Genomic DNA, 57,671 nt, shown 5'->3' with positions numbered 1-57,671 from the left:
TTGTGCGGGCATTACTTTCGATTGATTATACCAATGACTTTGTAGCGACCGATGGAAAATTGACCACAGGAGCAGCTGGTCAGGCGATCGAACAAGCATTAGTAGCTGTAACAAAAGATTATTTCCAACAAGGAGACCTAATCGTTTTTGCAATCGATGGTCATGATCCTAATGATCGCTATCATCCAGAAAATAAACTTTTTCCGCCACACAATGTGATTGGTACGAGCGGCCGCAAGCTTTACGGAGCATTGGCTGACTTTTATCAAGCAAATCAAGCAGACGAAAAAATTCTCTGGCTTGATAAGCGCCATTATTCTGCATTCAGCGGCACGGATTTAGATATTCGGTTGCGTGAACGAGGAATCACGGAACTTTGTTTGACAGGCGTATGTACAGATATTTGTGTGTTGCATACTGCTGTAGATGCCTATAATCTTGGTTATCGATTGACTATTCCTGAAAATGGGGTCGCAAGTTTTGATGAGGTTGGTCATACATGGGCACTAAATCATTTCAAAAATACATTGGGCGCAACAATCGGCTAGTTAAAAATAACGTTTCATCAAAAATATAAGCAAGAGAGTGTGACAGAAGCAGAACGCTTCAAGAAATCTTGTCTTGTTCCCGAAGAAGTTGCTTCTTAGTATTTATTCGAAAAAAGGAGTGTGACAATTTTTGTCACGCTCCTTTTTTTACTTTAAATAAGTTGGAATAAACGTTGTAAAATCTTGAATAATCCCATCTTGAGCCAATCCTTCTGCTGTGAAGACTGACTGATTTTTTCCAAACGGATCAATTGCTACGATCGTTCCAATCTCAGCATTTTGTGCCGCCTGTAATCCTGAGTAAGAATCTTCGACTACTAAACAATTCTTGGGATCTAGCGCAATTTTTTTGGCAGCAACCAAAAAAATGTCTGGAGCAGGTTTTCCGGGAAATTCCCCAGTGTGATACACGATTTTATCGTAATCAAACCAGTCGCCCAACTTCAGATAATCAAAATAGAAATCAATATTGACTCTTGGCGACGCCGAAGCGATTGTCATAGGAATCTGTTCTTTCTTGGCGTAATCCAGTACATCCTTCAAGCCTTTCGTAAATTCATTATGACCAGGACTAGCTAAAACCAGTTTACGATAATACGCTTCTTTTTCATCCGCCAACTTTTCGACCTGATCATCCGCTAGTTCCGCTGAAATGAAGTGACGTAAAATAACATCGTTTGTTTTACCGTGAATATTTTTCAAAATATCATCCGCAGTCATCTGGTTCTCCGAATACTTTTGGATCAGATGCAGCCAAGCCGCCTCATGAAGATCAGAATCCATAAACATCGTTCCATTGAAATCAAAAATAATCCCTTTCATAAATACCCTCACTTTTTACTAAGATACCCCTAGTTTAGCACTTTTTGAAAATAGAAGATGAAAAAAATAAACAGCTTGCAATTTTGAGTGGATTATTCTGATTAAAAAATGTATGCAAAGCAACTTCGGAAAAGCGAAGCAAATGAATTTATACTTCAGTATGAAAAATATTATTCTTAAATAATTGTCAATATGGTGTTATTTTGCAACAAATAGTTACAAACAGAAGATATAGAAAACGGTTTCTGTTTATGAGATAATTAGTTGTGAAACAAAGCACAAAGAGGGAGAGAAAATCAATGACAGTTAATAGAATGATTTTAAATGAAACTTCTTATTTTGGTAAAGGAGCGATTCAAGAAGTAGCAAACGAAGCAATCAAACGTGGATTCAAAAAGGCATTAGTTGTTACAGATAAAGGATTATTAGAATTCAAAGTCGCGACTAAGGTAATCGATGTTTTAAAAGCTGCGGGACTCGAGTATGAAATCTATGATGGAATTGTACCAAACCCTACGATTGAAGATGTTCAAGCGGGTGTGAAAGCTTGTGCAGCAGCTGAAGCAGACTATCTTGTAGCGATCGGCGGCGGGTCGCCGATTGATACGGCTAAAGCAATCGGGATCATTACAACTAATCCTGAATTTTCAGATGTAATTAGTTTAGAAGGCGTAGCAGATACGAAAAAAACCGCGTTACCAATTCTTGCTGTACCAACGACTTCAGGAACTGCTGCCGAAGTAACGATTAATTATGTGATCACTGATGCAAAAAATCATCGTAAATTTGTTTGTGTTGATCCGCATGATATTCCAGTTGTAGCTTTTATTGACAGTGATATGATGATGGGCATGCCTAAAGGACTTTGTGCATCAACAGGAATGGATGCACTGACGCATGCAATCGAAGGATTTATTACTAATGGTGCATGGGAAATGTCGGACATGTTGCACATTAAAGCAATTGAGATAATCAGTCAGTCATTGCGTGATTCTGTTGCTGGAAAACAAATAGCTCGTGAAGAAATGGCGTTAGGTCAATACATCGCTGGAATGGGCTTTTCGAATGTCGGTTTGGGCTTGGTTCATGGGATGGCACATCCATTATCCGCTTGGTATAATACGCCTCATGGTGTAGCTTGTGCGACATTATTGCCATTGATCATGGATTTCAATAAAGAATATACAGGTGAAAAATATCGTGAGATTGCTAGTGCAATGCGGGTTCCAGGAGCGGCTGAAATGTCATTGGCAGAGGTTCGTGATGCTGCCGTTCAAGCAGTAAAACAATTAGGAATCGATGTCGGTATCCCACAAAGTTTGTCAGAACTTGGAGTGAAAAAAGAAGATGTGGCGCAAATTGCTGAGGATGCGGCTCGTGATGTCTGCACACCAGGAAATCCGCGTGAAGCATCATTAGAAGAAATCATTGCTTTATACAATTCGATGCTTTAAAAATAATTATTTGTCGCTAGTTATTTGAAAGGAAAAGGGCGATGAACTATCTTGTACAAGTGGAGACGCTCGCTGGTGAGCAACAAGAAAAACGATATCAGACATATCGTGAAGCCTTATGTCGTGCAACTGATTATGCACAGTACAAATCCAGCAAAATAATCCGACAAGGTGAAGTAATCAATCAATTTAAGTTTTAATAAGATAAAAAAATGGATGTGACAAAGTTTTGTCACATCCTCTTTTTATCAAAATTATTTATCTTCTTTAGGAACTTTGTTTTCTAAGTCGGTCCGGACAATCAATACATCACAACTTGCATTGCGGATAACGTATTCTGAGACGGATCCGATGAATAAACGTTCTACTGCATTCAAACCAGTTGCACCAAGCATGATCAAATCAATTTGGTTATTTTCAGGAATTTGAGTGGCGATCATTACTTTGGGAGCGCCGTATTCAATAACTGTGCTAATGTGATCAACACCAGCTTTTTTTGCATCCGCTTCATAATCCGATAACGTTTGTTTTGCCATGTCGGTTGCTTGTTCCGCTAGCACATTATCGAAAGAAGAAACTGTTTGAAACGCACGTGTGTCAATGACATGCGCCAATAATAATTCCGCTTGATTTCGTTTTGCGACGTTTACTGCTTTTTTGAAAGCCAATTCTGCTTCGCTCGAACCATCAACGGCCACCATGATTTTACTATATTCTTGATCCATCATTACCAACTCCTTTTCACACTTTTATTTTAAAACAAAATGCTTAAAAATGGTACTGTTAACCTTTTTTTGTTTTTGCGCCCATTAATAACGCGAAGACAGCCGCTGCGACCAAAAGTAAGATCAGGTACAGCATTGAATACGTTCGTTGATCCAAAATACCGATACCGATACCGATGATTCCAAGAAGTCCATAAAGATAGCCAAACTGTCGTAAAAAGCTGCGAGACTCGGTTTGAGTTTCTTTGCTGAAAAGAACTAGCAGCCCTTGTGGTTTTTTGATCAAATAATAGCTACAGATCAGTAAAATAAGTGCAAGTAAAAATAATAAAATGCGAATCATCTTTTTCCTCCAATAATATAAGAAAAAGCAATTTGCAGTACGCAAATTGCTTTCATTCCATAAAAATGGAAAATTCCGTCGATGCCGTTATTCACCCGATAGTATTGATCCCGCAAAATCTAGCAGGTGGGTTCCATGGTCTAAGCATCGAACTACCAAATGAAAAGGCGTGTTACCAACTTTGACACAAGACGGATCCCAAGATATCAATAAAAATGTTCGGTCAACACTGAAATAGGCAACGCGTACATCACAGAATTTCCATCTCAATCATAGCACAGTGTTCATAGAGACGCAATGAAGTGGCTTATATTTATAAACTTGAAATTAACCTAAAGCAGATTCATCTTCTATACGTATATTGTATAAAAAAGGAGACGAATATGTCAAAAAAAATCGCTTATTTTGTACTCTATGTGTTCATTTTTTTCTTTGGCCCTTTCGCAGTACAAGCTGAGGCTGACTCTTTAGAACTTATTCCGCCAGTTACTCAGCAAGCAAACTATTCTTTAAGCAGCACTGGCTGGCAAGAATTATTGCTGGATCTTTACCGGTTTGGGAAAGAAGATACCTACACAATTCAATTTTCTGGTAGTCTTGATCTGAGCCAGACAACGGTTGGGGAAGACGTGACTTATTCTGATCCAACCCGTGAGACGATCAATTTTGTTAGTATTCCGGCAAATTTAAAAATCAAAGGAACTTCCGCTGCTGAATTGAAGTTGCCGGAGACTTGTTTTTTTGGTCAAGCGATCCATTTTGAAGGATTTGCTTTGCAAGGAAAGAAAATCTACGGCAACGGCCAGCAACTTTTCTTCGAAAATATCCGACATGATCAAACGACACAATTATTTGGTGGCAGCAATCGTGACCTGATCGGTGACCCCAAAATCATTTTTCAACGAGTTACTGGCGGCAGTTGGGAAATTTATGGCGGAAATGAAAGTGGAATATTGACAGGAAATCCTTCGATCCAATTTTTAGAAATGAGTGGAACGATTACTCAATTGTGCGGCGGTTCGTTGAATGGAAAAATTTATGGGGATGTCACAACAGAAGTCAAAAAACTTGAAGGAACGCTGGAACGCTATTATGGCGGTGGCATAGGGACAACGGCGCCAGTTGAAGTGACCGGTGAGATAAGGAATCAGTTAGCCTCTAATTCAGAAGATTTTCTGTTAGGCGATTTTGTTGGTGGCGTAGCATTTGGGAGAACAGGTACGATCAATAACCATATTTCCGGCAACGGCAGTTTTTCTAGCGAAGGGATTCTGATTGGCGGCTCGCAATCTGGCGAGATAGTTGGACACGATCGAGCGATCATAACTAAGATCGATACCCGCCGCTTTCAAAAAGGCGAGCGCAGCTTTGTCGGCGGCAATCAATATGGTGGGAAAATCAACGGTGATATAGAAAATCAAATTCATGCCGGCGGCGTAAATAAAGGATCATTCATACGGATCGATGGTGCCGGTGGAATGGATCTGCAGAAAAAGAGTCTATCTGATTCTGCCAATTTATTACCAGAGATCAATCAAACAGATCCGCAAAAACGAACGACCGAAGAATTGTGGTACGATCGGCTGACAGCGGCAGAACGGTTGTCATTAGCTAAAGAAAGTTCTGCTTTTTTAGTCGAAGGGGATGTCATAACACGATTATTAAGCGGCTGTGTCAGCGGTGGTTTAGGAGTCAGTCAAACTGTTCGCGGTGCTGGTTTTGCAGGAGTGATCGATGGCAAAGTTCGTCTAATTTTAGGTGAAGCGGGTCTAGTCTACAGCAAACTTTGGGGCATCCACGCGCAGCAGGTCGGGATTGATCCGAACGTTTTGCCAGACATAAAAAATTTAGCATCGAACTATGGTTTTAATGTGGCGGCTGGCGGCGGTGATAATCGAAGTCTATGGGAAAACACATTGTTTATTAACGGAACAACAGAACTAAACGTTGAACAGGCTTTGCTGAATTTTGCTTATGGTGGAAGCTTCAGTGGAACGATCGAAGGAGCGCGTCATGCGCGACTGCATAGCGGCAAGGTCAACCGTCTTTTCGGTTCCGGCGGCGGTTGTTACAGACTCTATGGGGACAGTTTCTTAGAAATAACTGGCGGAGAAACGGAAAGTGTCGTTACAGCAGGAAGCGATTCAGATCGGCGGATGATCGGCAATGCGCATACAAAAATTTTAGGCGGTGAGTTTTCAGGTCAGCTGGCCGGTTCCTACGGTGCCCGCTCCAATCATATGATTGATGGCAATGCTGAGACAATCGTTCAAGGCGGTCATTTCAAGAAAAATGGGCACGCCACACAAATTATGGGCGGTGTTGTCAGGGAAGGGATGATCAGTGGAAGTGTTTCTTTGGAGTTAACGGGATCAGTGGTGCTGATGTCCGGTCTAAGTATTGCAGCTGCTCGGCCGAAAAATGCAGAAAAAACCAATTTATTAGGCAGTGCTGATCAGCAAATTGATTTTAAACTTGCAACAAAAGCAAGTTTTTCTGATCTTGAAGTATTAGGCGATGGCGGTATGGATGCGCGCTCGTTGATCACTCCACAAATCAAAATGACCATCGATGCTCCTCATGGTGATTTTTCACTGATACAAGGAATGGTCAAAAATAGTTATGCTGGGCGATTGACTCATGGACTGGTGCTTGATATACAAGCGGTTCAAAAGATCAGTACACTCATCGGCAGTGATCTAACGCCCTTTACCAATTCGCTGATTGAAAACAGCACGACTGAAATTGCGATAAAATTCGGAACGCTCGCAAAATCAAGCTTTGTTGAAACGATCCATAATTTTACTCAACTAACTGTTAAAAATCAGTTAGCAGCAGGATCAATCCTAAATGGCAGTGCGGCGAATAATGAGAACTTTGATCCAATGTATCATCGATTTGGTAAACTTATTTTAGGAGAAGCCGCTCAGCTAACTGTGAAAGAATTAAAAATTGGAGAGCTTATCACAGCAGTAGATGCGGAAATCCATTCGCCAGCTGGAGCGCAGACTATTTTTTTAAGGAAATTGACTCCAGAGAAAAAATTAATTTGGCGCTTGTTGACGCCGACTAAACCGGAAGTTGTTTTAGGAGATTATTTTGCTCAGCAAAAAGGCTATTCAGTTCTGACATTTGCAGGAAATGAAAGTTCGTTGTCGCCAGAAAATTTTATCGGCTTTGATGAGACAGGTCATGCTTACACTGGAGACAGTAATGGAACGACTGGACTAGCAGTAGCAGCTGCAGTAATTGAGTATCAAGTAATCAGTCCTTTGGGCCAGATCAACCATCAGCTTTCTCCTAAAGTCAATAATCATACGCAGGAATATTGGGAGATTGCTGATGAGCGACAAGGAGAAATCATTATTCCGGCTGAGAGCAGAAAGACTCTTAGACTAGAATTTCTTGAAACGGATCAATTTTCTTTCCAGCAAGCAGAGATAACTGCGAGTAACGGGGAAACAATACTCTATACAGGGTCTATTTGGCTGGCTGAAGAGAATTATCAGTATCAAATCCAGGCAACGTTCCAACAAACCAAAGAAAGTTTGATGCTTTTAACGATTCCATATTTGATCGATTTTGGTCAGCAATCGATCGGAGAGCAAACAAAATTCTATCCTGATATTTCCGGGCAGTTAAAAGTCCAAGATACCCGGACAGAATCAGCCCCATGGGAAGTGACTTTGCATGCCGAAGCGCCTGAAATCGGCGAATTGTATTTTCGAGAAGCGGGACAACTTTCTTCATTGGAAACAGCCGTCCCGCTTTTTAGCCAAAAGGGTTCGTTTGCAACGACTTTTGCTGACTGGTCTGAGACAAAAGGAATTTTTCTAGCCGTACCAATAGAACAGCAAAAAGCTGGTACGTATTCATTAACGTTTTATTGGACGCTAACGACTAAAGTCGAATAAGTTGGTTGAAAGAAGACAGAAAAACACGGGCGAAAATTTATTCGTCCGTGCTTTTTCGTTTTTTCCATTCTGCGATTCGCTGGTATTGTTGAGCCAATGCTTGTTCATATTTACCAGTAGTTTTAGGTTCATAATAATGCGCGTCTTTGATTTTGTCAGGTAAATATTGCTGATCGACCCAAGCTTGTTCAAAGTTATGAGGATATTGATAACCGATTCCGCGGTTCAGTGTTTTTGCACCTTTATAATGGCTGTCTCGCAAATGATCAGGCACTTCACCAGCATTTCCTAGCCGGATATCTGCGATCGCAGCATCTAAAGCGGTATATGCTGAATTCGATTTAGGTGAAAGACAGAGATCCACGACTGTATCTGCCAGCGGAATCCTTGCTTCAGGCAATCCTAATTTTTCAGCGGCTTGAACAGCTTGGACCGTACGAGCCGCCGCGGCAGGATTAGCTAAACCGATGTCTTCATAACCAATCACCATCAACCGTCGGCAAATAATTGGCAAGTCACCCGCTTCGACTAATCGGCCTAAATAGTGCAGCGCAGCGTTGACGTCACTACCGCGGATGGATTTTTGCAACGCAGAAATCACATCATAATGAGCGTCGCCATCTTTGTCGTGAGTCAGCGCTTTTCGTTGGACACATTCTTCAATGATAGAAAGGGTCAAATGAATGTGTCCTTTCTGATCTTTTGGGGTTGATTTCACCGCTAATTCTAAACCATTTAAGGCGCTTCTCAAATCACCATTTGTTGCTCGAGCCAAATGGTTCAAGGCTTCTTCGTCAAGGATTACTGGAAAATCACCGAGCCCGCGTTCTTCAGCTGATAAAGCCAATTTGATTGCGGCAATGATATCAGTCTCATCCAAAGGTTTTACTTCAAAGATTTGAGTTCGGCTACGGATCGCCGGATTGATGGTGATGTATGGATTTTCTGTCGTCGCACCGATCAGGATGATCCGGCCGCTTTCTAGATGCGGCAATAAAAAATCTTGTTTCGTTTTGTCTAAACGATGGACTTCATCAAGTAATAAAATGACTGTGCCACTCATCTTGGCTTCTTCGGCGACAATCTGCAAATCTTTCTTCGTATCCGTCGCCGCATTCAGCATACGAAAAGCATAATTTGTTGAACCGGCAATGGCGCTGGCGATGCTAGTTTTTCCTGTCCCCGGCGGCCCGTATAAAATCATGGAAGAAAGCATTTTGGCGTCCACCATGCGGCGAATGATTTTTCCTGAACCAACTAAAGACTGTTGTCCCACGACTTCATCCAAGTTGCGGGGACGCATACGGTAAGCTAAAGGTTGCTGCATAAGAAGCCTCCTAATCTGAAAGATAGTTGAACTTTTTCAAAAATCGGCAATGACTCTCAATCCGAAAATAAAAAGTGCAAATGTATGTTCTCATTATACCATTTTTATCTTCTGCTCGCCGAGTTTTGATTGCTAGGCATAGCGTGTAACAAGATTATTGTGTATCATGGAGAAGGTGATGGAAATGGAACAAGTGATCCAGTATTTTACTACTGAAACGACTGAAAATATAGCAAAATATTTATTAGGAATGTATTTAGAACACGAGACACCAGCAGGGAAATTAGGCGGGTATATCGTTGATTGTGAAGCGTATTTAGGTCCTGATGATCAGGCGGCACATAGTTATGGAATGCGCGATACTCCGCGTGTCCGTGCGATGTATGAAAAACCAGGAACAATCTATTTGTATACGATGCATACGCACCTGATTTTGAATATGATCACACAGCCAGAAGGGATGCCTCAAGGTGTGATGATCCGTGGATTTGAACCAGTGGAAGGAATCGATCAAATGATTCAAAATCGTCATGGAAGAGCCAGTACTGCACTTTCAGACGGACCGGGAAAATTAGTTGAAGCACTAGGCATTTCGCGTGAATTATATGGCGCATCGATTTTCTCAAGTCCGCTGCATTTAGTTCCGGAAAAAAGGCGGATCCCGAAAGAAATCGATGCACTTCCGCGTATCGGAATCCCGAATAAAGGAATTTGGACGGAACGCCCGTTACGCTATGTCGTCCGCGGCAATCCTTACATAACGAAACAACGTAAAGCTTTAATAGATGAAAACAATGGATGGAGGAACTAACAATGGCAAAAGAGACGATGATCACTTATTTAGATGATTACTTAAACAAAAAGATTCCTGATTATGAACTAGCACTGGACTGGGATACACGCAATCACAGTTTTGAGATTGCTTTTCGCATCTATGGTGAAAACAAAGGACAAATTGAGATCGATGATGTGGACGGTGTGGCTTCTGAAGAAGAAGTCATTGAATTTGAAGATGCGATTTTATTAGCAGATCCGGCTAAAACGGTCTATGATTCTGCTGATTTCTTAGCAGTTATCCCGTACGAAGGCAAAAAGGGAATGAAGAAAAGTGAATTGACAGCCGTCGTGGATTACTTGAAAGAAGTAATTGAAGAAGGCCAAAGCGATCTATTGGATTTCTTAGCAGACGACAGCGAAGACGCAGTATTTGAAATGAAATGGGACGACGCGGCTTACAAAGCATTGATTAAAGCAGGCAACGATTACTTGCCGTATCCAAGCTACTAAAGACAAAGGGAGTACAAACAGATGAAATGGAATGAAGTAAAAGTTACCACTGAAAGTGAAGCGGTCGAGGCTGTTTCTAACATTTTAGTGGAGGCCGGCGCATCCGGTGTTGCTATCGAAGACGCGTTGGATTTTATGAATTATCAAGAAGATCAGTATGGAGAATTATTGGATCGGGAGAATTTTTTTAGTTTAACGGAAGGGGCTATCGTGAAAGCTTATTTCCCTGAAACGATTTTTTTACCGGAAATTTTACCATTCATTAAAGATCGGATTGACGAATTGCCAGAGTTTGGCTTGAACATCGGCAAAAATATCGTTGAAGTCAGCGAAGTGGAAGAAAGTGACTGGGCAACGGCTTGGAAAAAATATTACCATCCGGTTCGTGTGACTCGCTATTTAACAATCACTCCTAGCTGGGAGAAGTATGAAGCGCAGCATGAAGATGAAAAAATCATTACATTGGATCCCGGCATGGCTTTTGGAACAGGAACACATCCAACCACCAATCTGACCTTGCAAGCATTAGAAACTGTTTTGCGCGGTGGTGAAACAGTTTTAGATGTGGGAACAGGCTCCGGTGTATTAAGTATTGCTAGTTCATTATATGGAGCAAAAGATATTTATGCTTACGATTTAGATGAAGTTGCTGTTCGCTCAGCACAAGAAAATGTTGATCTGAATGCCAATACGGAAAATATTCATGTGTCCGCGAATGATTTATTAGTCGGAGTCGAACATGAAGCGGACGTGATCGTGGCTAATATTTTAGCTGACATCATCGTTTTGTTAGTGTCAGACGCGTGGCGCTTATTGAAACCAAACGGAACACTGATTGTATCAGGGATCATCGAAGATAAAAAAGATATGGTGCTAGAAGCGATGTACGCACAAGGCTTTGAAGTCGACCGAATCTTCCAACAAAAAGATTGGTTTGCCATTATTTTGAAGAAACCTGAGGAAGATTAGTATGCAGCGCTATTTTATTGATCAAGCATATCAATCGACTGTGGAAATCAGCGGAGAACCGCATCACCATATGTCGCGAGTAATGCGCATGGTGGCAGGCGACCAAGTTTTTCTTGTCTTCAGTGATCAAACAGCTATCAAGGCCGAAATCCTTAGTATCACCAGCGACAGTGTGACATTAGAAGAAGTTGAAAAGGAACAACTGCAACGAGAATTGCCGATCAATATTACGATCGCCAGCGGTTTTCCTAAAGGCGAAAAATTAGAGCTGATCGTTCAAAAAGGGACAGAACTGGGTGCCTTTGATTTCATTGCTTTTCCCGGTGAAAGTTCAGTAGCAAAATGGGATGCAAAAAAACAACAAAAAAAACAACAACGGTTGAATAAAATCGCGCAAGAGGCGGCAGAACAAGCCCATCGTCAAGCATTGCCCAAAGTCTGTTTCACTACTGAAAAAGAATTGATCACATCGTTTGCTGAATATGATGCGGTTTTGATTGCTTATGAAGAATCGGCCAAACAAGGGGAGCAAGCACAGCTCGTTCAAACGTTGCAGCAATTGACAGCAGGTCAAAAATTATTAGTTGTTTTTGGACCAGAAGGTGGTCTGACACCAAAAGAGATCGAACGATTCCAAGCAGCAGGTGGAAAACTTTGTGGGTTAGGTCCACGGATTTTGCGAACAGAGACGGCACCTTTTTATCTTTTGAGCGCGGCAAGTTTCTATTACGAACTGCAGCACTGATTTGATTGAAAAAGTGTACTAGAGTTTGTATAATAAGAACAATCATTTTCAGAAAACAAAGGGGGAACGTCACTTGGCAAAAGAAGTTGAATTAACTGGTCCTGACGTCATCAGGATGGTTAGTACCTACATGGGAAAAGAGCACGTGACGTTTGTACAAAAGGCTTACGACTTTGCGTACGAAGCGCATAAAGAGCAAATTCGCAAATCAGGAGAACCGTATATCATTCACCCAATCCAAGTTGCTGGAATCTTAGCGGATCTGCATATGGATCCACATACTGTTGCGACTGGTTTTTTACACGATGTAGTGGAAGATACGCCGGTAACATTGGAAGATTTAAAAGTTGAATTTGGGGAAGATGTGGCTTCATTAGTCGATGGCGTAACCAAACTAGGAAAGATCAAATATAAATCCCATGAAGAACAATTGGCAGAAAATCATCGGAAAATGTTGTTGGCGATGGCACAAGATTTGCGGGTCATCATGGTCAAACTGGCCGACCGTTTGCACAACATGCGGACGCTTAAATATTTGCGCGACGACAAACAGCGTAGAATCGCGCGTGAAACACTGGAAATCTATGCGCCGTTAGCGGATCGTTTAGGGATGAGCCGGATCAAATGGGAACTAGAAGATACAGCATTGCGTTACTTGAATCCAAAACAATACTATCGGATTGTCCATTTGATGCGCAGCAAACGCGATGAACGAGAAGCGTTTGTAGATGAAGCGGTTAATGAAATCAAAGAAGCGACGAAAGAGTTAGGCATTGAAGGCGATATTTATGGCCGGCCGAAACACATATACTCTATTTATCGCAAGATGCGAGATCAAAAGAAACAGTTTGATGAAATTTATGATTTGTTAGCCATTCGAGTGATCGTGGATTCAATCAAGGATTGTTACGCTGTCTTAGGAGCAATCCATACAAAATGGAAACCGATGCCGGGACGTTTTAAAGATTATATCGCAATGCCTAAGACCAATATGTATCAATCACTGCACACTACGATTATCGGTCCTAGCGGCAATCCGGTCGAAGTACAAATTAGGACCCACGAGATGCATCAGATCGCTGAATTCGGGGTCGCGGCTCACTGGGCTTATAAAGAAGGAAAAACAGAAAAACAAGATGAAACGCAAGACAACAAACAATTGGATTGGTTTCGTGAAATCATTGAATTGCAAGATGAAAGCTATGATGCTTCTGAATTTATGGAGAGTGTAAAAGGCGATATTTTCAGCGATAAGGTGTACGTCTTCACACCTAAAGGCGATGTGACTGAATTGCCGAAAGGATCCGGTCCGTTAGATTTTGCCTACAGTATTCATACGGATATCGGAAATAAAACTACTGGTGCCAAGGTCAATGGCAAGATGGTGCAATTAGATTATAAATTGAAAAATGGGGACATCATCGAGATCATGACCTCAGCTAATTCTTTTGGGCCAAGTCGCGACTGGTTGAATTTAGTGAAAACTAGCAAGGCAAAAAATAAAATTAAACGTTTCTTTAAAACGCAAGACCGTGAGGGAAATGTTGCTAAAGGACATGACGCGGTCGTTAAATGTATCACTGATCTAGGTTTTGTACCAAAGGAGATGCTGACAAAAGACAAGCTCTCAGATGTATTGGACAAATTTAACTTCCACAGTGAAGAAGATCTGTATGCGGCGATTGGTTTTGGCGAGATGAGTGCTTTGACCTTTACGAATCGTTTGACCGAAAAAGAGCGCCGCGAGCAAATGAAACAAAAACAACGGGAAGCTGTTGATGAAATGGTCAGCAACCCGAAAGAACCTGAGAAAATCAAGATTCGGCATGAAGGCGGGATCGTCATTCAAGGAATCGATAATCTATTGATTCGGATCAGCCATTGCTGTAATCCAGTTCCTGGAGATGACATCGTCGGCTATATCACAAAAGGCCGGGGAATCTCGATCCACCGCGCCGATTGTCCCAACATCACAAAGCAAAAAGATATCCAAGAGCGCTTGATTGAAGTCGAGTGGGAAGACACAGCCAACTCTGTTCAAGATTACAACGCCGATTTGGAAATTTATGGATTCAATCGTGACGGGTTATTGAATGACGTGTTGAACATTGTCAGCGGAATGACTAAAAAATTAGTCAGTGTTGAGGCAAAGCCAACGAAAGATCGCTTAGCAGTCATCAACTTGACCTTCAAGATCCAAAACTTGAATCACCTTTATTCGATCGTTGATAAAATCAAAACGATCCCCGATGTGTATAGTGTGAAACGGACAAAGGGATAATATCTAAGAATAGTTGGAGGAAGAGCAATGCGGGCAGTAATACAACGAGTCAGTCAGGCAAATGTGAGCATCGATGAACAAGTGATTGGCAAGATCGATCGAGGATTTATGATCTTGCTTGGGATTCATGAAGAAGACACTGAAGCTGACGCAGATTATTTAATTCGGAAAATTCCTTTGCTACGTGTGTTTGAGGATGCTGAAGGAAAAATGAATCAATCGCTCCAAGATGTAGAAGGCAGTGTATTGAGTGTGTCGCAATTCACCTTATACGCAGATACAAAAAAAGGCAATCGTCCAAGTTTTGTAAAAGCGGCGCGTCCAGAAACAGCGATTCCGCTATACGAGTATTTTAATGAAGGCTTGCGTCAAGCTGGTTTGACTGTAAAGACAGGAAAATTCGGCGGTGACATGGATGTGGCACTGGTCAATGACGGCCCCGTTACAATTCTTTTTGATACACGCGACAAATAATAAATGAAGAGGTTATGACACCGGTGACACCGGTCATAGCCTCTTTTTTTGATTTGAAGGATAGTCAATTAGCGATTAGAGGGTCGGCGGCACAATTTAAAAAGATAGTTCTACCTTTTTAGCAAAAAATAAGGGATAATTGAACAAAATAACCGAGAGGAGAATTTTATGGAGACACGAACCGAGCAAGATTCAATGGGCCCGATCGAAGTTCCCAAAGACGCATGGTGGGGCGCGCAAACTGAGCGGAGTCGACAAAATTTTAAAATTGGCGGAGAAAAAATGCCGTCAGAATTATTGCATGCACTTGTTTTAGTCAAAAAAACAGCAGCAATCGCAAATCAGCAGACAGGAAAATTAGCAACAGAGAAAGCTTTAGCAATCCAAAAGGCTGCAGATGTATTGTTGGCAGGAGAAAATTGGCAGGAATTTCCATTAGTCGTTTGGCAGACCGGCAGCGGAACGCAAAGCAACATGAATACGAATGAAGTGATCGCCCATCTGGCAAGTCAAAAAAATTTGCCAATCCATCCCAATGATGATGTGAATATGAGTCAGAGTTCTAATGACGTCTTTCCGACAGCGATTCATATTGCCGGAACGATGACACTTGAAAAAAATTTATTGCCGGCAGTTCGTGAAATGATCCAAGTATTAGTGCAGTTGGAAGAGGCCAATCACGAAATCATCAAAATAGGCCGTACCCATTTGCAAGATGCTACACCAATAACTTTTGCGCAAGAGATCAGCGGCTGGCGCTCAGCACTGGAGCACAATGAAAATATGTTGATTCACGGATTAGCCGAATTGCGCCAATTGGCGATCGGCGGAACAGCAGTTGGAACCGGCTTGAATGCGTCAAAGGCATATGAAGAAGCATTTATCGCTGCGTTGAAAGAAGAAACGGGGATCCATTTTATCAGCGAAGCAAATAAATTCCATGCATTAGCCAATCGGGATGCGGTCGTTTTTGTCAGCGGTGCATTAAAAGCGTTGGCGGCGAATTGTTTGAAAATGGCGAATGACATTCGCTGGCTGGCCAGCGGTCCTCGCAGCGGATTAGGCGAGATCACTATTCCGGCGAATGAACCTGGCAGTTCGATCATGCCGGGGAAAGTCAATCCGACGCAATGTGAAGCCTTAGCAATGGTAGCCGTTCAAGTGATGGGAAATGATACGGCAATCGGGATCGCGGCATCGCAGGGAAGTTTCGAATTGAATGTCTATTTGCCGTTGATCGCTTTTGACTTGTTGCAAAGTATTCGTTTGTTGACTGACGCTTTACATTCTTTCAATGAAAATTGTCTAAAAGGTTTGACTGTCAACAAGGAGCGAATGGAAGAATTATTGAAACAATCTTTAATGCTGGTAACCGCTTTGAATACGCAGATCGGTTATGACAAAGGTGCGGAGATCGCTAAAAAAGCCTACAATGAAGGAACGACTTTAAAAGAAGCCGCTTTGACATTGGGCTATGTCACGGCAGCAGAATATGACGCTTGGGTCAGACCAGAAAAGATGATCGGAGAGAGATAGAATGACGATTTATGAGGAAGCTTTAGCTGCACACAAACAGTGGCGTGGAAAGATCGAAGTAACGAGTAAAGTAAGTGTGCTCAGTAAAGATGATCTATCGCTGGCTTATACACCAGGCGTGGCAGAACCGTGCCGCAAAATTGCTGAAGATAAAACATTAGCCTATGACTACACGTGGAAAGGCAACAGTGTCGCGGTCGTGACTGATGGAACAGCGGTGTTAGGCTTAGGGGACATCGGTCCAGAAGCCGCTTTGCCTGTAATGGAAGGTAAGGCCTTGCTGTTTAAAGAGTTTGCCGGTATTGATGCCGTGCCGATTTGTTTAGCTACAAAAGATCCAAAAGAAATCATTCAAATCGTCAAAGCAATCGCGCCAACTTTTGGCGGAATCAATCTAGAAGATATCAGTGCTCCACGCTGTGTTGAGATCGAGCGGGCATTGATCGAGGAATTGGATATTCCCGTTTTTCACGATGATCAGCATGGAACGGCAGTCGTCGTGACAGCGGCTTTGATCAACGCGTTGAAGCTGGTGAAAAAAACGCCGCCAGATTTGAAAGTTGTCATTTCTGGGACCGGTGCTGCCGGTAGCGCGATCATCCATATGCTGGTCGATTTAGGTGTGAAAAATATCATTGCCTTCAATAAAGATGGGGCCTTGAACGCGGAGATGACAAACGCGACGTTTGTTGAAAAAGAGATTTTAGAATTGATCACACCGCAAGATTTTAGTGGGACGCTGGCAGAAGCATTTGTCGGAGCGGATGTTTTTGTCGGTGTCTCTGCGCCTAATCTAGTGACTAAAGAAATGGTCGCTTCTATGAATGAAGGCAGCATCGTTTTTCCGATGGCAAATCCCGAACCAGAAATCACGTATCATGAAGCGCTGGCGGGCGGGGCGGCAGTTGTTGGGACTGGCCGGTCGGATTATCCTAATCAAATCAATAATGTGCTGGCTTTTCCAGGTTTGTTCCGGGGAGCTTTTGCGGCAGAAGCGAAGAAAATAACTCCTGGGATGCAATTAGCTTGTGCGTATGCCATCGCGGATTCCATCACCTATTCAGAATTAAATTCCGGCTACATTATCCCATCAGCCTTTGATGAAAAAGTAGTCGATTTGATTACACTGAAAGTTGCGGAAGCGGCGCGAAAGGACGGCGTGACGCGTTAATCAAGATTAAACGGATGCGACTATCGCTAGTTAGAGGAGGACCATAAAATGAGCAGAGTTTTTAAAATGAGTTTTAGTGGTATTTATAAAATGTACATCGAAAAAGCGGAACGAAAAGATCGAACAAAAGACGAAGTTGATGAAATTATTTATTGGCTGACTGGTTATGACGAGGCATCATTCCAAGCGCAATTAGAAAAAGAAGTCAACGTCGAGACTTTCTTTGCGGAAGCGCCTCAAATGAATGAAAATACTTCATTGATCAAAGGAGTAATCTGCGGTTATCGAGTAGAAGATATCGAAGATCCTTTAATGCAAAAAATTCGTTACTTGGATAAATTAATCGATGAATTAGCCAAAGGCAAAAAGATGGAGAAAATATTACGAAAATAATCGCAAAGGGTGTGACAGAAGTCTTGTCACACCCTTTTTTTGATTAAACGGTGTTCCAGCTTTTTTGGAAATAAGCCGAAATTGCTTGGAGCTGTCCACTTCCATCCTAACCTCTGTTTTTGGACCCAGCTAAAAGTAGCTGAGAACGATTCTAAATTGGACGTGATTTGCTGAGTGGTATCGTGCTGTCAAAAGTGGCGGACAGATTCTGATCGACGGGTATTTTTTTCCAAAATCGCTAGTTGTTTTGTGGTATACTACGTAGGAAACTATTTTTAAAGGAGGAGCCTTATGGCAGAGAAAGAAACGTTTTATATCACATCGCCAATTTATTATCCTAGTGGCAAACTGCACATTGGGAATTCTTATACAACGATTGCCTGTGACGCGATCGCTCGCTATAAACGCATGATGGGCTTTGATGTGTTTTATTTGACCGGGGTTGATGAACATGGACAAAAAATTGAAAAGAAAGCCGATGAACTTGGCGTAGAACCTCAAGAATATGTAGATAAAATGGCAACGGACATCAAGAAATTATGGAAGACGCTGGACATCAGCTACGATAAATTCATTCGGACCACGGATGATTATCATCAAGCGGCGGTCAAAAAGATTTTTGATCAGTTATTGGATCAAGGCGATATCTATCTTGGTGAATATGAAGGCTGGTATTCAGTCTCAGACGAAGAATACTTTACAGAAACACAGTTGGCTGAAGTCTACCGTGATGAAGAAGGCACTGTGATCGGCGGAAAAGCTCCAAGCGGTCACGAAGTTGAATTGGTTCGTGAAGAATCTTACTTTTTCCGTATGAGTAAATATGCGGATCGTTTATTGGAATATTACGATAATCATCCAGAATTTATTCAACCAGAGTCACGTAAAAATGAAATGGTCAACAACTTCATCAAGCCAGGTTTGGAAGACTTAGCTGTTTCACGGACAACCTTTAAGTGGGGAATCCCAGTCAATGCGAATCCAAAACATGTAGTGTATGTTTGGATCGATGCGTTATCAAACTATATCACCGCTTTAGGTTATGGGTCAGATGACGACAGTCTATTCCAAAAATATTGGCCTGCTGACGTTCACATGGTAGGAAAAGAAATCGTTCGTTTCCATACGATCTACTGGCCAATCATGTTGATGGCACTCGATTTGCCGTTACCGAAAAAAGTTTATGGTCACGGCTGGTTGATGATGAAAGACGGCAAGATGTCGAAATCAAAAGGGAACGTAGTCTATCCAGAGATGTTAGTGGAGCGCTATGGTCTTGATGCATTGCGCTATTATTTGCTGCGGGCTGTGCCATTTGGCTCAGACGGCGTCTTCACACCTGAAGATTTCGTTTCGCGGGTAAATTATGATCTAGCCAATGATTTAGGCAATTTGTTGAACCGGACAGTCGCAATGATTAATAAATATTGCGAAGGCACGGTACCGGCTTATAAATCATTAGTCACTGAATTTGATAGCGAATTATCAACGACTGCTGCGAATGTAGTCAGTCGTTACCGAGAAGCAATGGACAAAATGGAATTCAACACGGCGTTGGCAGAAGTTTGGACGTTAGTTTCGCGGGCAAATAAATATATCGATGAAACTGAGCCTTGGGTTTTAGCAAAAGACGAAGAGCGCAAAGCTGAACTTGACAGTGTGATGGTCCATTTAGCTGAAAGTTTGCGGATCGTAGCGATTCTCTTGCAGCCAATCATGACACAATCACCAAAACGTATTTTTGATCAATTAGGTTTGAATTCAGAAATGATGAACCTTTCAACGATCCACTTTGGAGAATTTCCAGAAAATACGAAAGTGACGCCAAAAGGCCAACCGATCTTCCCACGTTTAGATATGGATGAAGAAGTCGCTTATATCAAAGAAAAAATGACTGAAGGTGGTCAACCTGAAGAAGAAAAGATCAAATGGGACCCAGAAGAAACAGAACTGGTATCAGTCAAAGACAAACAAATCAAATTTGATGTGTTTGAAAAAATCGAGTTGAAGGTCGCAGAAGTCATGGAATGCAAACCAGTCGAAGGCGCGGATAAATTATTACAATTCCGTTTAGATGCCGGCGATGACCAAGATCGGCAAATCCTTTCTGGAATCGCACAATTTTATCCAGATCCAGAAGCTTTGGTCGGGAAAAAATTAGTGATCGTAGCTAACTTGAAACCGCGTAAAATGCGCGGTGAGATCAGCCAAGGCATGATCTTGTCAGCAGAAGCACCAGACGGAACATTAAAAGTAATAGAAGCCCCTAAAACGATGCCAAACGGCGCGATCGTTGGGTAAACTAGGAGGATGTGACGCTTGTCACGTCCTTCTTTTTTTGAAAAAATAGTGAGAAATCGCGGCTTCGGAAATAAGTTGAAATTTTACAAAAAAATAAACAGTAATTTTTAACAATTCCTGCTTATTCTTGAAGCTCGCCGCTTCTATCACGATTTTTTTTATAAAAAGCCGAGAATATTTTTACTGGAAATAGTAAAGATTTGAATAAGCACAGCTTCCAATCTGCGTAACTGCTTAAAAAATATGCTATAATAGAAGTACACGAAAGATAATTGTTATGCGATATTTTAACTCATTTTGATGAAATTTAATCAAACTGGCGTAACTATAGGGTTACAAGGATGTATTAGAAGGAATTGGGAATACATCGTTTAAACGAGAAATAGTTAATTTTAGTAATAGTCAACACCCTCAACTTTAAAATAATAAATATTGATTAGTTAGATAGCCCGCTCAAGTTTGAGTGGGCTATCGTTCATTTTATAGCGGTTTTTATTCTAAATCTATTCGCAAAATGCGTCCATTTGATTAAAATATACCATTTATTTTGATTATACCAAATTTCTAAAAAAGTGGATGAAATGCCGTTAAATCAACATCTTTTTATCCGGTACCACTTGAATAAAGCGCAATTATTTTATATAATTGCATAAAATCATTCTATTCTAAACTTGGGATAGTATGGGTAATTATTTTATTAATTTAAAAAATACCATGTACAAGAAATAATTGATGTTCACATATTACCTATCAAAGCTTTATTGAATGAAGGTTAATTTTATAAGCAGTTATATGCACTATTCTGGGGGAAATTATTATGAAATGGACTTACTTGTGGGAAGGTACATTAGACGAAAAACTTGCCATGGCTGAAGAACGGTGGTCAGGGAAGGACTTTTTGTCGGATGTTAGAACTACAGAGATTCCTGAAGAATTTTATCACTACTTTCAATCTTTGCAGCAGCAAATGCAACAACTTTTAGCTGAAGATGTGGATGATAAGCTTGAATATTTAAGAGAAGTTATGGATTTGGATGCAAAGATGGCATTCTTAGTTCGTGAGTTAGCTTCTGGATTTCCTGAAAATTTTGAAGATTATTTGGTCCATGAAAAAAAATTCTATTGGCATGATTATATTTTGAATACGAGTTATGGTGAAAATACGATCATCCATCGACTTTTAGTTTTGAGCAAAAATGATTCAGATCTTTATTTCTAATAATAATCAGAATTTTTTTAATCAATCGAAAACGTAGAGGAATGTGAAATCTAGCGCGCTCCTATCGAGAATAAGTCTGTAAACGATTCAGGGTTGATGCAGACGCAGTTAAAACAAGCGAAAAAGCCAAAAATCGATCAGCGATTTTTGGCTTTTTTATATCTTTTTTGGTAAAGAATCAGGCATGCAAGACTTCGAGCATTTTTTCATTGAAGTCCGGCAGATCATCCGGTGTCCGGCTGGTCACTAATTTTCTATCGACGACGACCGGCTCATCTTTGACTGTGGCACCAGCGTAACCGATATCGGGGCGAACAGTCGTATAAGCGGTCATTGTGCGTCCTTTGGTCAAGCCAGTTTGAATGAATAACTGCGGACCGTGGCAAATTGCAAACAGCGGTCGGTCCTGTTCTAAGAAGTAGGCGACAAACGAAACAAAACGCGGATCGCTGCGCAGTTGATCGGGTGAAAATCCGCCAGGGATCAGTAAGGCATCAAATTCTGCTGGCTTCACTTCATCAATCCCTTTATCACTGGTAAATTTGGTTCCTTTTTTACCGGTAATCTCTTTTTGAGCTTCAAAGCTGATCAAAGTCACTTCGTTTCCATCTTTTTCAAGGGCTTCTTTTGGAGAGGTTAGTTCAATATCTTCTACTAAATCGGTTGCGAGAATAGCAATTTTTTTGGTCATTGATTCGACTTCCTTTCCTATTTGTTAATTTCAGCCTAATCGATTCCTAGCAACAATTCAATTAATTCGTTTTATTTCTTCAAAAAAATAAGTTTTTTTAACTGAATTTTCCACAGAAATTTTGTGAGAAACAATTGCTCAACTCGTCAGTTTTTAGTGAAATAACATAAGAGATTTGAATGATTTCAGTGACTGTTACGAACTTGAAGCAGTATCGAGTTTAGCTAAATGCAAGTCACATTCAAAAAAGTCGCTAAGAAGAAGTCTTCTTAACGACTAACGTTTCATTGCTTGCGATGGCGTCCGAAATAGTTTTTTAAAGCGTTTTGGCAAAATAAGTGAAAGCAATTCAAATGGTGTAGCTAAAATCGTCCAAGCGACTTGGCGAACATTTGGATGGAAATAATACACTTGCAGCAATACAAAATGCAATAATAACAATCCGGGTAATAGTTCAAGGCCGATTTGCCAAGGTGCATCCCACTGTGTCAAGGAGCGAAGCACACTCAACCCTAGGGGATACAAATAAAATAGGGAAGTGACTAGATTCACCCGCCAGCTTTTAGTTAATAAACGAATATTTAATAAGAAGAAAAGTGCGGAAAGAACGATTCCAATCGGTGGAAACAGACTGACTAAAAAAGAATAAAGCGCGCCGAAAAATAAAATTCCTGGTCCTTTGATTAAGGCGGAAAAGAGTACCAAAATTCCGATCAGCAACAACTGCTGTTTGATCGCGGCCACACACAGCAAACTAAATAAAGCCAATGTCGCCCAATGCCAGAAACTATTCAATGGTTCCTTGCTGGGATATTTTTGTTTTAAGTAGCGGGCAGTTTTAGGAAATTCTTGTTGGAAATTAAGCATAGGAGCCCTCCTTTAGTTGTAGTATAGAGCGAAACCTTGTCGGAAACATCCGACTTTTGGCGGATTTCATCGTAGACTTTTGGACAAAGCTGGCTAGATTTTTCGTTAGTTTTTGCGGATTGTGTTAAAATAAGTTGATTTTAGAGAAGAGGTCAGAGGAGACTTTTAGAAAATAAGTTAGCGAAGTAGGAGGATTTTAAATGATTTTTGATTCACATACGCATTTAAATGCGGAACAATTTGAAAACGAGATTCCAGAAACCGTTGAACGCGCTCGTGAGCTTGGTGTGACAGAGATGGCAGTCGTGGGTTTTGACACACCGACGATTGAAAAAAGTTTGGAGTTAAATCAACAATACGATGGAATTTATTCCATCATCGGCTGGCATCCAACCGAAGCGGGAAGTTACACTAAAGAAATTGAAGAAGATTTGATTAAGAAGCTGACACTGCCGAAAGTTGTTGCATTAGGGGAGATTGGTCTTGATTATTATTGGATGGAAGACCCAAAAGAAGTCCAAGCCAAAATTTTTCGCCGACAAATTGCCATCGCTAAAGAAATGAACCTTCCAATCAGTATCCACACACGCGATGCCTTGGAAGATACTTATCAAATTTTACAAGAAGAGGACATTCGCGATATCGGCGGGATCATGCACAGTTTCAGCGGCAGCGGAGAATGGGCGAAACGCTTTTTAGATTTAGGGATGCACGTATCTTTTTCAGGTGTAGTGACATTCAAAAAAGCGCTGGATGTTCAAGAAGCGGCAAAAATCGTGCCAATCGATAAATTATTAGTAGAGACCGATGCGCCTTATTTGGCGCCAATGCCTTATCGCGGCAAGCGGAACGAACCCGGTTATACACGTTATGTCGTTGAGAAAATTGCGGAATTGCGGAATTTACCGTTAGAAGAAGTCGCGTACCAAACGACTCAAAATGCTCATCGGCTGTTTAGGATCCCAGCACATGGCTAAAGAACGAATCGAAGAAATCATTGTCGTTGAAGGAAAAGACGATACAAAACGTTTAAAAGAAGTCTTTGATGTCGATACGATTGAGACGCGCGGATCAGCGATCGATGAATCAATCTTGGAACAAATCGAGCATGCACAAGAAACCCGCGGCGTGATCGTCTTTACAGATCCTGATTTTTCGGGGGAAAAGATTCGTAAAACGATCATGGAGGCTATTCCCGATGCTCAGCACGCCTTTTTATCGCGGCGAATGGCGGCACCGCAAAAACGTGGCAGCAGTCTAGGCGTCGAACATGCCAGCGATGAAGCAATCATCGAAGCGTTGCATAAAGTCGTGACACCAGCTGCTGATGATGACTTCAAAATAGCTAGACAAACACTGTTAGATTATGGTTTAATAGCGGGAGCTCAAGCCCGCGAACGGCGTGAACGGTTAGGCGATGAATTGAAAATCGGCTACACGAATGCCAAACAATTGGAAAAACGGTTAGCGATGTTTCGGATCACCGAAGCACAATTGCAGATGGCAATGAGGAAAGTAGAGGAAAACTTGTGAACAAAGACATAGCAACACCTTCGAGAACCCGCGAGATTTTACAAAAACACGGATTCTCATTTAAGAAAAGTCTCGGTCAAAATTTCTTGACGGATCCTAATATTTTACAAAAAATCGTCGCCGCAGCTGAAATCGATGAACAGACTAACGTGATCGAAGTTGGTCCGGGAATCGGCGCATTGACAGAACATTTAGCGCGTGCAGCGCATCAAGTCTTGGCTTTTGAGATTGATGATCGACTGATCCCAGTCTTAGCTGATACATTGAGTCCTTATGACAATGTTAAAGTCGTGCATCAAGATATTTTGCAAGTTGATCTGAAAAAAGAAACCGATTATTTTGATCAAACAGGTCCGATCAAAGTTGTGGCCAATTTGCCGTATTACATCACGACTCCGATCATGATGCATATTTTAGAATCCGATCTTATTGTCGATGAACTGGTCGTTATGATGCAGCGAGAAGTCGCAGATCGAATCTCAGCTAAACCAGGAACAAAGGCTTACGGATCCCTATCGATCGCTGTCCAATATTATATGGAAGCGACGACGGCTTTTATCGTGCCTAAGACCGTGTTTATCCCGCAGCCTAATGTCGACTCGGCAATTTTACGGTTAGTCCGCCGCAAAACACCGGCTGTTGAAGTAACCAACGAAGCCGAATTTTTCAAATTGATCAAGGCGTCTTTCATCTTGCGGCGCAAAACATTGTGGAATAATTTATTGAACAGCTACGGCAAAGACGACGCGGCTAAAAGTTGGTTGGAAAGCAGTTTGCAACAAGCAGAGATCGACCCTAAACGTCGTGGCGAGACCCTTTCGCTGGAAGAATTCGCTCGTTTGTCGAATGCGCTGGAAGCCAATAAAAAATAAGCCGCTCGTTTAAAAATTTTCTGCTTTTTTACTCGCTTCAGTTCTTTTTATTTCGTTAAATCCACACAAAATTTGTCATACAAAATGAAACTCACCTATAATAGAAGACATAAATCTATTCTTGGAGGACACAATGAAAAAAATTATCATTGGATTAATCGTGATCGTACTTGGTGCTGGCGGCTATTACGCCTACACTACTATGAATAACAAAGAAACACCAAAACAAGAAACGCGTAAAACATCGATCAAACAAGTGGAACCGAAAAAAGCTGGAGAGACGATCAAAGCTAGCGACTACAGCAATTCGGATAACTGGCTGGCTAAGCCGACCGAAATCACGAGTCAAGCAGATGTCTTCATGTTATACCCAACAGCCTATGCCCAAAAGAATGAAAATTCATCCCCTATCGCTAAAATTGGCGACGCATCAATGCAGGCTGGGGCACAAGTGTTTTTAGCTAGTCAAGGGTCTGCCTTTGAAACAAGCGGCAATATCTTTGCGCCGTATTACCGTCAGTTAGATGCTAATTGGCTGTATTCAAAATCAAAAGCGGAACAAAATGAATATGTCGACGGTGTGCCTAAAGCCGATGTGTATGCGGCTTTTGATTATTACATCAAAAATGAAAATAACAATCGTCCATTTATTTTAGTCGGTCACTCACAAGGGGCTCGGATGATCAAAGCGATCATGTATGATTATTTCAAAAATAATCCAGGGGTCAGCGACCGAATGATTGCAGCTTATGTCCTAGGTCAATCGGTTACCCAACAAGAGATGAATGACAATCCACAAGTGAAATTTGCGACAGGACCAGATGATACGGGTGTCGTAGTATCCTATAACACAGTTGCTCCTAATTTTTCCGGTGAATTACCAACCTGGGATGAAGGCGCGCTAGCAATCAATCCAATTAATTGGAAAACAGACGGCACTCCAGCAACAGCTGAGGAAAACTTAGGTTCTTATGTCCGCAGTGAATCTGGCGATTATACGAAAGTCATGAATCTTGCTGACGCAACCGTCGATACTACAAGAGGTCTGGTTGTTTCTTCAACAGTGAATCAAGCCGAGTATGAAATGCCGGAAAGCACTCGAGAGCTTTATCCAGCGGGATCGTATTTAAATAATGATATTAGTTTCTATTACTACAATCTGCAGCAAAACGCAGAAAATCGTGAAGCGCAATACTTTGCGGCCCATCCGCAATAAAGTCTATCAACTAAAAAACGCTCAAACCATTTTAAGGTTTGAGCGTTTTTTTATTTTAGTATCAGACTGATTAATCCAAGCTCTTATCCAAAATTGAGCGGAGGACAGTTTCTCTTAATTCAACAGAATTTACATCATTTTCAACTTCATATTTTTGAACAAGCAGATCGCATAAATACAATTGCGAGATTTTTCCTGCCAATGAAGCGCCGTCTAAAAATTCCTCGATTGCCGTTTGCAAGACGATGTCTGCCAGCTGAGCGATGGGCGAGAGCAGATAATTGGTGATTGCGAGGATCTTCGCGTGATTTTTTTTCGCGATATTTAATGAATCATACGTGTCTTTAGTTCTTCCAGAAAGTGAAAAACCGATGACTAGATCTTGTTCGGTCAATAGTGAAGCAATCTGCGCTTGAAAATGTGGATCAACAACTGAGCGTGCTTGGACGCCTACGCGCAATAACACCCCATGAAGGAAATAAAGTTACTGAAGCTGATCAATGGGAAAAATTGAAACTAGTAATCGAAACGGCGAAAGAAGTTTGGAACGATTAGCGAAGCGGGGGTGTGACAGAAGTCTTGTCACGCCTCTTGTTTCTTGAAGCTGCCCACTTCTGTCGCAATCTCATTTTGTAAAAAGATCCACAAGCACCAAGTTCGAAAAAATGATTTTCATCTCCTATAGTAAGGAAAGAATGAAAGAGGAGGAAAATCATGATGGACTATCGTGTTTTGCTTTATTATAACTATACAAAAATTGAAGAGCCGGAAATATTTGCTAAAGAGCACTTGGCTTTTTGCCGTAGTTTGGGGATCAAAGGCCGCATATTAGTTGCTCCAGAAGGAATTAACGGGACACTTTCAGGAACAAAAGCAGCGACGGATCGCTATATGCAGCAGTTATTGTCAGATGAACGTTTTAAAGATACTTATTTTAAAATAGATAAGAGCACCGGTCATACGTTCAAAAAATTATTTGTCCGTCCACGAACCGAATTGGTGGCATTGCATTTAACTGAAGATGTTGATCCGCAGCAACTGACGGGAAAATATTTAGAACCGCAAGCATTTCGTGAGGCTTTGCTCGCCGAAGATACTATCGTGATTGATGCTCGCAATGATTATGAATATGATCTAGGTCATTTTCGCGGAGCAATTCGTCCTGAGATCCATAATTTTCGCGAATTGCCAGCATGGATCCACGAGAATAAGGAACGATTTATGGATAAAAAAATCGTGACGTATTGTACCGGCGGGATTCGTTGTGAAAAATTTTCTGCTTGGCTGTTGCGGGAAGGTTTTGAAGATGTCGCCCAACTTCATGGCGGAATTGCGGCTTATGGAAAAGATGAGGAAATTCGCGGCGAACTTTGGGATGGAAAAATGTATATTTTTGATGAGCGGATTGGTGTAGAGATCAATCAAGTGGATAAAAAAGTTGTCGGGAAAGAGTGGTTTGACGGAACGCCTTGTGAGCGCTACATCAATTGCAGCAATCCTGAGTGCAATCGTCAGTTTCTTGTTTCTGAAGAAAATGAAGAAAAATATTTAGGTGCGTGTTCGATCGATTGCGCAAAACATTCGAAAAATCGTTACGTAAAAAATCATCAATTGCCAGCGAGCAAATGGGCGGATCAGCTGAATTTTTTAGAAAAAATACAAAAGAATTGATATCGGCCTCCTAACTGTCTTGACACATCTGCTTTTTTAAACTAAACTTAGGAACGAATTAAGTGTCTTGACATATCAAGGAGGATGAAATGAAAAATAATTCTGTTAGAAATTTGACGATCTCGGCGTTATTGATTGGATTGGGGATCTTGATCCCAATGGTCATGCCCAAAATTGTGATCGGACCAGCATCATTTACTTTAGCGAGCCACGTACCAGTATTTATTGCGATGTTCTTCTCACCGTTAGTTGCGATTGCGGTCGTTTTTGGAACGACGTTTGGCTTTTTTATCTCAACGACACCCATTATCGCGTTACGGGCGTTCTCTCATTTGATCTTTGCGGTGATTGGCGCAAAATATTTGCAAAAACATCCTGAGATCGTTTTGAAAAATGGAAAATTCACGTTAGCAAATGGCCGTTTCCAAGTTTTCAATTTAGTGATCGGCGGCATTCATGCGGTTGCTGAAATGCTTGTAGTCTCAGCGTTTTATTTCATGGGGAATATGCCAGATACTTTTTATTCGCAAGGTTATCTGTATACGATTTTTCTCTTGATGGGAGTTGGCGGATTGATCCACAGCTTGGTTGATTTCAATATCGCTTACTTTGTGGCAGGTGCGTTGTACAAGCAGTTCAACTTGCCAATCTTTGAAAAAGCAATCAAACAGGAAAAGAAATTGAAAAAAGCAATCGTTTAAACCATGATTATTATCATGGTTTTTCTTTATTTCAAATTAATAAAAACGAGATAGTTTGAAATGTTCATAATTTTATTTTATATCATCTAAAAAAAGACCTTTTATTTGCTGAAATTTAAGTTATATTCTAGTCATAATCATTATTAATTAGAAAATGAGGGTGGCTAGATGATCAGAGTTTTAGTTTTGACCAAAAATATTTTAGCAGAAGAAATTATCACTAATAAATTGCAATATTTAAATTATGAGGTTTTTTGTTCTACCAGTATTTTAGATGAGCTCCAAATGAATGGGCGAATGACAGATTTAGTGGATTACTTTCCAATCATTATTATTGGTGAAACAATCTCAAGTTATGAGATGGAATGGCTGCTGCCTAAACTGAGCAATCGAGGACAAAGTATTTTACGCGAAGTGGATCATCCGCTTAGTGAGAATGATCGCGCAGCATTAAAAGAACACGGGGTGAGCGGTGCCGTTCAAAACAGCGACTCAGTCGAATCGTTGCGTGAGCAGTTGGCAGAAGTGGCTGCGCAATATCGCGTTCGGACATTTACGCCGATTATTTCGGAAAAAGAAACCATCGCTGAAAAAGAGCAAGGACTTTCAGCTTTGACCTTGGTCAATCTATCTTCACTTGAGCTGCAAGTCTTGGAGAAATTGCGTAATCAATGCGGCGAGATCATTTCTCGTGACGAGTTGTGCCTATCGTTGTGGGGCAATGTTTCGCAGTCTCGTTTAGCTCAGCTGTCTTCTTTGATAAAAAATATCAAATTAAAGCTGGAAACACTTGAAATGGATCGCGAAGTTATTCAAACGATTTGGGGCAAAGGGTATCGTATTCGAAAAGAAGGCGCGATTCTGAATAAATAGTAGTGTCGAGAAAAAGTGATCCTGCTTTTTCTTGGCACTTTTTCATTTGCAAACTTAAAACGCTGCGTTCTTTCTGCCAGCTATGCTAAAATGAATCATATCCTAGTTCATATGCTTGTACCTTTTAAATGAACGAAAATTTGAGGTACTGGAATCGAACAATTATTTTAACTAAGGAGTAAGAAAAGTGAAAAAAAATATTTTGGTGAGTTTGATGGTTTTGTCGGCGGTCGTACTTTTAGCCGCTTGTGGAAATTCAGGTTCGAAGCCAGCGACTAAATCGAGCAAAACAACGGACTCAATAGCAGAAACGCAAACATCCGAATCTACAAAAACGGAATTGACAGTGACGGAAAAAGTTGATCAACTAATGCAAGAAATGACGTTGGAAGAAAAAGTCGGGCAATTATTCATGGCTCGTGTGCCGGAGCAAAACCAAGTAGCGGATATCCAAACGTATCATCTCGGCGGTTATTTGCTGTTTGATCGCGACATGGAAGGCAAAGGCCAAGCTGAAGTAAAGCAAGCCATCGCAAGTTATCAGTCAGTCAGCAAAACGCCGCTGTTTATCGGATCAGATGAAGAAGGTGGCAGCGTTAGCCGTTTAAGCAGAAATCAAATCGTCTCGCCGGCTTTTAAAAGTCCACAAGCGTTGTACAAAGAAAACGGCTGGGAAAGTATCACTCAAGAAATTGATCGGAAAGCCCAAGTTTTTGCGGAGTTAGGCATTCAGTTGGGAATGTTTCCGGATGCGGACGTATCAACGGACCCGCAATCATTTATCTATGATCGAACGATTGGAATGGACGCGGCTGGAACTAGTCAGTATGTCAAATTAAGCGTGGAAGCAATGAAAAAACAAAAACTTGGTTCGACGTTGAAACATTTTCCAGGTTATGGCAATAATCGTGATTCTCATGTGGAAATTGTGACGGATGATCGTTCAATAGAGGAATTACGAAAAAATGATTTCTTGCCTTTTGAAGCGGGAATCAAAGCAGGTGCTGACAGCATCATGGTTTCTCATAATATTGTTAAAGCCATTGACGGGGATTTCCCCGCTTCAATCTCAAAACCGGTACATGATGTGATTCGCAACGAGCTCGGATTTACTGGCGTAATCATGACAGATGATATGGACATGGCGGGGCTGGCAAACTTTATTTCTCAAGAAGAGGCTGGATTGCAAGCGTTAAAAGCTGGAAATGATCTAATTTTATCTTCAAGTTACAGCACGCAGATTCCCTATGTTTTAACTGCTATCCAAAATGGAGAATACAGTGAAGAGCAATTGGATCAATCAGTTGCCCGTTTATTGAAGTGGAAAATCGAATTAGGTTTGATGGAGACAATTAAGCAGTAGCAGACGAAAAGCTAAATAATTAATGGCACTAGAAAAATTATTATAAATTAGGAGGGATTTTTATGTATTCTATTCGCTTGAGAAATGAACTAGTGATCAAATAATCAGCGTTTGACGAACTTCTTGTTTGTTCAAATGACAAACAAAGGAGCAATTATGGAAAAACAACAATGGAGAAAAAAATATTTAACGATTTTATCTGGTCAGACGGTATCTTTGATTGGAAGTTCCGCCGTCCAATTTTCCCTGATCTGGTGGCTGACTAACGAATCAAAATCAGCGATCATGCTGTCTTTAGCCGGGTTATCGGCGTATTTGCCTCAGCTATTCTTAGGACCTTTTGTCGGTGTTTGGCTTGATCGACTGAAGCGAAAATATATTGTGATTTTTGCGGATTTATTCATGAGTCTAGTCGCACTCGTTTTATCCTTTTGGTTTTTATTAGGAAATCCGGGCTATTTAGTTGTGATCGCAGCATTGTTTTTACGAGCGTTGGCAAATGTTTTTCACACACCTTCGATTCAAGCAATTGTCCCATTATTAGTCCCAGAAGAAGAGCTGGTCCAAGCGAATAGCTGGAATCAATTTTTGCAATCCGGTGCGTTTATGTTAGGTCCGGTTATAGGTGCAGCAATGTTTGCTGTAATGCCTTTATGGCTGATTTTGTTAACGGATTTGATTGGTGCTTTAGCAGCCTGTGTGACGTTATGGATTGTTGAAGTTCCCGATGTTCCGCGCAGTGAAGAAAGTATGCAACATTATTTGAAAGAGTTAAAGGCTGGTTTTGCTGTCTTTAAAGAAGATCCGCCGCTGTTAGTAGTGACATTCTTCTCCTTTTTTATTATGATTTTCTATTTGCCATTGGGCGTTTTATTTCCTTTGATGACAAATGTGCACTTTGAATTATCGGCCTGGTTTGCCAGTATAGTTGAATTTTCTTATGCTGTTGGAATGATGCTCAGTGCCTTTTTAATCGGAATAAAGAAGAATTGGCAAGAAAAATTACTAGCTTCTCAACTAGCAAATGTCGGTTTGGCTATTACATTTATCGGCAACGGATTAGCTCCGGCAAATCTAACTGGTTATTGGCTGTTCATTTTCTTCTGTGTCTTGATGGGCGGTGTTGGGAATCTATACAATATTCCGTTTACTTCTTACTTACAAGAAACAGTCCCGCCAGAAAAATTAGGACGCGTCTTTTCACTATTTGGCAGTGTGATGTCAGGTGCGATGCCGATTGGTCTATTGTTGGCTGGACCTTTATCAGAAAAATTTGGAATTGCTCGGTGGTTCTTGATTTCAGGTTTTCTAACACTAATCATCAGTCTTTTATGTTTGGCGTTTTACCGTCGAGCGAGGGTAAAAAAGAATCAGCAGGCGAGTTAATTTGCCTGCTGATTCTTTTTGTCTACAACTTGAATCGTAATTATTCTATGGAAAGGTTATCAGCTCTGAGAAAATTGGGCTTGGTAGAGTTTCTTATAATAGCCGTTTTTTTGCAGCAATTCGTGATGCTGACCGATCTCGACGATTCTTCCGTGATCGAGTACGAGGATCTGATCGGCATTCTGAATCGTTGATAAGCGATGAGCGATGACGAAACTCGTATGATCGTTCATCATAGCGAGAAAAGCCCGCTGAATTTTTTGTTCGGTCAGCGTATCGACAGAACTAGTGGCTTCATCAAGGATCAGCATGGCTGGACGGCTGATCATGGTGCGCGCGATCGTCAATAACTGTCGTTGACCATCAGAAAGTTTGATTCCCGCTTCACCTACAAGTGTGTCCAATTTGTCAGGTAAGCGCATGACAAAATCGTACATGTAGGCATCTTTTAAAGCCGCGTAGATTTCTTCATCGGTTGCAGATTTCCGACCGTAGCGTAAGTTTGCTCGCAAACTAGTGTCTAACAACCATGTTTCTTGCAGGACTATCCCGAATTGCCGGCGCAAGCTGTCGCGGGTCAATTGGCGAATGTCGGTCCCGTCGATTGTAATTTTACCTTGATCGACTTCATAAAAACGCAGCAGCAAATTCACTAAGGTCGATTTTCCGGCACCGGTTTTTCCGATGATCGCGATCGTTTCCCCCGGCTCAACAGTCAAGTTGAAGTCTTCAATCAGCGGTTGATCTTTTTGATAGGAGAAAGCCACCTGATCAAAAACAACTTTTCCTTCCGCTGTAGACAAAACACGTGCAGCAGGATCATCTGCTTGTTCGATCGGTTCTTTTAATAATTCAAATGAACGATCAAGCCCGGCGACCGCTGTTTGGATTTGGATCGTGATCCCAGAAAGTTCGATAAAAGGTTTGGTGAATTGACTGGAATAGATCGTGAAACTGGAAATGATCCCGATCGTCACATCGCTGTTTGTTTTCAACGCTAATAACCCTCCGACAAGGCCAACGGTCAAATAGGCCAGATGATCGACAAAACGTGAAGCAGGATTGGTTATGGCAGAAGCAAACTGAGCTTTTTGCCCCCGCACATATAATTCTTGGTTCAACGCTTCGAAATTCACTTGGTTTTGTTCTTCACGTTGAAAGGCTTTGACGATTTTTTGATTGCCGACCATTTCTGTAATGAAACCTGAGATCGAACCGACTAATTGTTGCTGGCTAGTGAAGTATTGCTGAGACGTTCGAGCAACGATATACGTCAATAAAAAGATGACAGGTGTCGCTGCTAAGACAACTAATGTCAGCAATGGACTAAGAAATAACATAAAGACTAAAGCAACTAAAACGACAGTCATTCCAGAAAAGACTTGATTAAAAACGGCTGAAATCGCAGTTGAAATAGTATCCATATCATTAGTAAAACGGCTGACGATATCACCTTTAGAACTTTGATCGTAATAACTTAAAGGCAATCGATTCAGATGAGCAAAAGTTTCTTCCCGCAATTTAGCGACAGAATCAAAGGCGACAGTATTTCCTAGACGTTGAATAAAGTATTGGCTGACGACCGTCACTAAAAAGATTCCGATAAACAATTGAAGAATCTGAAAGAGCCGCTCAAAATCCACGGCACCTTGATTGACCATCTGATCGACAGCTACCCCGATATAATAAGTCATCAGTACAGAAGTGATCCCGCTGGCGATGCCTAAAACAATCGCAGCGATCAACTCTTTCGGATAAGCCGCAAGATAAGGAAGAAATAATTTTAACGAACGAAAGAAATTCTTTTTGATCATTGGAGTGCCTCGCTTTCTGCTTGAGATTCGACCAACTCTTGATAAAGTTCAGAAGTTTGCAAGAGTTCCTCGTGGCGGCCCTGAGCCGCAATTCTCCCATTATCCAGCAACAAGATCGTTTCAGCAGCTTGAAGCGAGCGAAGGCGCTGGGAAATAATGATGACGCCACAATCTAGATCGCGTTTTAACGCTTGCCGCAAGTCTAAATCAGTTTGATAATCCAAAGCAGACAATGAATCATCTAAAATCAAAAGTTTTGGTTTGCGGATCAACGCGCGGGCAATCGTCAAACGTTGCCGCTGTCCACCGGAAAAGTTTTTCCCATTTTCTAAGATGACAGTATCTAAACCCTCCGGCAGTGTTTCAACAAATTCAGCGGCTTGAGCGGTAGCCAGTGCCGCCCAGCATTCTTCATCGGTGGCATTGGATTTTCCCCATTGCAGATTTTCGCGAATCGTTCCGCTGAATAAAACAGCGGTTTGCGGAACGAGCGCGATCATTGAACGTAAATTGTCTAACGACCAGTCTTTGACATTGCTGCCGGCAAAATAAATCGCTCCTGCATCGGTATCATAAAATCGTGGGATCAAACTGATCAACGTCGATTTGCCGCTGCCAGTCACGCCGGTAATGCCAAGAATTTTATTTTTTTCCAAAGTAAAAGAAACAGCCTGCAAAGCTAGTCCTGATTTTTCAGTATAACGAAAGTCTACATTATCAAATACAACTAATGGAGCTTGTTCAGCTGTTTGGTGTACGGTACCAGAATCGATCAACGTTGAATCGGTGGCAAAAACTTCATTGATTCGATTGGCTGACGCTGCTGCCCGAGTAAAAAGAATGACTAAGTTTGAGACGACGATCAAAGCTAAGAGCATTTGATTCATATAATTGATCAAAGCTAAAATCTGTCCTTGTTCCAAGTGTCCAATATTTACTTTAAAACCGCCAAAATAAAGCAAAGCGACAACACCAGCGTTCATGATCAAAGTCGTAGTAGGAGAAAGTAGTGCCGAGATATTCGCAACATTTTGATTCAAACGAGAGATTTCTTCGGTTTCTTTAGTAAAATGATCGGTCTCGGTCTTTGTTCGAGCAAAGGCACGAATGACCCGCACACCGCTTAGATTTTGAGTGACCAGCTGATTCAATTGATCTAATTTTTGCTGGATCTTTTTGTATAAAGGAATTGAAAAATGGATGATCAAAAATAAAATCAGACAAAACAGCGGCAATAAAATCAAGAAAATGAGCCCCATCTGCCAATCAATATAAAAAGCCATAATGACAGAACCGATACTTAAAAAAGGCGCACGAACGACTAAGCGGATCAACATCGCTAAAGCACCTTGCATTTGATTGATGTCGTTAGTCATACGAGTGATCAGAGTATCAGTCCCAAAGCGGTTCAGCTCTTGATGTGAAAAACGATTGATTTTTTCCATCAGACGATTTCGCAGAACCGTTCCGAATCCTTGCGAGGCAATCGACGCATAATATTGACAGATCAGCGCACAAATCAGACCGACAAGCGATAGTCCCAACATAGCGATTGTCATCTCGATTACCTTTTCTTGATCGTGCTGCGCGATGCCTTCATCGACTAAGCGGGCCATGAATAACGGCAAGATCAGTTCGAAGACGGCTTCTAAGAATTTGAAAAAAGGGCCGAGGATAATCTCCTTGCGATAATTTTTAGCATAACGTAAAAGTTGAAACATATTCGTTCCTCCAATAAATAAAATAGCTGACACGTAAAATAGAATTGCTTCTATTGTAACGTATTTGTCAAACCGTTCCGAAAGTTAAACGCTGAAAGCCGAAATTTCGAGCAGTTCTTTTGGGGCAAGATGTTAGCTGATTGGGAAAGTTTTCAAACTCAGTTAAACGATTTATAAAAACTAGCATTTTCTTGCTATCCGTGGAATAATTGAGTTCGAGAATAGGGGGCATAAAATGGAACGAGAATTTACCAACGTGGTGCTATTATTTTTTTGTTATTCGCTGATCGGCTGGTTGTGGGAGACGGTCTATTGTTCGCTCAAAGCGAAACATTTTGTGTATCGCGGTTTTTTATTGGGCCCGATCACGCCGATTTATGGTTTTGGAGTCGTCGGCGTTTTATACTTGATCGAGCCGTACCAGCAGAATCTCGTCTTGCTGTTTGTCTTAGCACTACTATTAGTGACGGTATTAGAATATCTCACGAGTTTTCTATTGGAAAAAATCTTTCATTTATCACTCTGGGATTATAAAGACGTACCGTTGAATATCAACGGCCGAGTTGCAGTACCGGTATCGATTTTTTGGGGATTGGCCTGCGTTTTCATTGTCCGTGTTTTAAATCCGTATCTAATGAACCTAATTACTGATTGGCAACAGCGTTTTGGTATTTTTCTGCCAATGATTTTATTAATGATCACAAGTTTTGATTTAGGTTTCACCTTAGCGAACCTAGCTTCGTTACGCCAAGCAATCAACAAGATGAATTTGACGATCCAAGACAAAAAAGAACAGCTTTCTTCTGACTTTGGTGAATTGAAAGTCGCGGCAGAGGAGCGTTTGCAAAATCGTCAATGGCTGACAGAAATCAAAGAACAACCAGAGTGGCGCAAACAATTACCTAAGTTGAATTTTCAAGAACGCCGCTTTTTGAATGGTTTCCCAAATATGAAATCAAAAGATGTAACAGGTCCTTTAGCAGAGATTCGGCAGTTAGCGAAAGAGTTGCGGAAAAAATAATATTACAAAAGCATGACAAAAAGATTGTTCTGGCGATGCTTGCGGGAACAATCTTTTTTCTGTAGCCAAAACAAAATAGACTGCGATGTATTTAAAATCGCTTTGTTTTGTAATGAAATGTAATATTGCTGAAACAAAAAGCCGTCTTTTTTTTCGTATAATAACGAAGGGTAAATAGAAAGGTGGACTTTTTAAGTGAAAAAGCAAATGTTTGGGTTCGCAGCGACACTGTTGTTAGGCGCTAACGTACTTTTACCAGTCTTTGCACAAGCAGAGTCACTGAATGAATTAGATAAAAAAGAATCTGCGATTACTCGTCAAAGCGATAAAATCAGCGGAGAATTACAGATCGCATTGAATGATGTCAATGAAAAATATCAAGAAGTCAATGAGATTCGAACAAAGATCAGCCAAAATGAGGCGATTTTGAAAAAAACAAAAACCGATATTGCAGAAACAGAGCAAAAGATCGAGCAGCGGAAATTGGCAATCGCTGAACGGATGAAAACGGCGCAAGTCAATAGTATGACCAATCGTTCCATCACGGCATTATTGGAAGCTAAAGATCTAGGCGAATTTCTGGACCGGGCATTTGCGATGTCGGTGATCCAAAATACAGAAAAAACAAAAGTAGCCAGCTTAGGCGAAGCTAAAGATAAATTGACCGAGTTGAAAGTTACGCAAGAAAAGACACAAGTACAACTAAAAAAAGACAGCCAAAGTCTTGAAGCTGAAACGACTAAACTGGACAATAAAATGGCGAATTTAAAACAAGAACTGGCCGATAACAAAACAAGCTTAGAAAAAATCAGCCAAGACAAAGAAGTCGAGAAAGCCCGGCAAGCTGCTGAAAAAGCGCAAAAAGCGCAAGCGGAAAAAGAAGCGAAAGCCGAAAAAGCGGCTCAAGCAGAAAAGGCTGCACAAGCCGCAGCTGCGAAAAAAACAGAGGAAGCAGCCAAAGTTGCAGCAGCACAAGAAAAAGTACAAGTTGCTTCACAGGCAGCTTCACAAGTTTCAAAACCAGCTAGTTCACAACAAACGACGACAAGTGAACAACCAAAACCGGCAGCCGAAAAGCCGGCTGAACCAAGCACGCCGACAACTTCTGGTCGGACCCTGCAAATGGAATCGACTGCGTATTCTTGCGCGGAGTCAGTCAATACTTACTTTACGGCGATGGGAATCGATTTACGCCAAAATCCGCAAGTCGTCGCGGTCGATCCAAGCGTCATCCCACTAGGATCAATGGTGGAAGTCTCTGGTTACGGAATTGCGATTGCGGGCGATACCGGCGGCGCGATCAAAGGAAACATTATCGACTGCCACTTCTCAACTGTTGAAGAGTGTATCCAATGGGGCCGCCGCTCTGTCACAGTCACAGTTATTAGTTAAAGGAAAGAACCGTTAACTCAAACGGTTCTTTTTTTATAGTTACAAGTCGGGTTCTTAATTCACCTGATCGTTAATGCCAAGTGCAGCGAACGATTCCGAACCATTAAATAGTTTGCCAATAAAGCTGATTGCTGGATGTACAATCAGCTTTTTCAGGTTCAAAGAAAATCTTGAGGAATAGATTGAAAAAATCAGTTTTTTCACAAATACTTTAGCTGATACCGAAAAAAGCCGATAACAAAGCGGGAACCAGCCTTTTTTAATAGATATTTTGCATAATAAAATTATTTTAATGTAATTTTTACGTAGAAAATATTATTTTTAAATATATTTAAAAGCGGTTTATTTAACAGTAACGTAAAAATACTGTATTGTAATAAGTATAGGACGATTTATAAGTTGCTTAAAAGGACAATGCAGAAGAAAGGTGATAAATAAAATGATCAAGTTGTATACTTCAGCTAGTTGTACTTCGTGCAGAAAGGCTAAGGCATGGCTAACAGAAAATAATTTGCCTTTTGAAGAAAGAAATATCATGTCTGATCCTCTGACGAAAGAGGAGATAAAAGGGATTCTTGCTATGACTGAAACCGGCAGCGATGAAATTATTTCAACGCGATCAAAAGTTTACGAGAAATTAGCGATTGATTTCGATGACTTATCATTCAATCAATTAGTTGATATCCTCGTAGAACATCCCAATTTGCTGCGGCGTCCGTTGATTTTTGATGAGATCAGATTTCAGGTGGGATACAATGAAGATGAGATCCACCAGTTCACTCCGCGAGAGATTCGAAAAATCACTTCAAAAAATATGGCGAAGTTTTTACTTCATTTAGATTTACAGAAAAAAAGACCGTATCTAAAAACTTAAAAAAAAAGAATAAGACAAAAGATGACTTTGATTTCCAAAAATTAAAGTACGTTCCTAAATTAGACTAACTTAGGTGACGTATTTTAAATGGAAAAAGGTCATCTTTTTTATTTGGGTGGGTTACAGATTATTTTGCGGCTAGATTTTCAAGTTGAATATGAGCAGATTATAATTTTCACAAAACTCTAATCCGTTTTTGCCGTTTTTTTTCAAAAACTAAATAAACTACAGATTAGTTGTTATTCATACTTTTATCATGGTTTCTTCATAATAGCGGCTACTATTTGCAATAAAGAGAAAAATTTCCTTGTTCCATGATTTTTTAAATGTATGAAATGTAAAGAATAAATATTTTCTTGGAAAACATACAATCATGCGCTATACTTACAGCTGAGTGTGTAAAAAAATACGGAAAAGAACATAAAAAATTCATATTTGTGAAACATTAAAATTAAGAAAGACGAGGGACTTATGGAACAGACAATCAGTATCAAACAATTATTGGACATACTTAAAAAACGGCTGGGGTTAATCATTCTTATGGGAGTCATTGGCGTATTGATTTCCGGTGTATTTGCCTTTTTTATTTTAACACCAAAATACAGCTCGCAAGCCCAATTAGTCGTTACCTTGCCTCAAACTGAAACGACCAACGCAAATGATGTCACTACTAACTTGCAAATGATTAACACTTATAAGGATATCATTACCGGTGACTTAGTAACGAAAGAAACAGCGGACAAATTAAACTCAGAGTTTGGCATGAACCTGACTGCTCATGATTTAAAAGAAATAATCCAAGTAGAGCAGAATCAGAACTCTCAAATGTTTTCGATCATTGTGACAGACACGAGCTCTAGAGATGCTACGAATATCGCCAACGTAACCGCAGAAACTTTTCAAACGAATGCTAAAAATGTCTTGAATGTTGACCGAATCTCAATTATTTCTGAGGCAGTCGCGAGCAGTGAACCCGTCTTTCCAAATAAGAAATTGACATTAGCAGTAGGATTATTTTTAGGATTACTAGTCGGAATTTTCTTAGCTTTAGTATTCTCGTTATTAGATCGGACAGTCAAAGAAAGCAAGACATTGACCGATGACTTTGGTTTGACTATTTTAGGAAATATTCCAGCAATGACGCCAAAAGAATTAAATGCCAAAATCCGTCGCCAACTAAGTGTAACTACACAATCAAAAACAGTATCAGCTGAAACGAAAACGAAGACTACGTCAGAACGTCGTCGTCGGAATCGGGTCTAGGAGGTCCATATGGCTAAAAAAAATAAAAATAAAGCACCAGAAGCAGTTAGTTTAATTACTTTAATAGATAAAACATCGCCTATTTCTGAGCGCTATCGAACCATCCGTACCAATATCCAATTCGCCTCTTCATCGGGTCGCCAAATCAAAACATTGGTTATTACTTCATCAGGACCGGGAGAAGGGAAATCTACAACGGCAGCTAATTTAGCCGTGGTTTTTGCTAATTCTGGTCAACGAGTGTTATTAGTTGATGCAGATATGCGCAAACCGACAGTACACAAAACTTTACTATTAAGCAATAGTGTTGGCTTGAGTAATGTCTTGGGCACAGAGCTGAACTTTAACGAAGCAATCCAACAAAGTGTAGTACCAAATCTTTATGTGATGACCAGTGGTCCGAAAGCACAAAACCCTTCGGAATTATTAGGTTCGACGCGGACAGATAAACTGATGCAAGAGCTTCGTGAAAATTATGATTTCATCATTTTTGATATGCCTCCAGTCGTAGCCGTAACAGATGCACAAATCGTGGCTTCTAAAGTGGATGGCACGATGTTAGTCGTTCGTGAAAATGTTACCCGCAAAGATTCTTTACAAAAAGCTCGGGAACTATTGACGATGGTCAATGCCAATGTCTTAGGCGCTGTTTTTAACGGAAGTACTGATGAAAATGACCAAGGGTACTATTACTATGGTACCGGAGAATAAATACTAGAAGGTGAGCAAATGATTGATCTACATTGCCATATTTTGCCTGGGATAGATGATGGCGCGAAAACATTAGAGGATAGTCTGGACATGGTGCGAAAAGCGATCAGTCAAGGAATTACCCATCTAATGTGTACACCGCATCATAACAATGGAAAATATTTTAATCCGGCAGATCAAGTCATTGAAAGAGTTGCGGCTTTGCAGCAAGAGCTGGACGACCGCAACTTAGGCCTCACGCTGCTAGAAGGTCAAGAGGTTCGGATCACAGGAACGCTTTTAGAAGATATTGCTAGAGGTGAGATCTTGTTTACCGATCTTGATGACACGTACATATTAATTGAATTTCCAACGGGAGAGGTTCCAGCGTATACAAAACAATTATTTTTTAATTTATTGAGTCAAGGACACACGCCAGTAATCGTTCATCCAGAACGAAATGCTGTTTTCCGTAAAAATCCTAATGACTTGATTCCTTTTTTAGAGATGGGTGTTTTAACACAGCTGACAGCGCCAAGTATCGTGGGGGTATTTGGAAAAGAAATCCAAAAGACGGCGAAGCAGATGCTAAAACATAATATGCTTCATATGGTTGCTTCCGATGCGCATAATCTACGTCACCGGAATTTTTATCTAAAAGAAGCCTATGAAGAAATAAAAAAAGAGCAAGGGCAGGCGACAGTAGAGGCGATGCAGCAAATGACAAAAGCCTTGGTCAATGGAGATCCAGTCACCATACCAAACTTTACAGAGGTAAAAGAGAAGAAGTTTAAATTATTTGGTTAAGGGTAGGTTGCCAGCTTACCTTGTAAGAAGTTAAAGAGAAATTTGTGTTATTTTTTAGGGGGAGCTAATGTTGTTTGTATTAACAAGGAAACAGAAAATTATCGTTTTAGTTGCAGTAGACGTCTTATTGATTACACTGGCTTGTGTAGTTGCTTACTATTTTATGAGACCTTATGTAGTAGTTACACAAAATTTTGTTCAATTTTCGACGGTTTTATCGATTGGCTTGTACATATTATTTGGGTTTATATTCAACGTTTTTATGCGAATCAATCGCTATACTAATTTAAGAGAAATAATAGCCATTTTTTTAGCGACTACTTGTCAATTTATAGTAAGCTTGTTAATTGTTTCGTTTTTGGAAGAAGGACGTTACAGCCGACGATTTGAACTGCTGGCTTATATTTTAAGTTTATGTTTGATTGTTGCTAGTCGTTTAGTATGGCGGATCATGATTGAACACTATAATCAACAAAAGGATTATCCAGAAAAAGTTCAACGAACTATAATTATAGGTGCCGGTGAAGGGGGCCGTATCTTATTTAATAGTTTAATTGGTTCAACAACGGCAGGAGAGCTTGATGTTGTTGGGTTTGTTGATGATGATCCCAATAAGTTAAAAACCTACTTATCTGGTAAAAAAGTATTGGGCTCAGTTAATGATTTGTCATTGTTAATAAAAGAGTATCAAATTGATATGGTCACGATTGCTATTCCATCTTTATCTAGAAAAAGATTACAAGAAATTATTACTCATTTAGCAGATTCAAATGTCAAAGTTAATGCGATGCCTTCTATGGAAGAATTAGCTTCAGGTAAAATCAGCATTAGCCGCTTGAAAGAAATTGATGTGGTGGACTTATTAGGACGAGAGGAAGTTCAATTAGATATTGATTCAATCAAAGATCAACTGACTGGAAAATCTATCTTAGTGACTGGTGCTGGTGGTTCGATTGGTTCGGAAATCTGTTGGCAAATAACAAAATTCAATCCAAAGCAGTTATTGTTGTTAGGTCATGGCGAAAATTCGATTTATCAAATTCATCGGGAATTACAAAACACTTATCATGGTAAAGTTACTGAATTTATTCCCATAATTGCTGATATACAAGATCGAGAAAAAATATTTGAACTTATGGAACACTACCATCCTGATATTGTTTATCACGCAGCAGCACACAAACATGTGCCATTAATGGAGTATAACCCTAGAGAAGCTGTAAAGAATAATATTTATGGAACTAAGAATGTAGCTGAAGCTGCTAAAACCAATAATGTAAAAAACTTTGTAATGATTTCGACTGATAAAGCCAATAATCCGCCAAACGTCATGGGTTCTACTAAGCGAATCGCAGAAATGATCGTGACGGGATTAAATGAAACAGGAAAAACCAAATTTTCTGCTGTCCGTTTTGGAAATGTCTTAGGTTCACGAGGTAGTGTAATCCCAGTTTTTCGGGAACAAATCGCAAAAGGTGGTCCCATTACGGTAACAGATTTTCGCATGACTCGTTACTTTATGACAATCCCTGAAGCTAGCCGATTGGTAATTCAATCTGGTGCCCTTGCAAAAGGGGGCGAAATCTTCGTATTAGATATGAGCGAACCGGTCAAAATTTTGGATCTTGCCAAAAATATGGTTCGTCTCAGCGGCTATTCCGAAGATGAAATTGAAATCGTCGAAACTGGTATTCGTCCTGGAGAAAAATTGTATGAAGAATTATTGTTGGACAAAGAACGCAACGATGAAGAAGTTTATGAAAAAATCTTTGTTGGAAATATCAAAGGGTACTCCATCCAGAAAGTGATGGATTTTTTCGATCATCTACCAAAGGATGATCATGAATTAGCCAAAGAAGTCGTTCGTTTTGCGAATGCTTCGAATAAATAGGAGTTTGTTATGGACGACTTAATAATTATTGGTGCAGGTGGTTTTGCTAAAGAGATTGCTTTTTTGCTCCAACGCGCATCTGAATATAATCTAATTGGTTTTGTAGATGATGAAGTTTCTTTAAGTGGACAAAAGCTAGCTGGAAAACCAATATTAGGACCTATCAATATGCTGCTTTCATATGATAAGCCTATAAGTGTTGCTATTGGAATTGCTTCATCAAATGTGAAGAAGAAGATTTATTCAAAACTAAAGAAAAATCAAAATATAAATTTTCCTAATCTTGTTGATACTACGGCATTAGTTGGAGTCAATGTAAAGTTAGGAATTGGAAATATACTAATGGCAAACTCAACCTACACAGCTGATATTAATATTGGAGATTTTAATATGATTAACATTGGTTCAACTGTTGGGCATGATTCAAATATTGGAGATTTTAATTCTATTTTCCCTTCTGTAAATATTTCTGGTTATGTAACAATTGGAAACAATAATCAAATAGGAGTAGGAACTAAAATTATACAAAGCATTTGTATAGCTGATAATTCAATTATCGGTGCTGGAAGTGTCGTTATACAAAATATTGAGAATAATACAAAAAATGTAGGAGTTCCTACACGAATTATAGAAAGCTGGGAGTAATATGGAAAACAAAAGAATCTTACTTGCATCACCTCATATGAGTGATAAAGGATTCGAACAAGAATTCGTGAAAGAAGCATTTGATACCAACTGGATTGCACCTCTTGGAGCAAATGTGAATGGTTTCGAGCAAGAATTAGCTGACTATGTTCATACCGGTTATGCAGCTGCTTTGGTATCAGGTACATCCGCAATTCATATGGCATTAAACGCAGCCGGTGTTGGTTCAGGAGATATAGTTATTTGTCAATCTCTGACTTTTTCTGCGACTGCTAATCCAATTATTTATCAAGGAGCAATTCCTGTATTTGTAGACAGTGATTTTGATACATGGAATATGAATCCCAGCGAGCTAAGAAAAGCTTTAGAAAAGTATCCAAATGCAAAAGCCGTAATCGTTGTTCATTTATATGGATTGTCTGCTGAATTAGACGGAATTTTAGCTATTTGCCAAGAATTTGGTGTTACGTTAATCGAAGATGCGGCAGAATCCTTAGGAACCACCTATAAAGATCAATACACTGGAACCTTTGGGAAATATGGAATTTACTCATTTAATGGGAACAAAATTATCACTACTTCTGGTGGAGGTATGCTTGTTTCTGAGGATGTAGAAAGAATTCAGAAAGTACGTTTTTGGTCTACCCAAGCTAGAGATAAGGTGCGTCATTATCAACACAGCGAAATTGGGTATAATTATCGAATGAGTAATATTGTTGCTGGTATTGGTAGAGGACAACTAAAGGTACTTGATGACAGGATTGCTAAAAAAAGATATATTCATGATTTTTATAAACAAAAATTAAAAGAAGTAACACAAATTCATCATATGCCTGAAAATGAGCATAGTCATCCTAACTTCTGGTTAAGTGCGATCACTTTAGACGGAATAGCACCAAACTATTTGATGGATGAATTAGAAAAAGAAAATATTGAATCTCGTCCAATATGGAAACCCATGCATCTACAACCCGTTTTTGAAAAATATGACTTTATCGGCAGTAACGTAGGACAAATGTTGTTTGAAACGGGAGTATGTCTACCGTCTGATACTAAAATGACGGATGAAGATTTAGAACGAGTAGTGACTACAATTAAGCGAGCAATCAGCAATGTGTAGAACCCCCAATCTATATGAAAAATATTTCAAAAGAGCTTTGGACATTCTTTTATCAGGAATTGGTTTGCTGGTATTAAGTCCGATTATTTTGATAGTCGCATTATTAGTTCGCATAAAGTTAGGTTCACCAATTATTTTCAAGCAACAACGACCAGGTCTAAATGAAAAAATATTTCCTATGTATAAGTTTAGGACCATGACGGATGAAAGAGATTCAGTTGGTAATTTACTAGCTGATGATATTCGACTAACAAAATTTGGCAAGTTGCTTCGAGCAACGAGTTTAGATGAGTTGCCAGAGTTAGTAAATATCTTTAAAGGTGACATGAGTATTGTAGGACCTAGACCACTGCTTGTAGAATATTTAGCACTTTATAATAGAGAACAAAAAAGGCGACATCTTGTGCGTCCAGGATTAACTGGACTTGCACAAGTAAATGGAAGAAATGCTATTAGTTGGGAACAAAAATTTCAATTTGATTGTCAATATGTTGATAACATAACGTTGAAACAAGATATAGTTATTTTCTTTTTGACAATAAAAAAAGTATTTGTAAAAGAAGGAATTTCGTCAGCTACTAGTGTTACGAATGAGAAGTTTACTGGCAGTGATGAATAAAGAGAGGTTTATATGAAGTTTTTATTCTATTTGTTCTTAGTACTTATTATCTATACTATGATTGGCTATCCTATTTTGCTTGAAATCATGAATAAGATTGTGCCAAAAAAGGATATTATTTTAGATAATGACTATCGTCCAACGGTAACAGTGATTGTTCCAGCACATAATGAAGAGTCGGTCATTGAAAAAAAGATATTAAATTTATTGAGCTTAAATTATGAAGATAGTAGCTTAGAAATTATTGTTGCTTCTGATAATAGTACAGATGATACTAACATCATTGTTAAAAATTATGAAATAAAATATCCGTATAAAATTAAATTATATTCGGTAAAGGAACGAAAAGGTAAGACAAATGCTCAAGATGAAGCAGTGAGAATAGCTAAAGGAGATGTTACAGTTTTCACGGATGCAAATTCTATGTTAGAAAAAAACGCAATAAACGAACTTGTAACATCATTATCAAATTCGGATGTAGGGTATGTAGCTGGGAAACTTGTATACACGAATGATCTTCCGAATGCAACGAGTGAATCGGAGGCTTCATATTGGAATATCGATCTTCGAATGAGAAAAATAGAATCAGATTTAGCTTCAATAACTGCTGGAAACGGAAGTATCTATGCAATTAAAAAAGATGACTATATAGAGATAGATCCTATATATAGTCATGATAGTGTATTCCCACCAAAATTTGTTATCCTAGGTAAAAAAGCATTATACAATGATAAAGCATTGGCTTTTGAAAAAGCTGGTGAAACAGATACTGATGAATTTAAGCGTAAAGTTAGAATGTCTAGAAAAATAATAATGATTAATTTTGTAGATTTAAAAAAATATAATGTATTTAAAAATGGACTATTTACACTATTTTACTTTTCGCACAGAACACTTAGAAATAATCTCTACTTAATGCATTTACTAGTTTTTATTTCGAACTTGTTTTTAGCAGTGAATGATTCTAATCCGTTATACAAGATAGTATTTATTATGCAGATAATTATTTATCTAATCGCATTTATTGGAAGGAAATCTGTAAATAAATATGTTAGATTTATTTCTTATTATGCTATGACAATTTCGGCTCAATTAATTGGTGCATATAGAGAAATTTCTGGTAAGTCAAAACCATTTTGGGGAAAAGCAGAAAGCACAAGGTAGCAAGAAAGTTTGAGGACACTATGAAGGTTTTAAATTTATGTTCATATTATAATGACAAGTTTTACGAAAAAATGATAGATGCCCAGATTAGAAATAAAGTAGAAACATTGGTCTATTATCCACGAAAAAAACAGACTAGATTTGATAGAGAAAGTGAATATGTTATTTCAACTGAGATTTTTGATTCACTTGATAAATTTTTTTTTAATAGAAAAATAAACAAAAGTTATGGGAAACTAACGAAAATGATAGAAGTAAATAGTTATGATTGTGTACATGCGCATACAGTATTTTCAGATGGTGCAGTCGCATTAAAATTGAAATCAGAGTATAACTTGCCCTATGTGGTTTCAGTGCGGAATACAGATGTCAACTTCTTTTTTAAGTATAGATTCTTACAGTGGAGAAAAGGATTAGAAATTTTAAAAAATGCTAGGTATATCATATGTCTTTCATCAACCTATAAGGATAAAATTTTAGAAACTTGTAAGAAAAGAAATGTTAATATCAATGATATTAACATTATTGAGAAAAAAATAAGAATTATTACAAACGGAATAGATGATTTTTTTTTGGAAAATCAATTTACCCAAGTAAGTGCACTGAATCAAAAAATATCTATATTAACTGTAGGTGAAATTTCAAAAAGAAAAAATCAATTAAAGGTATGTGAGGCAATCCAGAAATTGAACTTTGAGTGCGAATACACAATTATTGGAAAAATTAAAGATAAGAGTTATTTTAAAAAAATTATAGGTTATAAATTTGTAAAGCATGTTCCATTTCTAGAAAAAAAGGAATTGCTAGAGTACTACAGAAATTCTGATGTTTTTATTTTACCATCATTGACGGAGACCTTTGGATTAGTATATGTTGAAGCACTTTCTCAAAATATGCCAATTATCTATTCTGAGAATGAAGGATTTGATCGTCAATTTGAGGATGGATTAGTCGGAAAATCTGTAAAATCATTAGATAGTATTGATATAAAAGAGAAAATTGAGTTTATCCTAGAAAACAAAAATAGCTTTGATAAAAACTTTATCAATGCAAGAAAATTTTCTTGGGATGTGATTACAAGAAAACAAGTAGCACTATATCAAACGATGAGGTAAATTATGAAAATCTGTTTTATTAATTCTAACTTTCAAATGGGAGGAGTACAAAAGGTTATTACTGACATAGCCAACTACTTTTCTTTAACTCAAGAGGTATCTGTTATTTCCCTTACAAAAGGAGAATTTTTTTATGAATTAAATGATCAGATAGAGAAAGTCATATTTAGAAAAAAAAATAAAAAAAAAATCTATCGTAAAATTATCAAAGAATACTCAATAAAAAAAAGAGGATACTTTAATATTCTTGAGTATTATAAAGAGGAATTAGGTAAAATTATTGATTATATAAAAAAAGGTGAAATAGATATAGTAATATTGTCGCAAGGTGCATTAACAACATTTACTCCAATTATTAAAGAGGCAGTCCCTCGGGTTAAGATAATTTCGTGGCAACATAGTGAAGCAAGTATGTATTTGCAAAACTATAATAAATTTTTTCTAAATGAATACATAGATGGACTAAAAAAGTCCGATCGGGTTATCTGTTTAACAAAGAAAGATAGAGAGATTTTTAAAAACTATAATAAAAAGAGTGTTCAAATATATAACGTATCTGAAATTGAAAGTAGTAAAGTCACCTCACTGCATAATCGGGTGATTTGCTACGCTGGGAGGATACTCATTAAAGAAAAAGGTATCAAGTCTATTTTGGAGGCCATGTCATATATCGATAAAGATATCTCTCTGAATATAGCTGGTGTGGGCACAAAAAAGGAATTTAAAAAATTAAAAGAATTAGTTAAAGTTTATAATCTAGAACAACGAATAAATATCTTTGGAAAAGTACCATCAAATCGTATGGCGGAATTCTATAATCAAGCAGATATCTATGTATCAGCTTCAGAATGGGAAGGATTTGGACTAACAATTGTGGAGGCTATGAAATGCGGCTTGCCAATTGTTTCATACAATAATTCTGGTCCTAATGAAATACTTGATTATGGTGAATATGGAATTATTATAGTGGAAAGAAATCCAAGGACACTAGGAGAACGTATTAATACTATCATTAATAATGATGAGTTAATGAATCATTTACAGGTAAAATCTATAGAGCGTTCAAAGGATTTTTCTTTAAATAGGATATCACAAGATTGGAACAATTTGATTAATAATTTATAGGAGGTTGAAAGTGAAATACGGAATTATGACTTTCCATGAAGTTTGGAATTATGGAGCAGTTTTACAAAATTTTGCATTGCAAAAGGTAGTTGAACAGATTATTTCTAAAGAGGATACAATCGAAACTATAGATCTACCTAAAAGTTATTTTGCAGGAAAAACTCAACTTTTTAATTTTGAGAAACATGATTTTCTTAGAAGCTTGGCACAAAATATCTACCTGTATCCATATAAAAAGAACAAACAAAAAGCTTTTAACGGTTTTAAGAAAAATGAAATGAATTTTTCAAGACGTATATTTCAAGTAGAAGATATTTTAAAGTATGATGGTTTTATTGTTGGAAGTGATCAGGTTTGGAATCCAGAAATAACCGGTTTTGATGAGAGCTTTTTTTTAAATTTTTCAGAGAAGAATTCCAAAAAAATCGCTTATGCTGCTAGTATAGGTAAGGATATTCTCACAGAAAAAGAACGTATGTTTTTGAAAAATAATATTAGCAATTTTAATAATATATCGGTAAGAGAAAAAAGTGCGAAAGACATTTTATCCGAGATGGGATATACAGATGTTGTAAAGGTTCTTGATCCGACTCTTCTATTACAAAAAAAAGAGTGGGAAAAATTAGACAATAATAAGTTTCAGGGAAAAAAGTTTATCTTGGTATATACACTAGAGAAAAATGATTTAATTAATTTTGTAGTTAGGTATTTACAAGAAAAATTCAAGTTAGAGGTTATCTATTTAACTCCAAATAATAAAAAAGATTTTTTTGGAAGTAAGAATTCATTTGGACCGTATGATTTTATTAGTGCTTTCAAAAATGCACAATATGTTATTACTAATTCATTTCATGGAACGGCATTTGCAATTAATTTTGAAAAAAATTTTATTACAATCCCACATAAAACAAGAGGAACAAGAATGAAAAGCTTACTGGAAGATTTAAATCTTAATTCTCGGATATATGAAAATAGTTTTGAAGATGTCCCATGTGAAAAAATAAACTATACTGATGTAATGACTCGATTAAATTTTTTCAGAGAAGAATCTTTAGATTTTTTAAAAAAATCACTTTTATAAGAGAGGTTTAGCATGGAGTATTATCAAGAGAACCTAAAAATTCATTCTACATACGAAAGGCAGTTTAATGATGTAGGATGGCTTTGGAAGGTAGTTCTCTCAATCAGCTGTTTAACTTGTTTTTATGGCTATTGGTTGAATAATAACTATCTATTAACGACAATTAACTTTTTCTTAGTATTTTTAGTATGGATTATAAAGGAAAGAAGAATATTATATAGAAAAAGTGATATCATTTTTGGAACTCTAATCATTGTTTTTTTACTTTCTTCTATAAGCTCGCCTAATAGAACTGAAGCCTTTAAGTATGTATTTTCATTATCTCAACTATTTTTACTAGCTATATGTTTGCAAAGCAATAAATTGTGGAGTAAGTATTTTTTGAAGATATCATATATCTTATCTTTCGGACATGTGCTAGCAACTGCAGCTTATTATGTAATACCTGAACAGATTGACAGAATCAGGATAGTTGTTTTAAATCCAGAGGCACTAGATATAACAAATAAATTGTTACGGAGTGGTTTAAATTCAGGAATTGCTCCTCAGACCGGTAATAATGCATACTATATATCTGTTTTTGTTGGAATTAGTTTCTCTTACATACTGAAATTTCTAGAGAAAAAGAATAATAAGTTAGTTTTTTTTCATCTATTATTAATGTTAATAGGACTTAGTATGTTAATAGCAACAGGAAAACGTGGGCCGTTATTATCAGTTGCCATATCGGTTATATTAGTTACAATAATTTATATCTTATCTAGTACAGCATCTACAAAAAATTTTTTCATAATTGGTCTAATTGGTCTAATTTCTTTATTAGTACTGATAAATACAAGTGTTTTTAAGAATCTTATTGAAATGATTAGTCTAAAACAGGGTGATAACTTCTTGAGTGGTCGGTCTTTATTGTGGAGCGATACGCTAAAAACTTTTGAAGCATATCCATTCTTTGGTCAAGGTTTATTGTCAATGAGATTGAAATTAGGATTGGATTCACATAACGTTTATCTTCAATTACTTGCTGAAACTGGATTAGTGGGTTTTTTGACCTTCATTTGGTTTACTACCTCAAGACTAATAAACTCTGCTGTATTGATGTTTAACAAAGTAAAAAGTGAAACTTCAATTTTTTCTCTATATTTTCAAATATTTTTTTTATGTTATTGTTTTACGGGTAATCCGATATATAATTTGAATCTCTTCGTATTCTATATCATTTTTATTTCAATTAGATAATTAAAGAACAGGGTGTATATTATGAAAAAAAGTAGAACACAGTCTTTTGCAATTAATAGCCTGTTCTCTATATTTAATCAGGTTATTGTAATGTTATCTGGATTTATAATCCCAAGATTTATGCTAAGCTATTATGGTTCAGAAATTAATGGACTTGTTTCTTCAATACTTCAATTTATCAATTACTTCACTATTGTTGAAGCTGGATTATCAGGCGCGGCTATCTTCTCTTTATATAAACCGCTTGCTGAAAATAATTATGATGAAATAAATGGAGTAGTTTCTTCCGCAAAAAGATATTACTATCAAGCAGGGGGGATTTTTACCTCTGCCGTTATTGTACTTTCATTTGTTTATCCAATAATTGTGCATACTCAATCATTGGGGACGAGTTCTATGCGATTCTTAGTTGTTATGTTAGGTGCAAAAGGTTTTCTTGATTTTTTTTCACTTGCAAAATATCGAGCATTATTAACAGCAGATCAAAAAATTTTTGTAATTTCTATATCATCTAGTATTTATACCATTTTAAATACAATTCTAATTTCATTATTTGCTATAAATAGTTTACCAATTACATGGGTGTATTTTTTCTCACTTTTACCACTACTTGTTAGAACGTTTATACTGTCATTCTATGTAAAGAGACATTATCCATATATTGATTATTCTGCTTCTCCCAATAACGGGGCATTAAAAGCACGTTGGGATGCACTTTTCCAACAGTTTGTTGGTATGGCACAGAATTCAGCACCACCAATTATAGCTACTATTTTCTTGAGTTTAAAAGAAGTAAGCATATATGCGATTTATAATATGGTGATTAGTGGACTTAACGGAGTACTCACCATCTTTACAACGAATTTATCTCCTTCATTCGGAAACGTAATCGCTAAAAATCAATCAGAAACATTGAAAAAATCGTACCATGAATTTGAATTCATTTATTTACAATTAATTGCAATTGCTTATTCAGTGGCATACACCCTGATTATCCCCTTCATAACATTGTATACGAAAGGTGTTAATGATACTGAATATAATGTTCCTATCATAGCAACTTTGATGGTTTTAAATGGCTTCTTGTACTCACTAAAAACACCTCAAGGGATGATAATCATTGCGGCTGGACATTATAAAGAGACGCGCTGGAGATCACTTTTACAGGCATTAATTCTTATCATTGGTGGAATTATTTTAGTAAGACCTTTTGGATTGAGCGGAATTATTATGGGAGCAATTCTATCCAATATTTATAGAGGAATCGACATGTTTTTTTATGTTCCCAAAAGAATAACTAAACTAAGTCCTTTTTATACGTTGAAAAACTATCTGCTACAAAGTATAACTATTATTGGGACAGTATCTGTTGGTCATTTAATAAGTAGGAATGTTACTTCTTGGGGAAAATGGATTTTTATAGCAATAGTCTGTACAGTGGTGTCAATCTCCATATTGCTTTGTGTAAGTATGTTTTTTAATAAAACTGTTTTTCATTCTTTAAAAAACAGGTTGATATCTTTAATAAAATAGATTGAAATTTAATTGGAGGGATCCATTATGAAAATATCAGTATTCGGTTTAGGTTATGTTGGTTTAGCAAATGCACTGTTATTAAGTCAAAAAGAACAAGTTAAAGCATATGATATCGTGGAAACAAAGATTGATATGCTACAAAAAAGACAGTCACCATTAGAGGACAAAGAAGTCCACGAATACCTCGAACGTGAGGATCTGAATGTTGAATTTACGAAGAATTTTGAAGAAGCAGTTTTGTTTGGTGACTACTTAATTGTTGCCACACCGACAGATTATGATGAAAAGAAAAATTACTTCAACACATCCACAGTTGAAGATGTGATTGAAAAAGCATTAGCTATTCGTCCAGATGCAACCTTTATTATCAAATCGACTGTTCCCGTTGGTTATACTTTAGAGTTACAAGAGAAATTTAAAACAGAAAATATTATTTTTTCTCCTGAATTTCTTCGCGAGGGAAAAGCGCTTTACGATAACCTACATCCTTCACGAATCGTTGTTGGTGAACGTTCGGGGCGTGGACAAGAAGTGGCAAATATGTTTAGAGAAAATGCTCTAGATTCGGATGTCACAGTCTTGTTGACTCACTCTACTGAAGCAGAAGCAATCAAGTTGTTCTCTAATACTTACTTGGCTTTACGTGTGGCTTATTTTAATGAGTTGGATACTTACGCAGAATCCAGAGGACTGGATAGTAAGGAGATTATCGAAGGTGTTGGATTAGATCCTCGGATTGGTTCTCACTATAATAATCCCTCTTTTGGATATGGTGGGTATTGCTTGCCAAAAGATACAAAACAATTACGTGCAAATTATGAAGATGTACCAAGTAATATTATTGGGGCAATTGTAGATGCAAACACTACGAGAAAAGATTTCATCGCTGAACAGATTTTAGCAAAAAATCCGAAAATTGTAGGTATTTACCGTTTAACGATGAAAGCACATTCTGATAATTTCCGCTATTCTTCGATTCAAGGAGTTATGAAACGTTTGAAAGCAAAGGGGATTGAAGTGGTAGTGTTCGAACCGACCTTGACTGAAAATGAATTTTTCAATTCTAAAGTCATTAAAGATTTTGAAGAGTTTAAATCTTTATCTGACGTGATTGTTTCTAATCGTTTTGAACCAGAACTTCATGATGTTGAAGAAAAAGTTTATACACGAGATATTTTTGGGAGAGATTGATAATAAAAGGAGCTTGAAAATGCAAAAAGTTCGTAAGGCAGTCATTCCGGCTGCAGGGTTGGGTACTCGTTTTTTACCGGCAACAAAAGCAATCGCGAAAGAAATGCTACCGATTGTTGATAAGCCGACGATCCAATTTATCGTGGAAGAAGCAATTGCTTCGGGGATCGAAGACATCTTAGTGATAACTGGAAAAGGCAAGCGTCCGATTGAAGATCATTTTGATTCAAATCTAGCTTTGGAACAAAACCTAGCAGAAAAACACAAAGATGAATTATTGAAATTGGTGGAAGAGACGACTGATATCAATCTGCACTTCATTCGTCAAAAACGGCCAAAAGGGTTGGGCGATGCAGTATTACAAGCGCGCGCCTTTGTGGGAGATGAACCGTTTGTTGTCATGTTAGGCGACGATATTATGGAGGATAAAATTCCCTTAAGTAAACAGTTGATCAATGATTTTGAACAGACAAGTGCCTCAACATTAGCTGTTATGCAAGTACCACAGCAAGAAACATCTAAATATGGAATTATTAATCCGAATGAAGAAGTCGCTAAAGGTCTTTATGATGTGAAAAATTTTGTAGAAAAACCCAATCCTAAAGAGGCGCCAAGTAACCTCGCGATCATTGGTCGTTATCTGCTGAAACCAGAGATTTTCGATATACTAGCAACACAAAAACCTGGTGCAGGCAATGAGATCCAGCTGACAGACGCGATTGATGAACTGAACAAAACGCAGCGAGTCTTTGCTCATGAATTTACTGGTAAGCGGTATGATGTTGGTGATAAACTAGGAATGGTCGAAGCGAATATTGAGTATGGTCTAAAGCATCCAGAAATTAAAGATGAGTTGAAAAAATATTTAAAAGAATTGGCTCAAACGCTTTAATAGTGCTTCAAATCAAGATGAAACGAGTTGAACTAAATGGCTGAAAGAAAAAAACGGAAGCGTCAAGGGGTTAAAAAGACGAGTACTTCAAAGAAAATTTTGTTTACGTTACTTGGTATTTTATTAGCGATCATTCTTGTGGTTGTTGGTGTTGGCGCAAAGATGTATTATGATGTGAAATCGACTGCAGATGATACGTATGAGTCAGTGAAGCGTAATGACTCGGCGGATGAACGTCAGGTAAACTTATCTCAACAAGAACCGTTTAGTGTTTTACTTTTAGGAGTAGACACAGGAGCGCTTGGCAGAACGGAACAAGGGCGCTCGGATACGATGATGGTAGCAACGGTGAATCCAACGTCGGATGAATCATTGCTAGTCAGTCTTCCACGGGATACGTATACGGAAATCGTTGGGCACGATACACAAGACAAGATGAATCATGCCTATGCCTTTGGCGGTGCGGCGATGTCGATGGATACGGTAGAAAAACTATTAGACATTCCAATCAATCATTACATCACCATCAATATGGAAGGGATCGAGTCGCTAGTGGATGCTGTTGGCGGGATTGAAGTAAATAATCCTTTTGAGTTCACTTATGACGACACCAATTTTCCTAAGGGTAAGCAGCAATTGGATGGCGAAACAGCACTGAAGTATTCACGGATGCGTTATGACGATCCAAATGGCGACTATGGCCGGCAAGAGCGGCAACGACAAATTATTACCGGTGTTGCTAAAAAAGTTCTAAGCACGAAAGGATTGAGCAACTATCAATCGATCTTGACAACGATGGGTGAAAACGTCAAAACAGATCTAAGTTTCTCAGAGATGCGGACATTGATGGGCGACTATCGTGCAGCATTTGGTAATATTAAAACAGACCAAATGAAGGGCGAAGGCTTCATGCAAGATGGTGTTTCTTATCAACGAATCGATCCGACTGAATTGAAACGCGTTCAAGACGAATTAAAAACACAATTAAAATAGAATTGCTGTTAAGAGGAAAATAGAAATCTATATTTATCTAGCGGTGTAAAACTGAATAAAATGAAGTATGCGGTGCCTTGGCACTGCATATTTTTTTTTGCCTTTAAGAATCCCTGCTCGTCATAGAAGTATAATTTCTAGGTTCCCTAGATGATTGGCAGATTTAACTGGATAAATAACGCACCTTTTATAAAAATTATAAAATTAATTATTTATCCATGCGTTTGTATAAAAATAACTTAAAATAATTTTTACTTTTTTCGAAGCTTGAACTCATGGTAACGTTTTTTTATGAAATAATTTATAGATGAATAATAACACTATACTAAAAATATATCGTGAGGATACGGTGGATAAAAATTGTATATTCTGAAAAATAGTTATTTTTATTTTTTGATACAGTAGAAGGTCTAAAAAAATCCAATCTGGAGCAACAGTTGGAAAGAAAGTCAAATTCTTTTTTATTAAAGAATTTGGCCTTTTAAGTCGAATAAAGTTAATGTTTTTGCTTAATACGATTAATTTTTATCCGTATAATAAAAATTAGGAACAAATAGTTAGAATCAAAAAAAGTAATTATCCAGTTTGCTATTTTGGTTGATAAAATATTATTAGTTATTTTTAAATCGGATAAAAATTAGTGAAAAAGATATTAATATAAAGAATATGGTTAAATTAAAATTAAATTAGTAATTATGTTGTTTTTTTAATCGATAGAAAGATAGCGTAAAATATCTTGTGTAAATAGATATTTAGGGTAGAAAAAAAGAAAGTCCATTCTGTAAAATTAAAGTTA

The 57,671-nt window shown here is 38.6% G+C and carries 51 protein-coding genes, 1 other RNA gene and 2 pseudogenes; 44 read left to right on the top strand and 10 right to left on the bottom strand.

Translation table 11 applies throughout. From position 1 onward, the window contains the following. Positions 1-2: 2 nt before the first annotated feature. Positions 3-548, top strand: a complete 546-nt coding sequence (locus tag FFM68_RS11695; protein ID WP_137619484.1) for a cysteine hydrolase family protein — start codon at positions 3-5, stop codon at positions 546-548. 147 nt (positions 549-695) lie between these two features. On the opposite strand, the gene FFM68_RS11690 is transcribed toward FFM68_RS11695, so the two are convergent. Next, positions 696-1,370, bottom strand: coding sequence for an HAD family hydrolase (locus tag FFM68_RS11690; RefSeq protein WP_137619483.1), 675 nt, complete (start codon positions 1,368-1,370; stop codon positions 696-698). A 299-nt stretch (positions 1,371-1,669) separates the two neighbouring features. Between FFM68_RS11690 and fucO the strand changes: the two genes are divergently transcribed. Continuing rightward, positions 1,670-2,824: a lactaldehyde reductase gene (gene fucO, locus FFM68_RS11685; protein WP_137619482.1), complete on the top strand. Its 1,155-nt coding sequence runs from the start codon at positions 1,670-1,672 to the stop codon at positions 2,822-2,824. Positions 2,825-2,865: 41 nt separating this feature from the next. Further along, complete coding sequence (locus tag FFM68_RS13140; RefSeq protein WP_167483490.1) at positions 2,866-3,024, top strand: hypothetical protein; 159 nt, start codon at positions 2,866-2,868, stop codon at positions 3,022-3,024. 54 nt (positions 3,025-3,078) lie between these two features. On the opposite strand, the gene FFM68_RS11680 is transcribed toward FFM68_RS13140, so the two are convergent. The 3 genes from FFM68_RS11680 to ssrS form a co-directional block, all read right to left on the bottom strand. Then, a complete protein-coding gene (locus FFM68_RS11680) occupies positions 3,079-3,549 on the bottom strand; it encodes a universal stress protein (protein WP_137619481.1) in 471 nt (156 codons plus the stop codon). Positions 3,550-3,607: 58 nt separating this feature from the next. Then, positions 3,608-3,892, bottom strand: coding sequence for a hypothetical protein (locus FFM68_RS11675; RefSeq protein ID WP_137619480.1), 285 nt, complete (start codon positions 3,890-3,892; stop codon positions 3,608-3,610). 68 nt (positions 3,893-3,960) lie between these two features. Further along, a non-coding RNA gene (gene ssrS / locus FFM68_RS11670) (6S RNA) lies at positions 3,961-4,154 on the bottom strand. Positions 4,155-4,275: 121 nt separating this feature from the next. Between ssrS and FFM68_RS11665 the strand changes: the two genes are divergently transcribed. Further along, the gene (locus FFM68_RS11665; RefSeq protein WP_137619479.1) at positions 4,276-7,806 is read left to right on the top strand and encodes a hypothetical protein; all 3,531 of its coding nucleotides are present in this window, start codon (positions 4,276-4,278) and stop codon (positions 7,804-7,806) included. A gap of 37 nt (positions 7,807-7,843) precedes the next feature. On the opposite strand, the gene FFM68_RS11660 is transcribed toward FFM68_RS11665, so the two are convergent. Next, a complete protein-coding gene (locus FFM68_RS11660) occupies positions 7,844-9,133 on the bottom strand; it encodes a replication-associated recombination protein A (protein ID WP_137619478.1) in 1,290 nt (429 codons plus the stop codon). A 184-nt stretch (positions 9,134-9,317) separates the two neighbouring features. On the opposite strand from FFM68_RS11660, the gene FFM68_RS11655 reads away from it, so the two are divergent. The 11 genes from FFM68_RS11655 (at position 9,318) to FFM68_RS11605 (ending at position 21,509) form a co-directional block, all read left to right on the top strand. After that, positions 9,318-9,944, top strand: a complete 627-nt coding sequence (locus tag FFM68_RS11655) for a DNA-3-methyladenine glycosylase (protein ID WP_137619522.1) — start codon at positions 9,318-9,320, stop codon at positions 9,942-9,944. 2 nt (positions 9,945-9,946) lie between these two features. Next, positions 9,947-10,420: a DUF3013 family protein gene (locus tag FFM68_RS11650; protein WP_137619477.1), complete on the top strand. Its 474-nt coding sequence runs from the start codon at positions 9,947-9,949 to the stop codon at positions 10,418-10,420. Between the two features lie 21 nt (positions 10,421-10,441). Then, positions 10,442-11,389, top strand: coding sequence for a 50S ribosomal protein L11 methyltransferase (gene prmA / locus FFM68_RS11645; RefSeq protein WP_137619476.1), 948 nt, complete (start codon positions 10,442-10,444; stop codon positions 11,387-11,389). Between the two features lies 1 nt (position 11,390). Further along, positions 11,391-12,134, top strand: a complete 744-nt coding sequence (locus tag FFM68_RS11640; RefSeq protein ID WP_137619475.1) for a 16S rRNA (uracil(1498)-N(3))-methyltransferase — start codon at positions 11,391-11,393, stop codon at positions 12,132-12,134. Positions 12,135-12,207: 73 nt separating this feature from the next. Continuing rightward, complete coding sequence (locus FFM68_RS11635; protein WP_137619474.1) at positions 12,208-14,415, top strand: RelA/SpoT family protein; 2,208 nt, start codon at positions 12,208-12,210, stop codon at positions 14,413-14,415. A gap of 27 nt (positions 14,416-14,442) precedes the next feature. Then, positions 14,443-14,889 carry a D-aminoacyl-tRNA deacylase gene (dtd, locus tag FFM68_RS11630; RefSeq protein WP_137619473.1) on the top strand — a complete coding sequence of 149 codons (447 nt, stop codon included), beginning with the start codon at positions 14,443-14,445 and terminating at the stop codon, positions 14,887-14,889. 168 nt (positions 14,890-15,057) lie between these two features. Beyond that, complete coding sequence (gene fumC / locus FFM68_RS11625; RefSeq protein ID WP_137619472.1) at positions 15,058-16,425, top strand: class II fumarate hydratase; 1,368 nt, start codon at positions 15,058-15,060, stop codon at positions 16,423-16,425. A 1-nt stretch (position 16,426) separates the two neighbouring features. Continuing rightward, the gene (locus FFM68_RS11620; protein WP_137609908.1) at positions 16,427-17,596 is read left to right on the top strand and encodes an NAD(P)-dependent malic enzyme; all 1,170 of its coding nucleotides are present in this window, start codon (positions 16,427-16,429) and stop codon (positions 17,594-17,596) included. A gap of 48 nt (positions 17,597-17,644) precedes the next feature. Next, complete coding sequence (locus tag FFM68_RS11615) at positions 17,645-17,989, top strand: DUF2200 domain-containing protein (RefSeq protein WP_137609907.1); 345 nt, start codon at positions 17,645-17,647, stop codon at positions 17,987-17,989. A gap of 291 nt (positions 17,990-18,280) precedes the next feature. Continuing rightward, positions 18,281-20,290 (top strand): methionine--tRNA ligase, encoded by a 2,010-nt coding sequence (gene metG / locus FFM68_RS11610; protein WP_137619471.1) that lies wholly within the window; start codon positions 18,281-18,283, stop codon positions 20,288-20,290. Positions 20,291-21,107: 817 nt separating this feature from the next. Next, positions 21,108-21,509: a hypothetical protein gene (locus tag FFM68_RS11605; RefSeq protein ID WP_137609905.1), complete on the top strand. Its 402-nt coding sequence runs from the start codon at positions 21,108-21,110 to the stop codon at positions 21,507-21,509. Positions 21,510-21,687: 178 nt separating this feature from the next. On the opposite strand, the gene FFM68_RS11600 is transcribed toward FFM68_RS11605, so the two are convergent. Both FFM68_RS11600 and FFM68_RS11595 read right to left on the bottom strand, forming a co-directional pair. Further along, on the bottom strand, positions 21,688-22,200 hold the full coding sequence (locus tag FFM68_RS11600; RefSeq protein ID WP_137619470.1) for a type 1 glutamine amidotransferase domain-containing protein: 513 nt from the start codon (positions 22,198-22,200) through the stop codon (positions 21,688-21,690). A 276-nt stretch (positions 22,201-22,476) separates the two neighbouring features. Then, positions 22,477-23,067 carry a hypothetical protein gene (locus FFM68_RS11595; protein ID WP_137619469.1) on the bottom strand — a complete coding sequence of 197 codons (591 nt, stop codon included), beginning with the start codon at positions 23,065-23,067 and terminating at the stop codon, positions 22,477-22,479. Positions 23,068-23,267: 200 nt separating this feature from the next. On the opposite strand from FFM68_RS11595, the gene FFM68_RS11590 reads away from it, so the two are divergent. From FFM68_RS11590 to FFM68_RS11575, 4 genes are all read left to right on the top strand, one after another. Further along, positions 23,268-24,044, top strand: a complete 777-nt coding sequence (locus FFM68_RS11590) for a TatD family hydrolase (RefSeq protein WP_137609902.1) — start codon at positions 23,268-23,270, stop codon at positions 24,042-24,044. Then, the gene (rnmV, locus tag FFM68_RS11585; RefSeq protein ID WP_137619468.1) at positions 24,037-24,600 is read left to right on the top strand and encodes a ribonuclease M5; all 564 of its coding nucleotides are present in this window, start codon (positions 24,037-24,039) and stop codon (positions 24,598-24,600) included. The genes FFM68_RS11590 and rnmV overlap by 8 nt, the downstream gene beginning before the upstream one ends. Then, a complete protein-coding gene (rsmA, locus tag FFM68_RS11580) occupies positions 24,597-25,472 on the top strand; it encodes a 16S rRNA (adenine(1518)-N(6)/adenine(1519)-N(6))-dimethyltransferase RsmA (protein ID WP_137619467.1) in 876 nt (291 codons plus the stop codon). Before rnmV ends, rsmA begins: the two co-directional genes overlap by 4 nt. 133 nt (positions 25,473-25,605) lie before the next feature. Continuing rightward, the gene (locus tag FFM68_RS11575) at positions 25,606-26,688 is read left to right on the top strand and encodes a DUF3089 domain-containing protein (protein ID WP_137619466.1); all 1,083 of its coding nucleotides are present in this window, start codon (positions 25,606-25,608) and stop codon (positions 26,686-26,688) included. A 70-nt stretch (positions 26,689-26,758) separates the two neighbouring features. Here the strand turns inward: FFM68_RS11575 and FFM68_RS11570 are convergent. Then, positions 26,759-27,163: pseudogene (locus FFM68_RS11570) on the bottom strand (SIS domain-containing protein); the annotation flags it as partial. Here FFM68_RS11570 and FFM68_RS13335 point away from each other — a divergent pair. From FFM68_RS13335 to FFM68_RS11540, 6 genes and pseudogenes are all read left to right on the top strand, one after another. Next, positions 27,157-27,243, top strand: a pseudogene (locus FFM68_RS13335) (methionine synthase); the annotation flags it as partial. The pseudogenes FFM68_RS11570 and FFM68_RS13335 overlap by 7 nt on opposite strands. Positions 27,244-27,405: 162 nt before the next feature. Further along, complete coding sequence (trhO, locus tag FFM68_RS11560) at positions 27,406-28,359, top strand: oxygen-dependent tRNA uridine(34) hydroxylase TrhO (protein ID WP_137619521.1); 954 nt, start codon at positions 27,406-27,408, stop codon at positions 28,357-28,359. Between the two features lie 89 nt (positions 28,360-28,448). Beyond that, a complete protein-coding gene (locus tag FFM68_RS11555; protein ID WP_137609893.1) occupies positions 28,449-29,060 on the top strand; it encodes a hypothetical protein in 612 nt (203 codons plus the stop codon). Between the two features lie 168 nt (positions 29,061-29,228). Further along, the gene (locus FFM68_RS11550; protein WP_137619465.1) at positions 29,229-29,933 is read left to right on the top strand and encodes a helix-turn-helix domain-containing protein; all 705 of its coding nucleotides are present in this window, start codon (positions 29,229-29,231) and stop codon (positions 29,931-29,933) included. A 187-nt stretch (positions 29,934-30,120) separates the two neighbouring features. Beyond that, a complete protein-coding gene (locus tag FFM68_RS11545; protein ID WP_137619464.1) occupies positions 30,121-31,296 on the top strand; it encodes a glycoside hydrolase family 3 protein in 1,176 nt (391 codons plus the stop codon). A 156-nt stretch (positions 31,297-31,452) separates the two neighbouring features. Continuing rightward, positions 31,453-32,682 (top strand): MFS transporter, encoded by a 1,230-nt coding sequence (locus FFM68_RS11540; protein WP_137619520.1) that lies wholly within the window; start codon positions 31,453-31,455, stop codon positions 32,680-32,682. 59 nt (positions 32,683-32,741) lie between these two features. On the opposite strand, the gene FFM68_RS11535 is transcribed toward FFM68_RS11540, so the two are convergent. Both FFM68_RS11535 and FFM68_RS11530 read right to left on the bottom strand, forming a co-directional pair. Beyond that, on the bottom strand, positions 32,742-34,496 hold the full coding sequence (locus FFM68_RS11535) for an ABC transporter ATP-binding protein (protein WP_137619463.1): 1,755 nt from the start codon (positions 34,494-34,496) through the stop codon (positions 32,742-32,744). Next, positions 34,493-36,217 carry an ABC transporter ATP-binding protein gene (locus tag FFM68_RS11530; protein ID WP_137619462.1) on the bottom strand — a complete coding sequence of 575 codons (1,725 nt, stop codon included), beginning with the start codon at positions 36,215-36,217 and terminating at the stop codon, positions 34,493-34,495. Before FFM68_RS11530 ends, FFM68_RS11535 begins: the two co-directional genes overlap by 4 nt. A gap of 235 nt (positions 36,218-36,452) precedes the next feature. On the opposite strand from FFM68_RS11530, the gene FFM68_RS11525 reads away from it, so the two are divergent. The 19 genes from FFM68_RS11525 to FFM68_RS11435 all read left to right on the top strand — a co-directional run bounded on the left by FFM68_RS11525 (position 36,453) and on the right by FFM68_RS11435 (position 56,875). Further along, positions 36,453-37,238, top strand: coding sequence for a putative ABC transporter permease (locus tag FFM68_RS11525; protein WP_137619461.1), 786 nt, complete (start codon positions 36,453-36,455; stop codon positions 37,236-37,238). A 195-nt stretch (positions 37,239-37,433) separates the two neighbouring features. Then, entirely contained in the window at positions 37,434-38,630 is a 1,197-nt protein-coding gene (locus FFM68_RS11520; RefSeq protein ID WP_137619460.1) for a 3D domain-containing protein, read from the top strand. A 439-nt stretch (positions 38,631-39,069) separates the two neighbouring features. Beyond that, entirely contained in the window at positions 39,070-39,504 is a 435-nt protein-coding gene (gene spx, locus FFM68_RS11515; protein ID WP_137619459.1) for a transcriptional regulator Spx, read from the top strand. 471 nt (positions 39,505-39,975) lie between these two features. Continuing rightward, positions 39,976-40,767 carry a YveK family protein gene (locus tag FFM68_RS11510; RefSeq protein ID WP_137619458.1) on the top strand — a complete coding sequence of 264 codons (792 nt, stop codon included), beginning with the start codon at positions 39,976-39,978 and terminating at the stop codon, positions 40,765-40,767. Between the two features lie 9 nt (positions 40,768-40,776). Continuing rightward, positions 40,777-41,478, top strand: a complete 702-nt coding sequence (locus FFM68_RS11505) for a CpsD/CapB family tyrosine-protein kinase (protein WP_137619457.1) — start codon at positions 40,777-40,779, stop codon at positions 41,476-41,478. Positions 41,479-41,496: 18 nt separating this feature from the next. Then, a complete protein-coding gene (locus FFM68_RS11500; protein WP_137619456.1) occupies positions 41,497-42,264 on the top strand; it encodes a tyrosine-protein phosphatase in 768 nt (255 codons plus the stop codon). Positions 42,265-42,334: 70 nt separating this feature from the next. Beyond that, positions 42,335-44,155 carry a polysaccharide biosynthesis protein gene (locus FFM68_RS11495; RefSeq protein WP_137619519.1) on the top strand — a complete coding sequence of 607 codons (1,821 nt, stop codon included), beginning with the start codon at positions 42,335-42,337 and terminating at the stop codon, positions 44,153-44,155. A 9-nt stretch (positions 44,156-44,164) separates the two neighbouring features. Beyond that, entirely contained in the window at positions 44,165-44,800 is a 636-nt protein-coding gene (locus FFM68_RS11490) for a NeuD/PglB/VioB family sugar acetyltransferase (protein ID WP_137619455.1), read from the top strand. A gap of 1 nt (position 44,801) precedes the next feature. Then, complete coding sequence (locus FFM68_RS11485) at positions 44,802-45,920, top strand: DegT/DnrJ/EryC1/StrS family aminotransferase (protein ID WP_137619454.1); 1,119 nt, start codon at positions 44,802-44,804, stop codon at positions 45,918-45,920. Beyond that, positions 45,913-46,539 (top strand): sugar transferase, encoded by a 627-nt coding sequence (locus FFM68_RS11480; RefSeq protein ID WP_137619453.1) that lies wholly within the window; start codon positions 45,913-45,915, stop codon positions 46,537-46,539. Before FFM68_RS11485 ends, FFM68_RS11480 begins: the two co-directional genes overlap by 8 nt. 12 nt (positions 46,540-46,551) lie before the next feature. Then, positions 46,552-47,703 (top strand): glycosyltransferase, encoded by a 1,152-nt coding sequence (locus FFM68_RS11475; protein WP_137619452.1) that lies wholly within the window; start codon positions 46,552-46,554, stop codon positions 47,701-47,703. Between the two features lie 20 nt (positions 47,704-47,723). Beyond that, positions 47,724-48,818: a glycosyltransferase family 4 protein gene (locus FFM68_RS11470; RefSeq protein ID WP_137619451.1), complete on the top strand. Its 1,095-nt coding sequence runs from the start codon at positions 47,724-47,726 to the stop codon at positions 48,816-48,818. A gap of 3 nt (positions 48,819-48,821) precedes the next feature. Further along, positions 48,822-49,943: a glycosyltransferase gene (locus FFM68_RS11465; protein ID WP_137619450.1), complete on the top strand. Its 1,122-nt coding sequence runs from the start codon at positions 48,822-48,824 to the stop codon at positions 49,941-49,943. Positions 49,944-49,953: 10 nt separating this feature from the next. Then, positions 49,954-51,024, top strand: a complete 1,071-nt coding sequence (locus FFM68_RS11460; RefSeq protein ID WP_137619449.1) for a polysaccharide pyruvyl transferase family protein — start codon at positions 49,954-49,956, stop codon at positions 51,022-51,024. 12 nt (positions 51,025-51,036) lie between these two features. After that, positions 51,037-52,263: an O-antigen ligase family protein gene (locus tag FFM68_RS11455; RefSeq protein WP_137619448.1), complete on the top strand. Its 1,227-nt coding sequence runs from the start codon at positions 51,037-51,039 to the stop codon at positions 52,261-52,263. A gap of 21 nt (positions 52,264-52,284) precedes the next feature. After that, on the top strand, positions 52,285-53,796 hold the full coding sequence (locus FFM68_RS11450; protein ID WP_137619447.1) for a lipopolysaccharide biosynthesis protein: 1,512 nt from the start codon (positions 52,285-52,287) through the stop codon (positions 53,794-53,796). Between the two features lie 27 nt (positions 53,797-53,823). Next, positions 53,824-54,990, top strand: a complete 1,167-nt coding sequence (locus FFM68_RS11445; RefSeq protein WP_137619446.1) for a nucleotide sugar dehydrogenase — start codon at positions 53,824-53,826, stop codon at positions 54,988-54,990. A gap of 19 nt (positions 54,991-55,009) precedes the next feature. Next, a complete protein-coding gene (gene galU / locus FFM68_RS11440; RefSeq protein WP_137619445.1) occupies positions 55,010-55,882 on the top strand; it encodes a UTP--glucose-1-phosphate uridylyltransferase GalU in 873 nt (290 codons plus the stop codon). A gap of 36 nt (positions 55,883-55,918) precedes the next feature. After that, positions 55,919-56,875, top strand: coding sequence for an LCP family glycopolymer transferase (locus FFM68_RS11435; protein ID WP_137619444.1), 957 nt, complete (start codon positions 55,919-55,921; stop codon positions 56,873-56,875). Positions 56,876-57,671 lie beyond the last annotated feature (796 nt).

This window comes from Enterococcus xiangfangensis, assembly GCF_005405365.1.
GTDB classification, from domain to species: domain Bacteria; phylum Bacillota; class Bacilli; order Lactobacillales; family Enterococcaceae; genus Enterococcus_A; species Enterococcus_A xiangfangensis.
The sequence above is the reverse complement of the archived record's forward strand: the minus strand, read 5'-3'. Positions and strand labels throughout refer to the sequence as shown.

Coding starts and splice junctions, on each gene's coding strand:
- FFM68_RS11690 (WP_137619483.1), bottom strand. CDS start 1,370: ATGAAAGGGATTATTTTTGATTTCAATGGAACGATGTTTATGGATTCT.
- fucO (WP_137619482.1), top strand. CDS start 1,670: ATGACAGTTAATAGAATGATTTTAAATGAAACTTCTTATTTTGGTAAA.
- FFM68_RS13140 (WP_167483490.1), top strand. CDS start 2,866: ATGAACTATCTTGTACAAGTGGAGACGCTCGCTGGTGAGCAACAAGAA.
- FFM68_RS11680 (WP_137619481.1), bottom strand. CDS start 3,549: ATGGATCAAGAATATAGTAAAATCATGGTGGCCGTTGATGGTTCGAGC.
- FFM68_RS11675 (WP_137619480.1), bottom strand. CDS start 3,892: ATGATTCGCATTTTATTATTTTTACTTGCACTTATTTTACTGATCTGT.
- FFM68_RS11665 (WP_137619479.1), top strand. CDS start 4,276: ATGTCAAAAAAAATCGCTTATTTTGTACTCTATGTGTTCATTTTTTTC.
- FFM68_RS11660 (WP_137619478.1), bottom strand. CDS start 9,133: ATGCAGCAACCTTTAGCTTACCGTATGCGTCCCCGCAACTTGGATGAA.
- FFM68_RS11655 (WP_137619522.1), top strand. CDS start 9,318: ATGGAACAAGTGATCCAGTATTTTACTACTGAAACGACTGAAAATATA.
- FFM68_RS11650 (WP_137619477.1), top strand. CDS start 9,947: ATGGCAAAAGAGACGATGATCACTTATTTAGATGATTACTTAAACAAA.
- prmA (WP_137619476.1), top strand. CDS start 10,442: ATGAAATGGAATGAAGTAAAAGTTACCACTGAAAGTGAAGCGGTCGAG.
- FFM68_RS11640 (WP_137619475.1), top strand. CDS start 11,391: ATGCAGCGCTATTTTATTGATCAAGCATATCAATCGACTGTGGAAATC.
- dtd (WP_137619473.1), top strand. CDS start 14,443: ATGCGGGCAGTAATACAACGAGTCAGTCAGGCAAATGTGAGCATCGAT.
- fumC (WP_137619472.1), top strand. CDS start 15,058: ATGGAGACACGAACCGAGCAAGATTCAATGGGCCCGATCGAAGTTCCC.
- FFM68_RS11620 (WP_137609908.1), top strand. CDS start 16,427: ATGACGATTTATGAGGAAGCTTTAGCTGCACACAAACAGTGGCGTGGA.
- FFM68_RS11615 (WP_137609907.1), top strand. CDS start 17,645: ATGAGCAGAGTTTTTAAAATGAGTTTTAGTGGTATTTATAAAATGTAC.
- metG (WP_137619471.1), top strand. CDS start 18,281: ATGGCAGAGAAAGAAACGTTTTATATCACATCGCCAATTTATTATCCT.
- FFM68_RS11605 (WP_137609905.1), top strand. CDS start 21,108: ATGAAATGGACTTACTTGTGGGAAGGTACATTAGACGAAAAACTTGCC.
- FFM68_RS11600 (WP_137619470.1), bottom strand. CDS start 22,200: ATGACCAAAAAAATTGCTATTCTCGCAACCGATTTAGTAGAAGATATT.
- FFM68_RS11595 (WP_137619469.1), bottom strand. CDS start 23,067: ATGCTTAATTTCCAACAAGAATTTCCTAAAACTGCCCGCTACTTAAAA.
- FFM68_RS11590 (WP_137609902.1), top strand. CDS start 23,268: ATGATTTTTGATTCACATACGCATTTAAATGCGGAACAATTTGAAAAC.
- rnmV (WP_137619468.1), top strand. CDS start 24,037: ATGGCTAAAGAACGAATCGAAGAAATCATTGTCGTTGAAGGAAAAGAC.
- FFM68_RS11575 (WP_137619466.1), top strand. CDS start 25,606: ATGAAAAAAATTATCATTGGATTAATCGTGATCGTACTTGGTGCTGGC.
- trhO (WP_137619521.1), top strand. CDS start 27,406: ATGGACTATCGTGTTTTGCTTTATTATAACTATACAAAAATTGAAGAG.
- FFM68_RS11555 (WP_137609893.1), top strand. CDS start 28,449: ATGAAAAATAATTCTGTTAGAAATTTGACGATCTCGGCGTTATTGATT.
- FFM68_RS11550 (WP_137619465.1), top strand. CDS start 29,229: ATGATCAGAGTTTTAGTTTTGACCAAAAATATTTTAGCAGAAGAAATT.
- FFM68_RS11540 (WP_137619520.1), top strand. CDS start 31,453: ATGGAAAAACAACAATGGAGAAAAAAATATTTAACGATTTTATCTGGT.
- FFM68_RS11535 (WP_137619463.1), bottom strand. CDS start 34,496: ATGATCAAAAAGAATTTCTTTCGTTCGTTAAAATTATTTCTTCCTTAT.
- FFM68_RS11530 (WP_137619462.1), bottom strand. CDS start 36,217: ATGTTTCAACTTTTACGTTATGCTAAAAATTATCGCAAGGAGATTATC.
- FFM68_RS11525 (WP_137619461.1), top strand. CDS start 36,453: ATGGAACGAGAATTTACCAACGTGGTGCTATTATTTTTTTGTTATTCG.
- spx (WP_137619459.1), top strand. CDS start 39,070: ATGATCAAGTTGTATACTTCAGCTAGTTGTACTTCGTGCAGAAAGGCT.
- FFM68_RS11510 (WP_137619458.1), top strand. CDS start 39,976: ATGGAACAGACAATCAGTATCAAACAATTATTGGACATACTTAAAAAA.
- FFM68_RS11505 (WP_137619457.1), top strand. CDS start 40,777: ATGGCTAAAAAAAATAAAAATAAAGCACCAGAAGCAGTTAGTTTAATT.
- FFM68_RS11500 (WP_137619456.1), top strand. CDS start 41,497: ATGATTGATCTACATTGCCATATTTTGCCTGGGATAGATGATGGCGCG.
- FFM68_RS11490 (WP_137619455.1), top strand. CDS start 44,165: ATGGACGACTTAATAATTATTGGTGCAGGTGGTTTTGCTAAAGAGATT.
- FFM68_RS11485 (WP_137619454.1), top strand. CDS start 44,802: ATGGAAAACAAAAGAATCTTACTTGCATCACCTCATATGAGTGATAAA.
- FFM68_RS11480 (WP_137619453.1), top strand. CDS start 45,913: ATGTGTAGAACCCCCAATCTATATGAAAAATATTTCAAAAGAGCTTTG.
- FFM68_RS11475 (WP_137619452.1), top strand. CDS start 46,552: ATGAAGTTTTTATTCTATTTGTTCTTAGTACTTATTATCTATACTATG.
- FFM68_RS11470 (WP_137619451.1), top strand. CDS start 47,724: ATGAAGGTTTTAAATTTATGTTCATATTATAATGACAAGTTTTACGAA.
- FFM68_RS11465 (WP_137619450.1), top strand. CDS start 48,822: ATGAAAATCTGTTTTATTAATTCTAACTTTCAAATGGGAGGAGTACAA.
- FFM68_RS11455 (WP_137619448.1), top strand. CDS start 51,037: ATGGAGTATTATCAAGAGAACCTAAAAATTCATTCTACATACGAAAGG.
- FFM68_RS11450 (WP_137619447.1), top strand. CDS start 52,285: ATGAAAAAAAGTAGAACACAGTCTTTTGCAATTAATAGCCTGTTCTCT.
- FFM68_RS11445 (WP_137619446.1), top strand. CDS start 53,824: ATGAAAATATCAGTATTCGGTTTAGGTTATGTTGGTTTAGCAAATGCA.
- galU (WP_137619445.1), top strand. CDS start 55,010: ATGCAAAAAGTTCGTAAGGCAGTCATTCCGGCTGCAGGGTTGGGTACT.
- FFM68_RS11435 (WP_137619444.1), top strand. CDS start 55,919: ATGGCTGAAAGAAAAAAACGGAAGCGTCAAGGGGTTAAAAAGACGAGT.